Raw genomic sequence first — 57,671 nt, 5'->3', positions numbered from 1 at the left:
ATAACCAAGATGGGAATGCTAACCATAAGGGGAATTTTAATGGGTTTTCCAGTTTCCTAATGGTATATTATGGTAATTCCGAAACTCATTTCGCAAGTAAAGTTAGAGATTTCGCAAGTAATCTAATCTCCCGCGCAAGTAAAAGAGAGTAAATCGCAACTATATGAATAATTTACCAATAAACTCCTCTTGCATACCCCGCCGAGAGGAGTGGCATAGGCAATGGGCCACTTTTTGCTCGCAAAAAGTGGAGATTCTCATGTCCTCCTTCGTAGGAAGTGGTCGCTCGGGAGGAATAGTCGCACTCACATCCAGTTTAGTCGCGTTCAACCGATAGTTAGTCGCTCTCCTCTTCCATTTAGTCGCTTTCGAAGGTGATTTAGTCACGTTCGCCACTCGTTTAGTCACTTATCGGAAATTTACTGGGAATTATTAAGGGTTGGATAACCCTATAAATATAGAAAATTCCTTTTTCCTACCTAGAGTGACCTTGCTACTTCTCCAGCATCCCTGCCGAGAGGAGTGATATAGGCAATGGGCCACTTTTTGCCTGCAAAAAGTGTAGATACTATAAACCCGCTATTCACTTCCTCTTTTCACGAGGATCTCTCCAATTTAGACAAGCCTTCGCTTCCTACAAATAAGTCTCAAACTAATTTTATTTCCCATTACCTAATAGTTTCTTAATGAAAGAGGCTACACTTCCTCGTTACGTCTTTAATCCCCACTACCATTCAACTAAATAAAATACTATTCAAAATAAAATAATGATATCTGACCTAATACCAACCACACTAATATAACTAATTTTCTAAAAACTTAGAATATATACTACCATACAAGTATACTAATATGTTAATATGGCAGTAGCTAAAGGAGTGATAGTTTTGGTTACTGATAATTTGAATAAGCGTAGAAATTTTTCTGCTAGAGATCATGTGTATGAGACTTTAAAGGAGAGCATTATTAAGCTGGAGCTTAAGCCCGGCCAGAGTGTCTCAGAAAAGGAAATCTCTGAATTACTGAACGTCAGTAGGACCCCCGTTCGAGAGGCTTTTGTTCGATTGGCACAGGAAGAGTTACTCGAGGTATATCCTCAGCGCGGGACGTTTATTTCATTGATTGACTTGGATCATGTGGAGGAGGTTCGTTTCATACGAGAGCTGCTGGAAAGGGCATCGGCGAAGCTAGCTGCTGAAAATCCCGAAAAGGTAGATTTCGTAACCTTGAAAGAGAATTTACAACGACAGCGTTTTTGTATTGATGAAAAGAATTATATGAAGTTATTCGAGCTGGATGAGGAGTTTCATTATATTATCTCAATTGGTGCGGAGAAGCCGAGGATTTGGTCCGTGTTGCAAAATTTTAATGCACATTTGAATAGAATTCGAATGCTGAGTTTAGCTGCAAACTATAATTGGGAGCAAATCATGTCACAGCATCTTGTAATAGCCGATGCGATAGAAAAAGGAAATCCTCAACTAGCAGATGAGGCGATGGGGGAACATTTACGGAAGCTACGCTTTGAATTAGATTCATTGAAAGAAGAATATCCAACTTATTTTAAGTAATTTTTTTTCATTAAAAATGTAAGCGCTTTAATTCACAAATCAAACAAGGGGGCTTTTCAATGAAAGGGAAAAAGGGGTTCTTATTAAGCTTAGTTTTTATCGTATGTACACTTTTAGCTGCGTGCTCAGATGACAGCAAAATGGAAGCAAGCTCGGATAAGGTTTATACATTGAAAATCAACACCGCATTAGCTGCAACGGATCCGATTTACCAAGGGCTTGAAACCTTCAAGGAACGAGTTGCAGAAAAAACGGATGACAAGGTAGTAATAGAGATTTACGGAAATGGGGCACTGGGGGATGACAGTGACGTACTTGAACAGGCAAAGGTAGGGGCAAATGTTGCTGTACTAGTGGATGCAGGTCGTCTTGCTGAAATGGTGCCAGACATCGGTATTCTCTCCGCTCCGTATATCGTGGAAAACTATGATGAAGCAAACAAGGTAGCACAGTCTGATTTATTCAAGGAATGGTCAGATAAGCTGGCAACAGAGCATAACCTACAAATTCTCTCTTTTAACTGGTATCAAGGGGACCGTCATTTCCTTACCAATAAAAAGATTGAAAAACCAGAGGACTTGAAGGGACTAAAAATTAGAACACCTGGAGCTGCTGTTTGGACAGAAACGATTTCTGCCATGGGAGCAAGTCCAGCTGGAATGGCATTCTCAGAGGTATATCCTGGTATCCAGCAAGGGGTAATTGATGGGGCAGAAGCACAGCATCCTGCGTCTTTCGGAGCAAACCTGCATGAGGTAGTGAAATATATTTCGAAAACTGGTCATTTCCAACTGATTACAGGAGTTGTTGCAGGGGCAGATTGGATGGCAGATCTACCAGAGGAATATCAAGCAATTGTGTATGAAGAAGCACAGATGGCTGGAGAAGAGGCGTCTCAAAATACGATTGAGCTGCTAGCGGACTTCGAATCAAAAATGGAAGCTGCTGGTGTAGAAATTGTGGAGGTTGATACCGAGCCATTTAAGCAAGTAACAGAAGTAGTCTATGAGAAAATGGATGGCTATGCAGAGTTAAGAAACGAAGTAAACAAAATTCTAGGGAAGTAGTGAGTACAATGGTGAAAAAGGTTGCAGATATTTATATCCGAATTGAAAACTTTCTCACAAACTTTTTACTGGTTGGAATCGTGTTCTTTGTTTTCTTGGCAGCGATCATGAGATGGGCAGGTATGCCCCTCTCATGGTCAGTTGAGTTTGCTCAGCTCCTATTTGTCTGGGCTATTTTTTTAGGCGCCAATAGAACCTTGAGAGAACGTAAGCATATAACGGTAGATGTATTTGTGAAAGTTTTGCCGCAAGGTGTACGCAATATTATCGAAATCATCACAAAGGTCCTTGTGCTAGGCTTCTTAATCTTTTTAACAGTATATGGCTTTCAGCTGAGTATAGAAAATTCAGTGAGACAAATTAATAATTTGCCACTTAGCTATTCTTTTATCACATCAGCGGTACCAGTGGGAAGTGTGTTAATGATATTTACTATTTTGTCGCAACTAAAAGAAGAATTTGGGAGATTAAAGTCACCCAATGAACTGGAATCGTAGGGAGGGATTAGCTTGTTAATAGTCGCTATTATATTTTTAATCTTACTGTTTCTCAATATGCCGGTTGCCTTTGCGATTGGGATAGGAAGTCTTATGTATTTTCTAGTAGGGTCAGATTTGCCGATTGAGCTTACGACTCAGCGCATGGTAGCTGGTACGCAATCCTTTCCTCTTCTAGCGGTTCCTTTCTTTATTCTCGCTGGAAACCTAATGAATGCTTCAGGAATCACGGATAGACTAATTCGATTTTCAAATGCACTGACTGGTCACTTAAAGGGAAGTCTAGCCCACGTATCTATTGTCCTTAGTACGATTATGGGAGGCGTATCAGGTTCAGCGAATGCAGATGCTGCCATGCAAAGTCGTATTTTAGGTCAAAAAATGATCGACCGTGGCTATTCTGGAGGCTACTCTGCTTCGGTAATCGCAATTAGCTCCTTAATCACCGCAACAATCCCACCTAGTATTGGGCTTATCTTATACGGCTACGTGGGTCAGGTGTCGATTGGAAAGCTATTCTTAGCAGGAATCATCCCAGGACTTCTTATGATGGTATTTTTGATGGTCATCTCTTACGTGATTGCTAGAAAAAGAGGTTATGACAGTAATATCGTGCAAAAGCGAGCATCCTTCTCTGAAGTGATGAGAACCTTTCTAGAAAGTATTTGGGCTTTGATGTTCCCAGTGATTCTAGTAGTGGGGATTCGTTTTGGAATCTTTACTGCTTCGGAAGCGGGAGCCTTTGCCGTTGTTTATGCAATAATCATCGGCTTCTTCGTGTATAAAGAATTGAACTGGAAGAACTTTAAGGAGGCGCTTTCTCAGTCTGTTACAGACAATGCATCTATCCTACTAATTATTTCTGTTTCTTCTATTCTAGGATTCTTAATTACATATGACAGATTGCCGCAAAACGCAGCTGATTTTCTAATTGGAATTACGACAAATGGAAGTCTCATGGTTATTTTAATTCTCATTTTCTTAGTTATTGCTGGTATGTTTATCGAATCGACGGTGCTTGTTTTATTGCTAACGCCAATATTCTTGCCAATAGTTGTGCAGGTAGGAATTGACCCGGTACATTTCGGAATTCTGATGATGACCATCGTAACCTTTGGAGGAATGACTCCACCAGTAGGAGTAACCATGTATACGACCACCTCTATTATGAAGGTTCCATTAGAGGACTATGTAAAAGAATCGATTCCATTTATCCTAGGAATCTTTGCGCTCGTTCTTCTCTTAACTTTTGTGCCTTCCATTGTAATGTTCTTGCCAAATCTATTTATGTAAGTGGGGGAAGAGTAAATGAAGCCCTTTATGGATGAACAGTTTTTATTGAAAACAGCAACTGCACAAAGGCTCTACCAGGAATATGCGAAAGAAATGCCGATTATCGATTATCACTGCCATCTTTCTGCAAAGGAGATTGCGGAGAATAAAACCTTTGAAAATCTCACAGAAATATGGCTTGCTGGTGATCATTACAAATGGAGAGCGTTACGAGCAAATGGAGTGGATGAACACTATATAACGGGAAGTGCCAGTGACAAGGAAAAGTTTGAGAAGTGGGCTGCTACAGTCCCTTACACGCTTGGCAATCCTTTATTCCATTGGACTGCGCTTGAATTAAAAAGGTATTTCGGGATAGAAAAAATACTAAGTGCCGCTACTGCTGAGGAAATATGGGAGCAGGGCAATGAATTACTGAAGACAAAGGATTATACTGCTAGAGCATTGATTGAAAGATCCCATGTACATGTAATTTGTACAACGGACGATCCGGTGGATGACCTTCGTTATCATCAAGTTTTGAAGGAGGAGGGGTACCGAGTGAAGGTGCTTCCTACCTTCCGACCGGACGGGGCCTTGGGGATTGAGCTAGATAGCTTTTCGGAGTGGACAGATGAGCTAGCTATAGTATCTGGTATAAGCATTGAATCCTATGAGGATTTTCTGAAAGGGCTTCGTCAGCGGGTAGATTATTTTAATCAGGTTGGCTGCCGTCTTTCCGATCATGGTTTGGATTCCTCTTTTTATCAAGCTTTCACTCTAGAGGAAGTAGAAGCTATTTTCCAAAAGGGACGCACTAACGCAAGGATTTCCGAGCGAGAGATTGTTCAATTTAAAACATCTACACTCATTGAGCTCGGAAAAATGTATGCCGCTAAAGGCTGGGCAATGCAGCTTCATATTGGGGCTATTCGTAACAATAACAAACGGATGCTTGCACAGGCAGGACCAAATACAGGCTATGACTCGATTCATGATTTTACTTATGCTGCTGATTTATCCAATCTGTTAAATGTGTTGGAATACACGAATGAGTTACCAAAAACTATTATCTATAATTTGAATCCAAGAGATAATTATATGATTGCCTCGATGGTTGGGAATTTCCAAGGAAATATTCCAGGGAAGCTTCAGTTCGGGACTGCTTGGTGGTTCAATGATCAACGGGATGGAATGGTGGATCACATAAAGGCGCTTGCGAACACTGGGCTTCTAGCTCGATTTGTCGGTATGCTGACGGATTCAAGAAGCTTTCTATCCTATACTCGCCATGAGTATTTTAGAAGAATTCTTTGTGATGTGATAGGGGATTGGGTAGAAAATGGGGAGTTCCCACAGGACTTTGATTTATTGGGAGAAATCGTACAAGATATTTGCTATTTCAATAGTAAGCGGTACTTATCGTTAGAAATATAAGGATTGTTAGGTGATAGAGATGGAGATGGTATTTAGGTGGTTTGGAGAAGGTAATGATCATGTACGTTTAGAGCAAATAAAACAGATCCCCGACGTAAAGGGAGTGGTCTGGTCACTTCATCATCTCGCAGCTGGAGAGAAGTGGCCAATAGGTGAAATTCAGAATGTGCAGAAGCTAGTAGAAGCACATGGGCTGCATATTGAAGTAGTGGAAAGTGTTAATATCCATGAGGATATCAAGCTAGGATACCCAACACGTGAGCAATATATCGAAAACTATAAAGAAACAATCAGAGAACTAGCGAAGGTCGGCACAAAGGTAATTTGCTACAATTTTATGCCAGTTTTTGATTGGATACGAACAGATTTGCAAAAGGAACTGGAGGACGGCTCGTTTGCACTGTTCTATGAAAAGAGCATGATGGAGGGGGCGGAGCCGGCTGAACTGGTGGCGACAGTCCTTCAGAATAAAAGCTTCACCCTTCCAGGCTGGGAACCCGATCGACTAGAGCAGCTGCAGGAGGTTTTAGCTGCCTATCAATCAGTGGATGAGGAAAAGCTTTGGGATAATTTACAGTACTTCTTACAAGAGGTGGTACCAGTGGCAGAGGAGCACGGCATCAAGCTAGCCATACATCCAGATGATCCACCTTGGTCTGTCTTTGGATTGCCGAGAATTGTGACGAACGAAGAGAATCTCGGAAGGATACTAAGCTTGGTGGATAGCCCCTCAAACGGGCTGACATTTTGCAGCGGGTCATTGGGAGCTAATCCAGTAAATGATTTACCAGGTATCATTCGCAAATACCGAGATCGTATTTACTTTGCGCATGTTCGAAACCTGAAAAGATACGATAACGGAGACTTTATTGAAACTGCCCATAAGATGTCTGCGGGTTCTATTGATATGGTTGGTGTGATGGAGGCCTTTTACGATATTGGCTACACCGGCTATATGCGACCTGATCATGGGAGAGATATTTGGGGAGAGGTTGGAAGACCAGGGTACGGGCTCTATGACCGGGCTTTAGGTGCTATGTATTTGTTTGGGTTATGGGACGCTTTCAATAAAAGAGGTGAGAATAATGAATCATAATCATTTAGCAGGAAAGGTAGCAGTGGTTACTGGAGGTAGCGGCATACTTTGTGGAGCTATGGCCAAGGAGCTAGGTCACCTTGGTGTGAAGGTTGCGATTTTAAATCGCACAAAGGAAAAAGGAGAGACGGTTGCAAAGGAAATTCAAGAAGCAGGAGGGCAAGCGATTGCTATTTCCTGTGATGTCTTAGATAAGGAATCTATTATTCAGGCAAGAGAACAGGTACGTGCCGAGCTTGGAGCCTGCGATATTTTAATTAATGGAGCAGGTGGAAACCATCCGATGGGAATCACCTCTCATGAGCTGTTTCAAGAGAAGGATTGGAAGGACTCGGAGGTACAGACGTTCTTTGATCTGACGAAGGAAGGCTTTGGCTTTGTTTTTGACTTAAACATATTGGGAACCTTGCTTCCGACCCAGGTGTTTGCAGAGGATATGATTAGCAAAGGACATGCAACTATTCTAAATATGTCCTCCATGAGCGCACCTTCACCAATGACAAAGGTTCCAGCCTATAGTGCTGCAAAGGCTGGAATTGAGAATCTAACGAAGTGGCTGGCTGTTCATTTTGCGGATGCTGGAATTCGAGTAAATGCGATTGCGCCAGGTTTTTTCCTAACCGATCAAAACCGAAATCTGCTCACCAATGAAGACGGCTCTTACACGGATCGAGCACATAAAATCATTACTCACACACCAATGCGACGCTTTGGTAAACCGGAGGATCTGCTCGGAACGATGCTTTGGCTGGTAAATGAAGAGATGTCTGGCTTTGTAACAGGAATCACCGTGCCAGTGGATGGCGGATTCATGGCTTATTCAGGAGTATAAGGAGGTGCCACAATGGATGTCGTAACAATAGGAGAGTCAATGGTTTTATTTACACCAGAGTCGGTTGGATCCATGACCTATGCATCTAAATTTGTTAAATCGATTGGAGGTGCTGAAACAAATGTTGTAATCGCGCTTGCACGTCTGGGGCATGAGGTAGGGTGGATTTCCTTATTGGGGCAGGATGATTTCGGTATGTATCTTCGCAACACTGTCCGCGGAGAAGGAGTTGACACCTCTCAGGTGAAATTTCTTCCGAACCATCCGACTGCTGTATTCTTTAAGGAACGAAAAGCAGCTGGAGAGCCAAGTGTATTTTATTATCGAAGAAATTCTGCTGCCTCTCAGCTATCACCTGCAGATATCAATGAAGCATATGTAGCGGCTGCAAAGTATCTTCATTTGACTGGTATCATGCCGGCATTAAGTGACACTTGCATGGAGACTGTATATCATAGTATCGACCTTGCGAAAAAGCATGGAGTTAAAGTAGTATTTGATCCAAATATTCGGTTAAAGCTCTGGTCAAAGGAAGAGGCAATTCCAGTTTTAAGGGATATCGCTAGGAAAAGTGACATTGTCTTGCCGGGAATAGAGGAAGGGATGATGCTCACGGGAGAAAAGGAGCCAGAAAGAATTGCTGCACAGCTATTAACAGGGGCGACTTCCATCGTAGTCATTAAGCTAGGAAAAGCAGGCGCGTACTATGCGACAGCTACCGAGTCCGGTTATGTGTCAGGTGTGCAGCTTGAAAACATAGTCGACCCAATTGGTGCAGGAGATGGCTTCGCTGCAGGATTTCTGTCTGGACTTCTACAAGGGATGCCCCTAGAGGAAGTGGTCAGCTTGGCCAATCGTGTTGCAGCTTTTGCCTTGACTGTCCCTGGCGATGCAGAGGGTTATCCATATGCCCACCAAATAAAAACTGGCTATGACCAGATTCAAAGGTAGGTAAGTTAATGCTCGAAATAAAAAGTTGTAAGATTATCCCTGTGCTTCGAAAAATTCCTTATTCAAAGAGTGCTTCTATTATAGACGCTCTTTACAAAGGGGGCATTAGGGCAGTTGAAATCACAATGGACACGGAGCAAGCTGAGCTGATGATTCAAGAAACGGTAGAACGATATGCTGACAAGCTGCTTGTCGGAGCAGGAACAGTTTTAAATATTGAAGAGGGCAAGCGTGCAATCGAAGCAGGTGCTCGGTTCCTCGTGTCGCCCGCTCTCGATATGGAAGTCTTAACGTTTGCTATCAGTCAGCAGATTGAATTTATACCAGGTGTGTTCACTCCTTCCGAAATGCTACACGCCCGTAAAGCCGGTGCTAGCATGGTAAAGCTCTTCCCGGCATCTAGCCTGGGACCAGGTTTCATCAAGGATGTCAGAGGCCCTCTAGGTTACATCGACATCATGACTACAGGGGGCATCACCAAGGAAACCGCTCACTCCTATATATCGGCAGGAGCAGCCGTCATTGGAGCAGGCAGTGCATTGGTTAAAAAAGAGTTTATCAATCAACAGGACTGGAACGGTTTAACCAAGGAAGCGGCAAGCTGGCTCGAAATAGTGAGTGGTGGAAAGCTATAGACAATTTGGTCTATGGCTTTTTTATTTTGATAAAGAAATTACAAGTAAGTAGAGCAGGATTTCCTACAAAAAGTGGAGATTCTAGAGCTCCTGAATGATTAGTCGGTGGCTATTTACGAACAGTCGCTCTCGGAGTCCGTTTAGTCGCTTTCAGTTCGACATTAGTCACTTTCACGACTAGTTTAGTCACTTATCGGAAATTTGCTGGAAATTAGGTTGAGATAGTCCCAGTTTTAAATTGGAATGGGCATTGCTACTCCTCTAGCATCCCTGCCGAAAGAAGTGACATAGGCAATGGTCCACTTTTTGCATGTATAAAGTGGAGATTCTAGAGCTCCCGAACAATTAGTCGGTGGCTATTTACGAATAGTCGCTCTCGGAGGTGGTTTAGTCGTTTTCAGTTAGGAGTTAGTTACTTTAATGACTAGTTTAGTCGCTTTCATCTTAGAATTAGTCACTTTCGTAACTAGTTTAGTCACTTATCGGAAATTAACTGGGAAAAGTTAGCTCAATTCAGTCAGTCGCTCTAGTATCCATATTAGTAGCCTTTATTGAAGGCTGGATTTTTATTTTCTGTAAAAGTTCACCGAATTCTTTTCCCTCTAGGTGTTTTCTTTGGTTTCAACTTACGCTCGTTAGCACTTGCCCTACGCTCAGACCAGGCTTCTATCATTCCAAACAGAATATCTATTATCCACATTCTACCTCCTCCTTTAGCATACATACGAATCTAAGAGTAGAAGGATTCACTAATTGAATAGTTTCATTTTCGAAAGGGTAGCCTTTGAGAAGAGATAGAGGAGGTGGACGCATGTTTGAAAAGAAACTGGCATTGCACGAAATGATGGAATTCCATGAGGTCATCAATTTTATGACGTTAAGTTTATTAAAATCCAAGCTCTCCCAAGGGGTTGTATTTGATCAAGATCTTAGGGAATTGCTTGATAAGAATGTGAAACTGACTACCCCTGCTTTAGAAGCGATGCTTAAATTATACCGGAAAACGGAGCTTGAATATTAGGAGGAGTAAGTATGAGCACCATGGATTATTTAGATCCAATGAATTCTGTTGGCATGCCAGAATTGACCGATGCGGGGGTTGCGATGGAGTTTTTAATTACCACGAAAACAGGAATTCGTAACCTTTCCATAGCGTTAACCGAGACAGCTTCACCTGTTATGCGAAAGCTGATTCAAACTCAGTTAAACGTCATGATTGAGTTGTATTCGGATATTGCCGATTTGATGGTAAAAAAAGAATGGTTAAAGCCGTACGATTTAGAAGGTCAAAAGGTTTTGGACCTTCGTTCAGCGGAAAATGCCATTTTCATCGCCAAGCTAGACCTGTTTCCTGAAAACATGAATCGAAAAGGTTTATTCCCAAGCCCACCAAAATAAGAAAAGGAGGTGACAGTCATGAAGGCAGTCACATATCAAGGAATGAAAAACGTGGAAGTGAAAAAGGTAGACGACCCGAAAATAAAGAAAGCCGATGATATCGTTATACGTGTTACATCTACTGCAATATGTGGATCAGATTTGCATCTGCTCCACGGGATGATTCCTAACTTAGAAAAAGGCTATGTTATCGGGCATGAGCCGATGGGAGTTGTTGAGGAAGTTGGAAAGGGTGTCACGAAGGTCAAAGCTGGAGACCGCGTCATCATTCCGTTTAATATTGCTTGCGGTACTTGTTGGTATTGTACGCATGAGTTAGAGAGTCAATGCGATCATTCTAATAAAAACGGAGAGATGGGAGCCTATTTCGGATATTCCGATACAGCCGGTGGATTCCCTGGAGGACAAGCCGAATATCTGCGTGTCCCGTACGCCAACTTTACTCCATTTATTATTCCGAAAGAATCTGAAGTACCCGATGAAAAACTCACCTTGTTAGCGGATGTCATGCCAACTGCTTACTGGAGTGTGGACAATGCAGGAGTGAAAAGCGGGGATACGGTGGTTGTCATTGGGTGTGGTCCTGTTGGTTTAATGGCCCAAAAGTTTGCTTGGCTAAAAGGGGCCAAGCGAGTGATTGCTGTTGACTACATTTCATATCGTCTCCAGCATGCCAAGAAGCATAACAAAGTGGAAATCGTGAACTTTGAATCGCACGACAACTGCGGAGAATATTTAAAGGAGATGACAAAAGGTGGGGCAGACGTTGTCATTGACTGTGTAGGTATGAGTGGGAAAATGACACCGATGGAATTTTTAGCTTCTGGATTGAAACTGCAGGGAGGGGCAATGGGTGGACTTGTCCTAGCTACACAGGCTGTCCGAAAAGGCGGTACCATCCAAGTTACCGGAGTCTATTCATCCAGATACAATGCATTCCCACTGGGAGATATCTTTCAGCGAAATGTTACCCTGAAAACAGGACAAGCTCCTGCAATCCACTACATGCCTTTCCTTTACAGCTTAATCGAACAAGGTAAAGTGGATCCAGGTGACATTGTGACGCATGTCCTCCCTCTAGAAGAAGCAAAACGAGGGTATGAAATTTTTGATACGAAGCAGGATGGCTGCATCAAAGTAATATTAAAACCATGAGGAAGGAAGCTGGGGCACCACACCTAGCTTCTTTTTTTGTTGAGATTAAACTAGCATCCCCGCCGATAGAAGTGATATTGGCAATGGGGCCACTTTTTGCTTGCAAAAAGTGGAGACTCTCGAGCTTCTGACCAATGAGTAGATGGCTTTTTATGAATAGTCGCTTTCGGAGGTAGTTTAGTCGCTCTCAGAGATGCATTAGTCGCTTTCACGCCTAGTTTAGTCGCTTTTATCTCACCATTAGTCGCCCTCGCAGCTAGTTTAGTCACTTATCGGAAATTTACTGGAAATTATATGATGAGAAAGCAAACACTACTGCTATAGTAGATCACTATTTTAATTTGAAATGGGCATTGCTACTCCTCTAGCATCTCCCGCCGATAGAAGTGACATAGGCAATGGGCCACTTTTTGCTTGCAAAAAGTGGAGATTCTCGAGCTCCTGGACGATGAGTAGATGGCTTTTTAAGAATAGTCGCTTTCGGAGATGATTTAGTCGCTCTCAGAGATCCATTAGTCACTTTCACAGCTAATTTAGTCACTTATCGGAAATTTACTGGAAATAGTAGAGCGCAAAATATCCCCAATGGAAGTGCCTTTGATAAAGTACCTACATACCCCTAAAAATAGCCTTCTCGCCACTACTAATCTTCTCCTACTAGCTTATGAAGAACTGGTATAATAATGAAAAAAAGAACGTGGGTGAGCAAACATGGATTTAAACAAGCTACAAGAGAGCATCGATCCGAAGATTTGGAAGCGGGGCTATGATTACTACTTGGAGGAAAATGTAAGGGAGTGCTTCAAAGAGGATAATGAGACTTATCATTTCATCGTGGAGGGGACGGATGATTATGAAGTGACCGTTACGTTAGATGATGATGGGGAAGTTATTGATTCTACTTGTGATTGCCCTTATGAGATGGGACCGGTTTGCAAGCATGAGGTGGCAGCCTATTTTTAGCTTCAAGAAATGGAGCCACAGGAGAAAGCGAAAATGCCCCCTTTAAAAGATTTATTGAACCAATTAACAAAAGAAGAACTAGTAGAGCTTATTTATAAGCAGGCAATGAAAGATAAAACCTTTGCTGCACAATTAACGAAACCGAAGGCTACGAAGAATGAATTAAAGAAGCAAATTATTGCTGTCGTGAAAAACTATAATAGAAGGAACCGCTTTTTAAGCTACCGAGAAGTAAATGATTTTGTAACCGATATGATGGAGGTTCTAGATCAAATTAGGGAAGTGAAGAACGTCTTAGAGGGACTAGACTTAGAGTTGTATGCCCTCCAGAAGGGAGTGGAAGCCTTTCAGTATGCAGATGACTCCGGGGGAGATGTTGGTTATTTAGTTAAATCGATACTTTCTCAAATAAAAGGCAGAGTCGTGGAAAGTCTAGATTTAGCGTTAAAAGATAAGACAACAATTTTGAATAAGCTGATGAAATTTAGTGAGCATGCTTGTTTCGACGGTTGGGAGAATTTTCAGCTAGATCTCTTAGAAATTTGCTTGGTTTATGTAGATGATCAAACCCTTGCGAACCAATTTAGAGAGAAGCTAGAGGCACTATTAGACAATAAAGACGTGGATCGCTATTATCATGGGCAGATACTGGAACTGTTGTGGAGGATAAAAGTGATTCATGGAGCGGAGCAGGAAAAAGAAGTCTTTATTCAGCAGCATATACATCTCACCTTCTTCCGTCAGCTTTTAATTGACCAGAACCTAGAAAAGAAGAACTACGAAAAGGTTCTCGAATTAGCCTTGGAAGGGGAAAAGCAAGATCAGCAATTGGGAGGCTTAGTAGACCAGTGGAAAAAGAACAGATATCTTGCTTATAAAGGGCTAGCACAAAAAGAGCAGCAGGTACAGCTTGCAAGGGAGCTGCTGATTTCAGGAGATTATCAATATTATCAGGAGCTGAAAGAATTAGTGCAAGATTGGCAGTCATTTTATCGAGGATTAATGGAGGAGATGCGAGGAGGAAGAGGAATATATGCAGATACTGTATACGAAAAAATAATAGAAGAGGAAAATGACGTAAACGAGCTTTTATATTACGTAAAGAAAAACCCACTCATTGTAGAGAGATATGGGGAGAAACTGATAGACAGCTTTCCGGATGAAGTGATTTCGATCTATGAAACACATATTCAACGGGCTGCAGAATCTTCTAATAATAGAAAACAGTACAAGGTCGTATGCAAGATTTTAAAAAAATATAAACAAGTTGCAGGAGTCGAGAAACAGCAGGAGCTAATAAAAGATTTAAGTGTCCGCTATGCGAAGCGACCAGCTTTTCTAGAGGAAGTGAGAAAACTATAGATTTAGGATTTATTGGCTATATAAAGCTATTCTAAAAGTAATGTTTTGGAAATCTTTCTTTATTATAATAGAATCATTTTCTAATTATTCCCTTATCCGCACTTTACCTTTACAACCAAAAATGGAATATTATAACTAATATTGTGTTGGTTGGGAGGATGTTTATGTTTTTTTATTATCAGCAATTGCGTAAGAAAAGAAGCTATTTATGGATGAGGGTTCGACTCCGATGAGGGTGCTGGATGTTGATTTGTTGCAACAGGGGATACGGAGAAATATCGAGTGGATGGACAGGCTCGGTAAACAGGCGCTTGATATCCAGTGGAGTGTCGAGGGTTTGGTAGAAATGGATTCATCTTTCACGGGTGAAGGGGGAACTGCTATCAGGGAATACTATGCAGAATGCCACCTTCCATTCCTGCAGTTCTTTCAAGTTTTCACCGGTAGCTTCCAACAGATTCTTCGTCAAATGGATGATGCGCTGCATTCGCTAGAACCAGCCGTAAGTGGTCATATCCTAGAGGAGTTTTTAGCTGGTGAGCTGGAGCAGGGACTCACTCTTATTGGCAAACTAACAGAGGTCTTAACCGACGAGGCAAATCAAATCATGGACATGGTCAGTGATATTGTTGCCTTGCCTCATCTCGATGATGGTGCTGTTCAGGAGGGGATCCTGCAGTCCAAAAGAAAAAGGGATGATACAGTCGACCAACTCCAAGCATTTGATACAACGCAGACAGCTTCACTGCAAGTAGTGGAAAAGGATCTCCAGACCATGAAGGATTGGCTCGCAGGAATGGAGGGACTGTTCCAAAACGGACTGAATGGGATATCCTTTCAGGCAGGACATTGGAGGGGCAATCCCTCAAGAAATCAGCTGGTGTTGAACCTAGCCACGCGGGAATCGTCATTCCAGTCGACCACCTTGACCAAGGAGCTCTCGAACATGCTCACGATCTTCCTAAGCGGCATCTCTCCAATCCCCTTTGGACTTGGAGGGTTGATTCTTCCTGTCAAGGGATTTATGGGGCCGGGAATATTAGCTGCGGCGAATCAAAAGCTTGAGACTGGAACATCCAAAGAAGAGCTGGATGAGATCTATGCTGCACTGAAAGAGAAATATCCAGATCTGGCAGTTAATCACTCAGACGTGGAAAGGACTTATTCAACCGATGAAAGTATCACCTATGCCGGAAAGCGAAAGGTGCTGGGAGGCAATGGATCAGGAACGCCAGATGGTCTCGCATGGGTGACAATCGGTACCGTGAACTATTTCACAGAGGATATCGCTACCATCGTGAGTCCCGACGCGCGCTTGGATGAACGGCTCTTGGCAGCCGCCTTCACTTTCGTGAAACCACTCAAATATGTTGATGATGGAATAGAGATAGGGGAAACAGCGGTAAAGAGCTTGAAAGCGAAGGGAGTCGGGAAGGCAGAGTCTGGTGGTAGAGTAGAGTCTAAGGGTGCGAATGAAGTGATCATGACAAATAGTCGTCCTGATTTTGTTGGTAAATTAAAAGGTGAGGACGTAACCCTTCCTAATGTTAAAACAGAAAAGGTTACGTTTAATAAAAGAAATCCTGTTGACACAGCTCAATTGCGTAAGGATTTTAATATGGTCAGGAAAAATTTAATGAAGTCCATGGTTAATAATGCTGAGAAGATAAAAGAATTAAAAAAAGCCGGAATTTCGGATAATGATATTGAAGATATGAGGGAATATGGAATAGTTCCAGACGGTTGGCAAGTCCATCATAGAATCCCATTGGACCAAGGTGGCACTAATGATGTGGAAAACTTAATTCTGATAAAAAACCATCCCTATCACAAGGTTATTACAAATGAGCAAAATTCATTAACAAAAGGTATGAAACCTGGAGACAGTAAGAAAGTGGATTTTCCTATTCCAGAAGGAGACATTTACCCTCCTAATAAGGAATAAATAATATTAAGAAGGTGATTTTTATATGTGGAGAGAGCAAATAAATGAGATTGCCAAAATAAGAGAGAAACGAAATAGAAAACTCAATTTACCTGCCAAAGAAAACGAGTTATCAGGATTTCATAAATCTATAGTGGAAAAATTCGGTGAAGATATATTGCCACAGCAATACTATGAATTTTTAAAAACAGTTAATGGGATTGAATTTAATGGACTTAAAATTTATGGGATTGACCAAAAATTTTTGGTTTCTAAGCCAATAAATCATGTCGATAGTTTTTATGATGCCAATGAAACATGGGACTCAATTAAAGACGAAGATGAGCTAATTTTTTTTGGTGATTCAGATATAGCTTGGTATTGTTATAATGTTTCTAAAAAAATTTTTGTAGAACTAGATAAGCCTTCAGGTGAGTATATGGAAACTTTTGGCGATTTTGATAATATGCTTGAATCCGCTTTATATGCAGCACTTAGTTAAATATACAATCAGACGACAACTTTTTGTGGAGGATGAAGAGAGTAGTGTAGTATACAGAACCTGACCAATGCTAACTGTTTAATGGTAGGAGATAATAACAAATGAATCTGGATAGTTATGATTAGAATTGGTAAAGAAATTGAAGATTATAAATGATTATTTCGGACCTTGATTGGCTGTAAACTGTCTTTCAAGGTTTTTTGATGAGTAAGTTAGTAGAGCAAAATCTCCAGACCATAGGATTTGCTCGTAGGTATGGAGGGGAAATCCCTCAAGAAGTCGGTTAGTGTTGAACCTAGCCACGCGGGAATCCTCATTCCAATCGACCACCTTGGCCAAAGAACTCTCGAACATGCTCACGATCTTCCTAAGCGGCATCTCTCCATTTCCCTTTGCGGCGAATCAAAAGCTGGACACCGGGACATCCAAAGAAGAGCTGGATGAGATCTATGCTGCACTTAAAGAGAACTATCCAGACCTAGCAGTTAATCACTCAGCTGTGGAAAGCACCTATTCAACCGATGAAAGTATCTCTTATGCCGGGAAACGAAAGGTGCTGGGAGGCAACGGATCGGGAACGCCAGACGGTCTCGCATGGGTAACAATCAGTACGGTGAACTATTTCACAGAGGATATCGCTACCATCGTGAGTCCCGACGCGAGCTTGGATGAACGGCTCTTGGCAGCCGCCTTCACTTTCGTAAAGCCACTCAAATCTGTTGATGATGGAATAGAGATAGGGGAAACAGCGGTAAAGGGCTTAAAAGCGAAGGGAGTCGGGAAGGTAGAGTCTAAGGGTGATACAGGTAAAAAGAATTTAGAAATCCAATTTACAAAAGAACAACTTGCCACTAAACCATCATATTCTCCTGCACCGGATAAATGGACAAAGAAAGGTGGTAAAGTGAAAATAGATGAAGACGGGACTTGGATATATACAAATAAGAAGGGACAGACAGTGAGGTATCCAGATGGTTATCCAGACTTCACAGAATACTCACATCCTACTGTTAAGCCAGTAGAAATTGAAATAGCAAGCCCGACGAATCGTCCGTTAGATTATAAAAATGCAAATATTAAGGCGAGATTAAATAAAGATTCTGATCCACCAGTACAAGTAATGAATAAACCTCCAACAGGATATATATGGCACCACCATCAAGATGGAAAAACAATGATTCTAGTTCAAGATAAAATTCATGCTGAGTTTACTCATGCGGGAGGAATATCGAATGTGAATAAAAAATAGATAAGTAGAGGAGTATTAACATGGCCAAAATTATAAATTCACATAAAAAGCTTACTATAGAAGAAATTAAGGAATTTGAAACAGAAAATCAAGTTAGCTTTACTAAAAAGTATAAGGAATTTTTAATTCAATGGAATGGTGGATATCCTGAGCCTAATTTGTTTAGGGTTTCTGATGAACAGGGCGTAAGTGTGTTAAATGAGTTTTATGGGATTGGCGACATGTATAGTAATTTAGCAGATTATATTGATATATACGAATATAGACTGCCTGATGGATTTTTACCGATAGCAAATGATCCAGGAGGAAACATAATATGTTTAGGTACCCAGGAGCCGTATTATGAAAAAATTTATTTTTGGGATCATGAGCAAGAACCAGAAGATGCTGAAGATATGAGTAATATGTATTTTCTTGCAGATAATATTGATGATTTCTTGGATAATTTATATGAAGATACTGATGAAAAAAAAGGTCATTAATTATAAAGAACACAATACAGATAGTTATAAAGATTTGATTGTTTAATAGACAAAAGGCTATCGTATATTTTACATGCCGAATTTTAAGTAATGATGAAATACAAAACAGGTTATGAATCTGAATCTTTAGAGGATTTTTTTTGGGAAATTTCTAAGAAATAATGACTATTATCTAGATTTAATTGAGGATTAGTTTAATTGGTAGAAGAAAAAATCTTGATTGGCAATAAACTGCCTTTCAGGATTTTTTTAGCTGAATAAAGTAGTAGAGTAAGATTTCCAGCCAATGAAGGATTGGCTCGCAGGTATGGAGGGACTCTTCCAAAACGGACTGAAGGAAATATCCTTTCAGGCAGGACATTGGAGGGGCAATCCCTCAAGAAGTCGGCTGGTGTTGAACCTAGCCACGCGGGAATCCTCGTTCCAATCGACCACCTTGGCTAAGGAGCTCTCGAACATGCTCACGATCTTCCTAAGCTGCATCTCTCCAATCCCCTTTGGACTTGGCAGGTTGATTCTTCCTGCCAATGGATTTATGGGGTCAGAAATATTAGCTGCTGCGAATCAAAAGCTGGAGACTGGAACATCCAAAGAAGAGCTGGATGAGATCTATGCTGCAAAGAGAACTATCCAGACCTGGCAGTTAATCACTCAGACGTGGAAAGCACCTATTCAATCGATGAAAGCATCACCTATGCTGGGAAGCGAAAGGTACTGGGAGGCAACGGATAATATTAAGAAGGTGATTTTTATATGTGGAGAGAGCAAATAAGTGAGATTGCCAAAATAAGAGAGAAACGAAATAGAAAACTCAATTTACCTGCCATAGAAGTAATGAAAGAATTTGAGGAGAAGTAAACAATAAAGTACTTCCTCCTATTCTTGATGAAGCTACCTAAAAACCAAATAGAGAAGTTGAAGGAAGGTAATTAAGAAACAAGGAGATAAGTACGATGCTCATCATATAATTGAAGATACCTTTGATGAAGAACACGAATGGTGGAATATGCATCCTGCAAAATTCCCCGATGAGAATCAAGCTGGTATTCATGGAGCAGGTTCACCAGCAAATACACTATTTAAAGGAGGTAAAAAATAATGAGCTATGTATTTATTAAGGCAAACCAAGAAAATAGTTTTTATCCGGTGACTGAAAACGAAATAAAAGAGGTCGAGAAGGAACTTAATTTAACATTTCCTAAGGAGTTAGTTAATTTTTATATAGAGGTTGGCTACGGATTTATTAAAAGTTCAGAGTTTAATATTAATCGTATTATGGGTCCATATTCAGTAAGGGATTTTCGATTAAGAGTTAATGATTTTGAGTTTTATCCCGACATAGAAATCTATGATGAATTTGAGAATAACAAACTAATATTTTTTGAAGGCAGTGAATCAGCTTTAATGTCAATAGAATTGAATGAAAAGAATAGAAGTGCAGTTTACTATTATGATATTCAAATTGCGACTTCTCTTGAAGAATTTTTAAGAAAGATAGAAGAAAATGATAAATATTACTTGGAGTCACTAGCTGATTAAAGAACAATAATAAAACATACCTTGAATAGTTTTACGCTTTGCACTGACCTAAAAATATGAGATAAATAAGAAAACAGGGGGATACCATAATGGAAAAACAAGGATCGGTTTCAATTTGGTTAGGGAATATTAACGATGTGGAGTCAATAGGAGAGTATGTTGATTTAATGTATGATGAGGATGGCGAGTCTGTCCCTTCCCAATTCTTTATCGATTTTAATATTGATATGGATGAAACAGATGAGGATACTATAGAAAAAGCGGTCTATAAGGATAGTAGTAGTGATATTTCAGTATTATTAGATGGCTGTTCGTATGAAGAAATTGTCATCCCAAAATCCAGAAAAGTATAACCCTAAAGAAATCATATAATGCAGTAATTTTAATATATAATTTTGAATATAAAAATGAAAATAGTTCAACTGGTGGTTTTGATTTTATTGCTACTACAAATTATGAATGAATAAGATAACTATTAAAGGTTCTAATTAGTAAGCCTTCAGATAAAGAGATTGATATACCTGAGATATAATGTAATTTAAGTGAAACCTTGATTCGTAAGTACCTTTGGGAATATTTGGATAAAGCAATCCGTGAGAATTGGTGGTCGTAATATAAAAGGTAAGTAGAGAGGGGAGTAGGATGATGAAGGGTGAATGGATACCTGTAAAAGAAATTCCAGATAATACTCCAATTTGGAGCGGATCAATAGTTAGGGTTTATGGAACTAACAATTGAAAAGAAGACTATTATGATTACATAGTTTCTTTTATATATGATAATAATGACTTCTTACAATTAACTTGTCTTGCACAAGGAGAAGGGGGAAATATCATATGTGTATTGCAAAGAGAACCAAATACTAATTATTCATTAGGGATAGAATTAAAAAGGATGATGGATGATGGTACAAACTTAGTGTTTGTTAATTTTTCTCCTAATTGTATTGTAAATTAATAACCTTTGAGTTGAATAGAGAGCTCCATATGAAACCCTGATTTGAATACAATTCTCCTGGACAAGCGGATGCTATCCAATTAACAATATTAGCTCTATATCAGATTACTCCCCCCACTACAGCAGGTCTTTTTCACCCCTTGCACGAATATATGTAGATAAATCTAGTTGTAGGGGGTATGATGATGTCCTTTGTCGAGGGGAAATATGTGGAGGTGGATTCAGGGGTCGAGCTGTTTGTACAAGATGTTGGAGAAGGGGAGCCAATTGTGTTTATTCCAGGCTTCACGTTTACCACTGAGGTATTTTTGAATCAGGTTGAATTTTTTTCTAAAACAAACAGAGTAATTGTTTTCGATCCGAGAAGTCATGGGCGATCTACCAAGGCACTTCATGGGAATGACTATGTGACCCATGGTGCAGATTTAGCTGCTGTTTTACAAGCATTGGATGTAAAGAATCCTACACTTGTAGGATGGTCCTTTGGCTGTTTAACTGTTTGGGAGTATTTGAAGGAGCATGGGCTTGAACAGGTCAAATCTATTGTCCTTGTGGATATGCCACCCAAATCATTATCGGTACACGAGGGTGATTGGGTAGAGGGGGCTCTGGATGACATAGCGGGTATCTATAATAGCTATCTACGAAATTCGAGTGGTCAACGAGAGTTCATCACCAATTATATTACCAACGTTATGGTACAGAGAGAGCTTGAAAACGAGGAACTGGCATTGCTTGTGGAGCAGTCCTTAAAAACACCTTATTATATTGCGACCAACCTGTTTGCATCAGGAATGTTCTCGGATTATCGAGAAACAGCAAAGAAGGCGAGTCAGATTATCCCTTCCTTAACAGTTGTGGCTGAACATTGGGCAGAGACTGCCAGCAGCTATCTTCAGCAAGTAACCCCTGAATCGAGAATTGAGATTCTAGGTGGGCATATGATGTTTTGGGAGTATAGTGAAAAATTTAATGAGATTGTTTCGAGTTTCTTGAATGAGTTGGAATAGCGAAACGTTTAATTGGGTTCAGTATAGCGCTGAACTCTTTTTTATTGCTTGTTTTACATGGTATTAATTTCCTTCACAAACATTTAACTAGGTAAGTCTATTTTATTTATCTGAAATATGATATTATTCTATTAATTTAAAAATTGCTTAGGGGGAAATAAAAATGACAGTAGAGACAGAGAAAGTGCATTATTTTCCGGAGGATGTTGTGCATTATGCTTGGGAGAAGAATGCGAAGCCGGTTTTAACCATAGAGAGTGGGGACACGGTAGTTTTTAAGACAAGAGAGGTTACGGACAATCAGTTTTCTATAGAGTCTACTACTGAGTCCATTGCCAATTTGAACTGGGACAAGGTATATCCGCTTGCTGGGCCTGTGGCAATTGAAGGCGCAGAGCCAGGGGATACATTGGAAGTGGAGATTGTGAATTTAGAGACTGGTAGCTGGGGCTGGACGGCGATTTTGCCTGGGCTTGGATTGTTGCCGGAGGAGTTTCCAGATGCATACTTAAGAACCTTTGATTTGTCGGATGGTGAGTACATTCATTTACGTGAGGATATCAAGGTTCCAATCGAGCCGTTTTTGGGGACGATGGGGGTTAGCCCGAAGAATGCAGATGGTCAGCCAATCATGCCACCAGGAGCCTTTGGTGGAAATATGGATATCCGTCAGCTGACAATCGGTACAAAGCTATATCTTCCTGTTCAGGTAGCTGGTGCTTTATTTAGCTGCGGTGACGCGCATGCAGCACAGGGGGATGGAGAGGTATGTGTATCTGCATTAGAATGCCCGATGACTGCAACGTTAAAGTTTCGTTTAATTAAAGGAAAAGAGATTCCGACTCCACAGTTTCAGACGAAGGGAGCATTGACTCCGAAGGTCGATCACAAGGGCTTCTATGGTACAACTGGCGTGGGACCTGATTTAATGAAGGCAGCTCAGGATGCACTTCGCTCCATGGTTCAGCATATCTCCGAAACATATGAGATGGAGCCAAAGGACGCATATTTACTTGCTAGTCTATGTGTAGACTTAAAGATTTCCGAAATTGTAGATGCTGGACAATATATTGTGAGTGCGGTATTACCACTAGCTGTTTTTGATGAAAAATAAGTTGGAAGGACGGCTGCTGTGTAAAATGAAAGATAATGTATGTTTTTATTAGTAGAAATGAACTTTATCTTTCCTGTCAACCATTAGTGCATCGCTAAAATTCAGTGGTGTACTTTTTTGTTTTTGGTAACAGGGGGGAAATAGTAGGAGGCTGCTAATCATGAATACTAACATTTATATGGTAAGACACGCAAAGTCACCATTTATACTTGGTCAAGAGCTTTCGAGAAACCTATCTCAACAGGGTATGATAGATGCAAAAAAAGTGACGGACATCATGAATAATAAGAAAATCGATGTAATTGTTTCAAGCCCGTATAAGAGAGCAATTCAAACTATTAAAGGGATTGCGAATGCGAATGATATGGAAATAAAGGTGTATGAAGAGTTAAGGGAAAGGCATTTAGGCGATGATGAAATGACAGAAGAAGAGATTCAGCAGGCAATAAAGGCTTCCTATGAGGATATCGATTTTTCCTTCACTGGTGGAGAGTCAATTAGAGATGTACAAAATAGAGCCATTCCTGTAATCAAACATCTTCTAAATGAGTATCAGGCGAAGACGATCGTCATAGGAACTCACGGGAATGTGATGACCATTATAATGAATTATTTCAATCAAGAGTATGGATATGAGTTTTGGAAAAACACTTCGAAACCAGACATTTATAAATTGGATTTTGCAGGGGAAACTCTGCTATCGGTCCAAAGATTATGGGAATAATCTCTTATGATAACTAGGTTTTGGATTAATAAACTTATGGTGCCGTCTTTGTGGGTGATGAATATGTTATTATTTGGATAATAAAGAGAGGGGAGAATAGGGGATGGGTGTGATTCATGAGTTATCAAAGGAGCAGGTGCATTTTAGGTGGGATAAGGATTTAAGCCCAGTCTTGACTATCGACAGTGGCGACACAGTTGTTTTTGAGACGAGAGATGTGGTGGACGATCAGTTTCAAATTCATTCACAGACAGAGGAAATTGATTTAATTGATGGAAAGCGGGTTTATCCGTTAGCTGGGCCAGTAGCGGTAAACGGTGCGGAGTCGGGTGATACGTTAGAGATAGAGATCGTGGAGCTGAAGACAGGAAGCTGGGGCTGGATGTATATTCTCCCAGAGCATGGCTTACTAGAAGAAGATTTTCCAGATGCCTATTTGAGAACGTTCGACTTGTCGGATGGCGAGTACATACATTTCCGTGAGGATATCCGAGTGCCGATTCAGCCATTCTTAGGAACGATGGGCGTTTGTCCGAAGGGGGCGAAGGATGCTCGTATTATGCCGCCTGGCAGTTTCGGAGGCAATATGGATATTCGACAGCTCACAGTTGGCACGAAATTATATCTTCCTGTCCAGGAAGCAGGGGCATTGTTCAGCTGCGGAGATGGGCATGCAGCACAAGGGGACGGAGAGGTATGTGTAACTGCACTTGAATGTCCGATGACTGCCACGCTGAAGTTTCGATTAATAAAAGGGAAAGAAATCCCGTCTCCCCAGTTTTTGACGAAGGGAGCACTTACTCCAAAGGTAGATCATAAAGGCTTTTATGGGACTACAGGGGTAGGATCGGATCTGTTGAATGCTGCAAAGGATGCAGTTCGTGCGATGGTCTCTCATATTGCAGAAACATATAAGATGGATCCGAAGGACGCTTATCTGTTAGCGAGTTTATGTGTAGACTTGAAAATCTCGGAGATTGTAGACGATGGCCAATATATTGTGAGTGCGTTGCTACCGCTCGCAGTGTTTAGTGTATAATGTTTGGATGATGGAAAGCCCGGCTTTTATGCTGGGCTTTTTTGTTGTGTCTGTCCCTGTGTGAGGCGCAATTCTGATGACTTTTTGGGTGAGGAGCTCGGCGGCTCGGTAGCTCAGAATTACAACATTATGCTTCATTTCTACAACATAGCAGGTGATTTTTACAACATTACTTCATGTTTTTACAACATTCTCTGGAGTTCGGTGCTCGTTAGTTCAGAATTACAACATTATGCTTCGTTTTTACAACATAGCGGGTGATTTTTACAACATTATGTCTTACTTTTACAACATTTTCATGGCGGAATTTTAGAATTACAATATTATGCCTAATTTTTACAACATTAATGATGATTTTTACAACATTATGCTTCATTTTTACAACATTCACCGGAGCTCGGTGCACGGCAGTCCGGAGTCCCTGTGTGAGGCACAGTTCGGTGGAGAATTGTGTCTGTCCCTGTGTGAGACACAATTCATTAAAAAGTTTACAAAAGCTTTACATTGGATTAATAGTAGGTTAACTATTGGACTTTATGATAGAGATATATGAATGGAAAACTTATTTTGGGAGGTTCTCATGTTTTTAAAGAGATTTGGTCTGGGACTGACGTTTACGGTAGCACTTATGTTAGCAGGGTGTGGGGCAAACGCAAGTGATACAACAGCTAGTGGTAGTAGCAACACAATCTCCATTTCTGGGTCTACATCCGTGGGTCCGCTTGCGGAAAAGCTAGCGATGAAATATGAAGGAACAAATTCAGTGAATATAGAGGTAAACCAAATTGGTTCATCTGCAGGAATCGCCAATGCCACAAATGGGGTATCGGAGATCGGGATGAGCTCCCGTGATTTAAAGGAAGAGGAAGCAGCACAGCTCGAGGAAGTCATTATTGCGTATGACGGAATTGTAGTTGTGACACATCCATCGAATCCAGTGAATGATCTTACATTGGAACAGGTGAAGCAAATCTTTACCGGTGAAGTGACGAACTGGAAAGAGCTAGGTGGAGAGGACTTAGAAATAGTCGTTGTCTCTCGTGAGGATGGCTCCGGGTCTCGAGATGCCTTTCAGGAAATCGTAGGGTATTCCTCTGGTGAGCTCATTCAAAATGCAATTGTAGCGAGTGGAAACGGTAATATTAAAACAACAGTTGCGATGAATAAGCATGCTGTTGGATTTATTTCCTTTGAGTATATAGATGAATCTATCCAACCATTGAAGATTAATGGGGTGGAGCCGACAGCTAAAAATGTTCTCGATCAACAGTATAGCCTTTCTCGTCCCTTCTTGTTTGTCTATAAGGATGGACAGCTATCTGAAAACGGTCAAGAATTTATTGACTATATCTTAAGCGAGGATGGACAAGTAGTTGTTTCAGAAGCCGGTGCCATCCCAGTGCTTGAATAGGAGGACATGTCATGACGACTATTCCAGAATTGGAACAACAAAAGGTGGAAATGAAGAAGGCGAATAAACGCAAGTACTTTCTAGAAGGCTTGTCTGCAAAGGTTTTTCTAGGATGTGCGCTCCTATCTGTTGTGAGCTTGGCTTTGATTATCGCCTTCGTTTTTTATAAGGGGTCTTACCCATTTGTCGCTGAGGGCTATAGCTTTATGGATTTCCTTTTTGGGACAGAGTGGGTGCCTAGTGAGAATAAATTCGGCATACTGCCAATGATCGTGGCTTCCCTACTTGCAACATTAGGGGCATTAATCATAGGTGTGCCGGTTGGATTATTTACAGCAATCTTCTTAGCAGAAATTGCACCTAAAAGGATGGCAAAGATTGTTTCTCCAGCAATTCAGCTTTTAGCAGGAATTCCATCCGTGTTATACGGGGTATTTGGATTAGCGATTATTGTACCTTTTCTACAAAATAATTTAGGGCTGGCAAGAGGACAGAGTCTACTAGCAGTTATTCTCGTGCTAGCAATCATGATGTTACCGACAATTGTAACAGTCGCAGAAACAGCGATTCGTGCAGTGCCGAAGACGTATCGCGAGGGCTCTCTAGCACTTGGTGCCTCTCAAATAGAAACGATATTCAAGGTGGTTGTTCCAGCTGCTAAGTCTGGAATTATGGCTGCAATTGTTCTAGGTCTAGGTCGAGCAATTGGTGAGACAATGGCAGTTATTCTGGTTGCAGGTAATAGCTTGATTATCCCAACTAGCCTGACGGATAGTGTTCGTCCATTAACTACGAACATTGCGTTAGAGATGGGATATGCATCAGGTACGCATCAGGGAATGCTGTTTGCGACAGGTATCGTGTTATTCTCCTTTATTCTAATATTAAACTTTGTTTTAGCGAAAATTTCTTCTAGAGGTGCCAACTAATGAGAAAAACAAAAGACAATATATTTCGTGGGCTGCTCTGGGGCGCTGCTTTCTTGTCTGTAGCAGTGCTAGTCGTGATCGTTGGCTTTATCTTTTATAAAGGCTTCCGACTAATCAATTTTGAGTTCATCTTTGGTGACTATTCCCCATCTGGTGGCGGAGGAATTTGGCCGATGATCGTTACAACGATTTATTCGATTCTTATTTCATTAGCCATTGCAACTCCAATTGGTATTTTGGCGGCTGTATATTTACAGGAATATGCGAAGCAGGGACGTCTAGTTAAGATGATTCGCTTTGCGACGGAAAGTTTAACAGGGATTCCTTCTATTATATATGGACTATTTGGAGCAGTATTCTTTGTAGCGACCTTGAAGCTAGGAATGTCCATCATTGCTGCATCCCTTACGTTAACAATTATCGTTCTTCCGGTAATTATCCGTACAACGGAAGAGGCGCTTAAGACTGTGCCTAATGCCTACCGAGAGGGCTCATTGGCTCTTGGGACTACAAAGCTGCAAACATTGTTCAAGGTTATCCTGCCAAGTGCAATGCCAGGTATTCTATCAGGAATTATTCTTTCGATGGGACGTATTGTCGGAGAATCTGCAGCAATTTTCTTAACTGCAGGGACGGTTGCAGCGATGCCAGAAAGCATATTCTCTTCAGCTAGAACGTTAACCGTTCATTCTTACCTAGTCACACAGGAAACTGGTGATATTGAGCTTGCTGCGGCAATCGGTATTGTGTTGATTGTTATTATCCTATTACTAAATGTAACTGCTACTTTCATTTCCAAGAAATTTAACAAGGCTGACTATTAATTGGAGGGAACTCATATGATAACCATGATGGAAAGAACGGAAGAGACAATGACTACTGCCAAGGTTGAAGGGAAGATTCAGGTATCCAATCTAAATCTGTTCTACGGAGAAAAGCAAGCGTTGTTTGATGTTTCTCTAGATATACAAGAGAGAGAAGTAACAGCATTAATAGGGCCTTCTGGATGTGGGAAATCAACCTTCTTGCGTACACTGAATAGAATGAATGATTTGATAGATGGTGTGAAGATTAACGGGAAAATTGTCATTGATCATGAAGATATTTATGAGAGCCAGGATGTGATTAAGCTTCGCACTAAGGTAGGGATGGTATTCCAAAAGCCAAACCTGTTTCCAATGAGTATTTACGATAATGTTGCCTATGGACCTCGTATGCAAGGAATTAAAAATAAAAAAATGCTGGACGAGATTGTAGAGGAAAGTCTGAGAGGAGCGGCAATCTGGGATGAAGTGAAGGATCGCTTGAAGACTTCTGCATTAGGACTTTCTGGTGGGCAGCAACAACGTGTTTGTATTGCTCGTGCCATTGCAATGAAACCTGAGATTATCTTAATGGATGAGCCTACCTCTGCACTAGATCCAATTTCTACACTTAAAGTGGAGGAGCTAATTGCTCAGATGAAGAAGGATTATACGATTGTAATCGTAACGCATAATATGCAGCAGGCAGCTAGAATTTCTGATAAAACTGCCTTCTTCTTAAATGGTGAAGTGATTGAGTATGACCAAACAAATATAATTTTTTCTACACCACGTGATTCTCGTACGGAAGATTATGTGACAGGCAGATTTGGATGATAGGGGGCACGGATAATGATTCGCGAGAGCTTTGAAAAAAATATGCAGGATTTAGAAGATAAGTTAGCGGAAATGGTTCGTCTGACAGACGAGGTAATTGTGCAGGCTTACGATGCACTTAAAAAGCAAGACTTGGATGGGGCAATCAATGTTATCGAAAAGGATAACGAGATTGATGAGCTAGAAAAAGAAATTAATCAGATGGCTATTTGGTTAATGGCAAAGGAACAGCCGGTTGCAAGAGATTTACGAAGAATAATAGGGATTGTCAAAATCTCTAGCGACATCGAACGAATTGCAGATTATGCGATTAATATGGCGAAATCTACTATTGTCATTGGAGAAAGAGAAAGCTTATTATATCTTACAGAGCTAGAGCCAATGAAGGATGTCTCTCTAGAAATGCTGCATAAGTCAATAGAGGCATTTGTAAAGGAAGACATTGCGCTAGCTAAAGAGGTTGGAGAACTGGATGACCAGGTGGATAAGCATAGAAAAGAAAACTATGAGAGGCTTACTTCCTATTTAAGTGAGCACCCAGAGGAAACAAATCAGCTTGTTCAGCTTTTATTCATTAATCGTTTTCTTGAACGTCAGGCTGACCATATTACGAATGTTGCTGAAAGTGCTGCATATCTTATTAAAGGGAAAATGTATGATTTAAATATCTAATAAAAGATAGGCAGAAATGTTGGATATCCAGCATTTCTGCTTTTTTTAATTCTTTAGACTGATTCAGTGTATTGTTTATTATTGTCAAGGCAAAGCAAGGAGCTTATACATGGCGTGATTTTCCTATCCTATTTCCTGTTTTCAAGTTGCTCGTATCGTATTTTTTACATAAGAAAAAAAGGAAAGGTTTAGTAGTATAGTGATATTTTTCATTTTCTAAAAGGGTTTACGCTCTTCTTGTCGAAACTTGGATAGTGACATGAGGGGAGGAGAATAAATGATTGAGCTCCGAGATGTGAGAAAATATTATCGATCTGGAAGCAGCAAAAGTGAAATTCTTCGAGGAATCAACTTGCGAGTGGAGCAAGGAGAGTATGTAGCCATCATGGGGAAGTCTGGCTCTGGGAAGAGCACGATGTTAAATCTACTCGGAACATTGGATCAAGTTGATAAAGGAAGCTATGAGTTGTCTGGAAAGCCGATACATAAGATGAGCAAGTACCGACGAACAAGGTTAAGAAATGAAGAGATTGGTTTTGTCTTTCAGCATTTTCAACTGATTCCTAATTTGACGGTGTATCAAAATGTCTTGCTTCCCTTGACGTATGGCAGGAAGCGTTTAAAGAGGAAAAAGGCAAGAGTATATGCCCTTCTAGAGGAAATGGGTTTATTGGATAAGCGAAAGCAAAAACCTGAACAGCTTTCTGGTGGAGAAAAGCAACGAGTAGCAATTGCGAGGGCATTAGTGAATGAACCTAGTCTAATATTGGCAGATGAGCCTACTGGCAGCTTGGACGAAGAAACTACGGCATCTATCTTACAGCTCTTCGATCGTGTGCACCAGCAGGGTACGACAATCATCTTAATTACTCATGATTTAGAGGTAGCAGAGCGGGCTGATCGAATCCTCTATTTAAAGAACGGGGTGATTCAATGAAGATACTAACCGCCTTAAAGCTTGCTATTCTTGGATTATGGTCGAATCGATTTCGTGTACTGTCTGCCATGCTGGGAATTGTCATAGGAATGTTCGCAGTCATTGTTTTGACTGCTATTGCCATTGGCGTAAAGGACACACTCATGAAACAGATGGGGAGCCTGGGTGCGGAGCAGATTCTTGTGATACCAGGAAGGTTACTAGATACTGCGAATGGGCAAAAGGATCTCTTAAGTGGATTAACGAGTGTACCAAGCACTCTCACCTATGAGGATGCAGAGGCAGTAGAAGCCGTGCCCCATGTGAAGTCTGTCACACCTCAGCTGGAGACAATAAACTGGGTAGAGTACGAGGAGAAGAGGGTGCAATCTTCTTTAGTGGGAACGACCAACCTCTATGCGCAAATTCAGCATGCTGAGTTAGCAGAGGGACGCTTCTTTTCGGAGGAGGAGCAGGACGCTAATGCTAGAGTGGTAGTTCTAGGGAATAATATTCAACAGACTTTACTTGGCATAACGGATGTGCCTTCTGAGGATATGGAAGGAAGCGGTGGAGAAACAAAGCCAGTACCATTTTGGGAGCGATTATTGCAGAGGCTACTAGGAGAGAATGCTTCTGCTGCCAACAGTATAGTTGGACAAAAGGTGCTGATTAATGAGGAAGAGTATGAAGTGATTGGTGTACTAGCACCGAATGCGGCACTTGGCTCCAGCACCGACAATAATATCATTATACCGATAGGAACAGCACTTGAAGTGACCGATATGAAGAACCTCACGAAAATAGTGGTAGAGGCAGATAGTGTAGAAACAATAGATGAAGTCGATGCGGCGGTTTTTAGTGCAATAAAAGAAAATCACTCCGAAATAGATTTTAGTGTGATTAAGCAGGAGCAAATGCTCGGTGCCCTTAGCAAGGTAACATCTATTCTACAGGTGATGCTTTTAGGAATAACTGCTACTGCTTTATTTATTAGTGGAACCGGCATTATGAATGTCATGGTGATGTCTGTTCGAGAAAGAACGAGGGAAATAGGGATTCGTAAGGCTTTAGGAGCTACTACCTTTGAAATCATGCTGCAGTTTTTCTTTGAAACCTTCCTCCTTTGTATCGTTGGGGGAGTTATAGGGATTGGATTAGGATATGGCTTTATTGAATTATGGAACAATCAAATAGATTTGTTTTCGCTAGTGTTACCGCTTTGGGCAATTAAGCTCACTCTATACACTTCTATAGGGATTGGCGCACTATTTGGTATTTATCCAGCACTCAAGGCAGCGAGAATGAATCCAAGCAAGGCTTTGCGCTTTGAATAAAAGTGGGCACTCGAGTTTATTCAGCTCGGGTGCTTTTCTGTGCAGTAATATAGCGAATCCTATCATATTATTTCCGAGGAAATAATGGAAGAAAGCTGGGAGATTGGATTATAGATGAGCCTTCGGAGAATTGCTTGTTGTAAAAATAGAAGAGTGAAGCCTCCGAAAATTTGATTGTAGCAAAAATCGCAGTCATTGCAGCAAAAACAGGAAAGTGAAGCCTCCGAAAATATTGTAGCAAAAATGAAGCTCATTGTAGCAAAAAGCCTGTTGATTGTAGCAAAAACCGCAGTCATTGTAGCAAAACCAGAAAAGCCAAGCCTACTGGAAATAAAGTTCCTCTAAAGAACTCCATATTTCCCATCCGCCTGAACCAATATTCTACAAATTCCCTATTTTATATGGTAGAGTGATAGATAAGGAGGGGGAAATTGATGAAGAAAATTTCTTTTGTGTTAGGGCTTTCTCTTTTATTAGGAAGCTTTAATATTTCGCCGGCTCAGGCAGAGACACAGGTTTTCAAGGATGTTCCTAAGAGCAATCAGTTCTATGAGCATGTTAACTATCTTTATGACAATAAAATTATGAGTGGAATGGGAGACGGCACGTACGGGTCTGAGAAGTATATCACTCGCAAACAAGCAGCTCAAATGATTGCTAAAGCGCTTAAACTAGATACGACGCCTCGAGATACATCGTTCAAGGATGTAAAAAAATCAACTGATGGATCTGGTGCCATTCAATCTGCTGTAGAGGCAGGGATCATAAAAGGCTATCCAGAGGACAATACGTTCCGCCCTGGTGACAATATTACAAGAGCGCAAATGGCAAGCTTTTTAGCTAGAGCATTTAAACTTCAAGAGGAAGCTCAACCGTTCCAGGATGTGAAGGTTGGCTCGTCTGCTTATACGGATATTCGAAAAGTAACTGCCGCGGGTATAGCGAAGGGTTATACAGAAAAAGAATTCGGTCCTCAAAACTATGTAACTCGTATTCACTTTGCTGGTTTCTTAGCGAGAGCGCTAAATGATGACTTAAAAGTGGAAGCACATGCTTGTGGCTATGATAATAGCTCTAAAACAAATCCTACAAGCCAAGCGGTTAATTGCCTCCTTACTACGGAAGCGTTAAAGGCTGGTGTCCCACCGGAAATCGTTAAAGGTGTGGCAGCTGTAGAGAATGGGTGGACGCATTTCCAACCAAATGGCGAACCAATTATCAGCAGTGATGGTGGAATTGGTATTATGCAAATCACGAATACAGAGGGCTATGACGTAGAGAAACTGAAATATGACGTCGTTTACAATATACAAACTGGTATTGACATGCTTGCGAAAAACTTTAAGCGAAGCGATTTACCGAAGGTAGGAGCTCATGATGCTACGCAACTGGAAAGCTGGTACTTTGCTGTTATGGCCTACAATGGGACAAAGGCTGTAAATAGTCCGGTTTTTCAAGCGACAGGATTAAGAAACCCAACTGCTTACCAAGAAAAGGTATACCAAAAGATAGTGGAGAATGGCTTGCGTTCAACCAATATTGATAAAATCGTGATGACGAAGGAAGACTTTACATACGGGGAGGAGACCAATTATTCAATCCTCTTTAATAAAAAAAGCTTTGCTTTGTCTACCACGACACCTTCTGCTGAGGTGCTAAAAACTGGTGCCGTGATTTCTCATAAAGGAAAAGGGCTTCGTGAGCAGCCAACCACGTTATCCAAGCTTACTGCAACTCCTGCTGGAATCAAAATGACAATCTTAGGTTCTCCTGTTTATACACTAGAGAGCTCATCCGATAACCATTTTGTTTGGTATCCAGTGGAAACGATTGTAAATGGCAAAAAGCGTGTTGGCTATATTGCATCATCAAATATTAATTAGCAATAAGAAAGCAGAGACGTTGAATATACAATGTCTCTGCTTTTTCCTATACTATTCCATTATAGGTCGGTCCGTAAGAAATAAAGGTAAATCTAGTTGCTCCGAAAGTGTATTTTCTCTTGGCGTGTATACCTTTTCCAAATCACGTTGTGTTCCAGTCGGTAAACCTCTGTCTTCCAGAAGTGCTTGAAATGCATAAACTAATTCTTGTCTCTCAAAAACCATTAAGTTATAGGGCATGATGATTTGTCGATTAATATATTGGAGAAGCCAGGCTTTCATCATCAATTTACTCAAATAAAACATAATGAGGGTGTAAAGTAAAAAGCTACCTATTAAAAGGGCAGGAGATAGCTTTGTGATTGAGTACATATAAATTGCACTGGAGATATATAGACAGCTGGAACTGGCAGTGATAAGGATAGTATAGGTATTCATTAGTTTTTCTTTTGCAGATAAATCATATCTGTGAACAGTTCTTCCTAGTAGCTCGTCCACTGGATTTTCCTTTTTTACTTCTTTAAGTTGATTCCATACTTGAAGGAGCTCTTCGTTTTGACATTGTTTTTCGTTCGCAATGTTCCAATTCAAGCGTTGTATGTCCTGCTTGATTCCAGCAAGTTCTTGTTGAAAGCGTTGGTAGCCAAACTTAAAGGACGTTATATTTCTTGCATTGAAGGAAAAAGATATACATAAGATAGACGCAAAACTAAGGGATAGTACAGCGAAGGTAGCTTCTCCTCCTATAAAGTACGTATATCCGTAGTATAGGGTAAGACCTATGATGGTATTGGAAATTAAAATAGATAACCCATAGCTAAATCTCCCACTCCAAACTATATAGAAGATTGAGCAAGCAACTGGTACTAGTAGCTCTGCAAGAAGTAAATCATCTGTTCCCTTCGTTAGTACGAGTATAGTAGAACTTATAGTGAATGCTGTGTAACTATTTAAAAGAGAAGCACCCAACGCATACCTTTGAAGCTTTAATAAAAGCATATTCATAAAAAATAATACGATAAAGTAAGTGATTCCAGCTACAGTGGAAAGTTTTTCGAAATAGATATGCAGCAGAATAACAATTTCAGCAGCGACCGCAAAGCTCCAACCAGTATTTAGTAGCCTTTTATTTCCAATAAAGAAAACGACGCCGATCACGAAAGAAAGACTTAAAAAAATAGGGAGGAAAGATAAATCTGCTACAAATCGAATTAGGTTGGTGGCTGCAAAAGCTGAAAAGAAAACAAGGCTTATTACTTTGGCTATTTGACGTGCATCTTTCAATGATAAGATCCTCCTAAGTTTATTCCTGTTAATAGATGCTTTCATTTTAAAATAAAGGTAGGAGTTTAGATACAAAAATCGTTCAACAAGTTTCGCATGGTTGTAAGGAAAATAGGTAATTTGAAAGAAAATTAGTGAATCAAATATACTTATAGTGCATATTTCAATACTTGACTTAAAATGACAAATTTCACTAAATAGTTTATGTATAATGTTTTTATATGAATAGAAAGTAGGCAAGTACATGGGCAAAAAACATTTAAATCTTATTCCTTTTTTCGAGGGGTATGTAAGAAACTATCGACGCTTTAATCTTTCTTCCGATTTTTCTTTGATAATCGCAGGATAGATAAGCGTAATCGCAAGATCGGCCAGAACGCCAGAACCACAAGATGGATAAGCTTAATTACGACTTTGGCCTGCTTTTTTACGACTTTCGCTTCAGTTTTTACGAAGTTCATGCTCGTTTTTACGACTTTCCATTTCCGCGTCCGCTCCTGATTCTATTTTTACGACTTTGGCCTGCTTTTTTACGACTTCCCCCCAAGTTTTTACGACTTTCCATTTCCACGTCCGCTCCTGCGTAATCACAAGATCCCCAGGGTTAACTGCAAAATAAGTAACTAAAATCGCAAGATCTGATATAATTTCAACCCTCCTTTCATTCAGGACTTGTAAATTATTTCTTTTCTGCGATGATTGTTTTAAATAGATGGGGGTGGGAAACATAAAGATTAGCTAGTAAAGGAGGTTTTCCATTGAAGATTCGAATGGAATGGCATTATAAGACGCCCAAGGGAGCAGAGGTGTTTTTTCGCTCGGAGGAAATGCCTGCAGCTCAAGCATTGCTGATAGCAGAGGATATTGAAAAGACTGGGAGAGTCAAGCGCTTAGAGTTAATCGATAAGCATGATAGTTCTTGGACAATGAAAGAGCTAAAGGGCTATGTGAAGGGAATAGAAACAGAGCCGCATAATATAACGGTGTTTTTTGATGGTGGCTTTGATATTCAAAGTAAATCTGCTGGTCTTGGCTGTGCTATTTATTATGAGCAGAGCGGGAAGTCTTATCGATTGCGTAAGAATGCACCTTCCTCTGATTTAGTTTCCAATAATGAAGCGGAATATGCTGCGCTCTATATGGCAATTGTCGAGTTGCAGCTTTTGAACGTACATCACATCCCGGTTCGGTTTATAGGGGATTCACAGGTGGTCATCAATCATATGACAGAGGAATGGCCAGTTGTCGAAAATACACTTGCTCGTTGGGCGGATCGGATAGATAGAAAGCTGGAGGAACTTGGGATAGAAGCAGAATATGAGCTTGTTTCTAGGAAAAAAAATATGGAGGCAGATCGTCTCGCTGGTCAAGCTCTCAATGGGATTGATATTTTTGGCGTGATTGAGCTATAAAATGAAGCGAATGTTGGGGTTCTGAGTAGATCATCAAACGAGCAATGCTACACAGTAGATCATTGTCAAAAAAAAGGGCGCCCCATAAGTTTACTACTTACGGGTCACCCTTTAATCTAATTACTCACCTGGATTCATTCGTTTGGTGTTTTCCTGTTTTGCTGGTGAGTCATTATTATCTTCTTCTAAGGATTCTTCTGTTATAGGCGCCTTGGTTTTCTTCTGTGATTTTGGAAAATCTGTTTTGTTGTTATTATCCTGTACGCGTTCGTTGTAATACATCACACTAGTCATGGCACCCTCTTCGACCATTCGGTTATCATCTGGGTCACCAGGATCCGAGTACCCTGCTTTTGTCATTTGAGTTGGTGGATTTTTTTTAGTTTCTAATAAAGAAGATAACTTTGTCTTCGTATTTTTTAATGTTACTTTTGCTGTCTCTCTGTTTTCCTGCTTATATAAGTACATAAAGGCGGCGGTGGCGATTCCACCTAAAACCATTGCTCGTTTTTTTAGCATCATTAGTCACTCCCTCTTCTTTTTTATTATAATACCCACCAAAAATCTTCATGAAACATCATCAGAATTTATACTATCTTGTTCTAATCTTTCCCTTAACTTACGAAGTATTCGTTCTCGTCGCTTTTTTGCACCTGAAATGGTTATATTCAGCTGCTTGGATACCTCTTCAAATGAGTATCTCTCTTTGTATAACAAGGATATTAACAATTGTTCATGGGGTTTGAGCTGCTCAATGGCGGTACATAGTTCTTCATTGTAATAGGTTAACTGTTGATTACTATCAATAAGGCTTGTAAGTGTATGTGTTTCCCAGAGACTCTCTTTTGACGTTTCCTTCTTGAGCTCATCTAACATGGCCCCATAAATAAGCCTGTAAGCATAGGAGTGAAGCTCGCCTTTACTGTCGTCATACTTTTCTAATGCCATCCATAAACCAATCAGCCCTGCTTGTCGAAAGCTTGCATGATTTTTATAGATACGAAGTTTTCTCATGCAGAGGGAGATCATGGGGTCGAACTGTACGATTGCTTCCTCTAATTTCATTTTGCTCTTCCTGACAAAGTATGCATACTCTCTGTATTCCTAGGTATTAATAGGATAGTAGATAGACTAAAGGAAAGCGACTGAGCCAATTTCTATAATTATCGAGCAAAAAAGAGATTTGCTTTAAGTGATTTTAAAGAATTCTCTATAAAAAATGAAAAAAGCCACTATTTATTTTTATTGTCCACTAGAGGAAAGAGTTTATACCAGTACAGCGCCTCTCTGGAGACAATTACATTTACGAAGGAGGAAATCCGTCCGATAAAAACATAGGAAATAAAAACTAAAAATTTTGTATATTCAGTAAAACAGTACTAGTAAGTATCTGGTAAAATAGGTATAATTTAAATAGAAAACAGAGGGGGAGGATTGTAATTTGATATCTTGTGAATCATTTTTATTAAATAAGCAAGCTTTAATGGTAGAAGCTGTTTTTACAAATGGGTATAGGTCTAAAATTATTACTACCCATGGTGAATATTTTTCTACGAAGACAGTTAGAGAGTTATTGGAGTTAGCTTGTATCCGTTATGCATCTACACTAGAAGGAAGGATTCAAGCGACAAAGAAAAGGCTAGGTTTTTCTAATAAGTCACCTATCGTTATAGCTCCTGGACAACTCGGTGCTTTTCCTACTAAATCCTACAAGCATTTAGAGTGTGTGTGGATATTTGGGCACTTGTTTCATGTAGAAGAGGTTAACCGGGAAACGTGTAGAATTACATTCTCCAATGGCATGTCCTATCAAGTTTCCTCAACTAAGCATATTTTAATAAATCAGCAGCAAAGACTTCATACGTTATTAAATGTCTCTCATCCTATGCATTTTGATAGAGAAAGTAATGGTATATAATTTCTTGAATATTTAAAGCTAACTACATTTTTGATGTGTAGTAGGCTTTTTTTAATTCTATATGTATAAAGTTGTCAAATAAATATTTAAATTTTAACTTTTTATCGTACAATTTATCTAATATAATAGATAAAAGGTGATATTTAAGAATGAATTTTATACAAATTTGCTTATGCGAGGGATAAATGATGAAAGATTGGAATATCTATGTAGATTTTCATATCACGATGGAGGAAGGAACCTCCCTATTTAAATCTCACACTACATGCTCTATTTATGTTCCTGATTTGGACGATGCGTTAGTTATTGGAGAAGCTGACATATATCTGATCAATCTGAAGAAGAGCTCTTACGAAGATATATGTGGAGAGGCAGCAATATTATCCTGCCATTTATCTCAAGCAGTGAATCAACTGGAACGGTTCTGTGAGATAGAGGAGATAAATGGATTTATTGCTATGATACAATCCCTCCATATTCAGGAAGAATGGCGTTTAAAAGGGCTGGAAGAAGCTTTTATTTCAAAGCTATTAGCACAATTCTCCTATTTTAATGTAGAACTAGTTACTTATATTCCGATGGAAAAACATGATGGCTTAACAAGTGACCATTTTAGTAATTGGGAAATGACTTACATAGACAATGGGAATGACAATCCATTGTGGTATACCTATTTATCTCGCTCAAAAGTTCCGTCTGAATAAAACAGACGGAACTTCTCCGGAGACATAAGGAGGATACTCTTTAGAACTCTTCGAATGAGATCTCATACACTTTTTTCGGTCTTCCCCTAAGCTTCTTTTGCTGCTGGAAAGAGACCTTCGCAGCATGATGCTCCTCTAATTTTTTTAAGATTCTCGTTGCTGCCCTCTCTGTAATTCCTAAATGGGTACTTAGGTCCTCTGAGGATAGGAGATTTGTCTGAAGTTTGCTCATAACGGCCATTATCTTCCTTATCTGAAGTGGAGAGGTATGCAGTTTCTCACTTAATTGCTCAATTGTATTGTCAAATGCTGTGCTAATCTGGATAGCATGCTCATCCCCGAGCGGACCTATCATCTCCCCGTCATCTAACACATAGGCTTGAGATTCAGAGGTTGTACCCATAGAAGCAGCTTTCTCCGCATTTAATTGGGCTCCTTGGATCGTATGCCCGACTCCCCAGCCAATCCGTACAGAAAAAGGAAGCTCCTTTGATAGGAAAGAAACAAGGGAGCAGCTAGAAGCGTTATTTGTGATGGTAATAAAATCCGCATAGCTTGTTATAAGTTCGAAATATAAGGAGCTTTGGTGGATAATAAAATTCATCTTATTTCTTTTTCCAAAATCCATAATTGCCTTATGTAAGGACATCTTTCGATAGTCTAGTTCCCTCAAGCTGTCACGTGTAAGAGATAATTCTAAATGGGCGATTACTACTTGGTTTTGTGTTAAACGTGCCAACCGTATTTCTTTTAGAAGCTCTTCCACTTTCTCGAGCATACTTCTTCTAGAGGGAACAACCAAAATGACGTTTACCCCAAAAGGCTCTAATAGCTCAGGTAAATTACTTAGCCGTGTCATCGTTATGTCTACTTTTTTTTTCTTCCAAAGCTCCTGATGAAGTTCTTTCATTTTGTCGTATATATCTAAATCAGCATAGGCTTCCATACCAGAGCTATAGATATAGGGGAAGTCTTCTGGCTTGGTCCAGTCCTTAATTTCTAAGTAATTGTTTTCCTCATAAAGAAAATCAATGAGACAACGACTCATTTGAAAGCCAGGATGCTTATACATATATTCGGAGAGCACTCTATAGAAGTCCGTGTTTGTTACATCAAAATGGAACATTGGTAAGTCGACCTGTGGAAACGTTTTTTTAACAAAAAAATGAGGAATCTGCCCACTGAATAAAATCCCATCAACCTGCTTAATTTTATCCAAAAATATTTCCTGAAGATGCATTAGAGAATCATAGACAGTAAAGATAAATTCACATGGTTCTATTGGTAGAGAATCAACCTCCTTCGCCCATTTCAGGGAATTTTTTGTCGTAAAAACGATAACTCTTGTCATTTTTTTATTTTTCTCCTTTTTCAAATAATTATTGATATCTGTTATTTAATAGTTTAACCTTTGTTTAAAGACATGTAAAAAAGGAGTCTTTAAATAATTGAGGGAGGGATTTTTATTAGCCAGTCAAACAATACGGAAGCTGTAAAGCTTGGAAAGATGGATCGATTCCTAGCTTTTGTTGAAAGAGTAGGTAACAAGCTACCTCATCCTTTCATTCTATTTTTCTACTTAACGATTGCGTTAGTGCTAGTTTCGTGGATTTTAAGCTTGTTTAATGCGAAGGTAGTTCATCCAAATACCCAAGAAACGGTAGCTGTAAAAAGCATCATATCCGGTGAAGGGATTCAATACATACTAGCCAATACACTTACAAACTTTACTAGCTTTGCGCCCCTTGGTTTAGTGCTTACTATCATGTTAGGGATTGGATTAGCTGAAAAAGTCGGACTATTGGAAATGCTCATGAAACGGGCGATTATTAATACACCAAAGAAAATAATTACGTTTACTGTATTCTTTATTGGTATTTTAGGAAATATCGCATCGGATGCAGCCTTTGTTGTTATCCCGCCATTAGCAGCGCTTGTGTTTCTGTCTGTTGGGCGCCATCCATTAGCGGGACTTGCTGTCGGACTAGCGAGTACGGGAATTGGTTTTTCTGCGAATATAATGATTGCGGGGACAGATGCTCTTCTTTCTGGAATATCTACGGAGGTAGCAAAGGGGTTTAGTGCAGATGCGCTGGTCACACCATTAGATAACTGGTATTTCATGAGTGTATCTACCTTCATATTGGCTTTTGTCGGAACCATTCTAACAGAAAAATATGTGGAACCACGTCTTGGAAAATATACTGGAGAAATGCCCGAATTCAATAGTGGTATTACACCTTTAGAGAAAAAAGGTTTACGAAATACGTTAATTGCAGCGCTTGTTTTTATTGCAATCGTTGTAACTGGATTACTTATTCCTAATTCGCCATTATTAAATGAAGATGGTACTATCCTACGTTCCCCATTCCTTTCAGGGATTGTACCTATTATTTTCTTATTCTTCTTAACGCTAGGAATTGTTTATGGGGTTAGTGTGAAAAAGATCAAAACTTCCGCTGATGTACCAAAAATTATGACCGAGGCGATTGGAAGCTTTTCTGGATATATCGTTCTCATATTCATGATCGCCCAGTTTGTTGCTTTCTTTAACTGGTCCAACATCGCTATTTGGTTGGCTGTACATGCTGCAGATTTATTAAGAGATATAGGTTTGACGAATATTTTTGTTATTGTTTTATTTGTTTTATTAACTGCCTTCTTAAGTCTCTTTATCATCAGTGGGTCTGCTCTTTGGTCGTTGGTTGCACCAGTATTTATCCCTATATTCATGGCTCTAGGGTATCATCCAGCATTTATCCAGATGGCTTATCGAATCGGAGAATCCTCGACGAATATGGTGACGCCGTTAAATCCGTATTTTGCGATTATTTTAGCGTTCATGCAGGTTTACGATAAAAAAGCAGGAATTGGAACACTTATGTCCCTTATGATTCCGTACACAATTGTTATGTTGGTCGTATGGACACTATTAATGCTTGTATTCGCGTTTTTCGGAATCCCGATTGGACCTGGAGTTGGACTATACTGGAAGTAAGAGGTGAGAACTTTGACTATGTTTACGATGCCAGTCGAGTTGAATCAACAATTGATTAAATGGAGAAGAGATCTACATCAACACCCAGAGGTTGGCTGGACTGAATTCCGTACAGCCTCTCTCCTTGCCGGGGAGCTTAGTGAGCTAGGCTTTTCAGTGAAATTAGGGAAGGAAGTATTGTCCGAAAATAGAATGGGTGTCCCAAGTGAGGAACGCTTGGAGAAGGCGTATTATCGAGCAAAGGAACATGGCGGAGTAATAGAATTTATGGAGCGGATGATTGGTGGATATACAGGTGTTGTTGGGACGATTGTAGGCGAACAGCCTGGTCCAACCATTGCGTTTCGCTTTGATATGGATGCATTGGATATTTTAGAGACGGATATTAATTCGCACGTTCCAGTCGTAGAAGGCTTTCGCTCCTTGCATGAAGGAGAAATGCATGCTTGCGGACATGACGCTCATTGTTCAATAGGTCTTGGACTTGCAACGGTGCTTTCGACTAATAAAGACAGGCTAAAAGGAACCATCAAAATCATCTTTCAACCAGCCGAGGAAGGTGTTCGAGGTGCCAAATCCATGGTGGAAGCAGGAGTAGTAGATGATGTCGATTACTTTTTTGGCTGTCATGTCGGGACAGGTGTTCCACTCGGTACAGTGATTGCTGGTACTGATGGTTTCCTTGCCACCTCTAAAATTAATGCGAGATTTAAAGGGAAAGCGGCCCATGCAGGTGCAGAGCCGGAGCAAGGGAATAACGCTCTATTAGCAGCAGCATCTGCTATTTTAGGTCTGCATTCCATCCCTCGTCATAGTGGGGGAGCATCCAGAGTAAATGTAGGTACCTGTGTTGCGGGTGATGGGAGAAATATTATCCCGGCACATGCATCACTTCAACTAGAAACTCGTGGAGAGACGGCAGATGTACATGCATATATGCATCAGCAGGCAATCCAGATTTTAGAGGGTGCTGCTTCTATGCATGGTATTTCATTAGAGTACGAGGTTGTTGGAGAAGCAAGAACCTGCTCTTCTTCTGCTGAATTAAAAAGAATCGTATACGAAGCAGGGAAAAAAGTGTCAATTGTGAAAGAAATGCAGCTCGAAGCGAAATTCGCTGCCGGTTCAGAGGATGCCACTTTTATGATGGAGCAGGTGCAAAGGCAAGGCGGACTAGCCACTTATTCGGTATTTGGCACCACCCTTGCTGCAGGACACCATCATGAGGAATTCGATATTGATGAAGACGTTTTATCTATCACTCTACATACATGGCTTGCAACATTAGAAGAAATTTGGAGGGATGAGCAAAATGGACCTAATCGACAGTTATCTAGAGAAGTATGAACCAGAAGTAATCGCTTTAAGCGACCGAATCTGGGAGATTCCAGAAACACGCTTTCAAGAATATGAATCTGCGAAGTTATTAGGTGATTTCCTGAAGGAAAAAGGATTTACAGTTGAAACAGGAGTTGGCAATATCGAAACAGCCTTTACTGCTACCTTTGGAAGTGGGAAGCCTGTTATAGGAATACTAGGTGAATTTGATGCGCTTTCCGGTTTAAGCCAGCGTGCCGCTAGTGATGTACGCGAACCACTCGTAGAGAATGGTAACGGCCATGGCTGCGGACATAATTTACTTGGAACAGCTGGTATTGCTGCGATACTGGCAATAAAAGACTTAATGGAGCAAGGAAAAGTGAAGGGTACCATCAAGTATTTCGGTTGTCCAGGGGAAGAAGGGGGCTCCGGAAAAACATATATGGTCCGTGATGGCGTATTTGAAGGAGTAGACGTAGCACTCACTTGGCATCCAAATTCTTATACCGGTATCTTTTCTTTCTCTTCGCTTGCCAACTATCAAGTATATTTCTCCTTCGAGGGGAAGGCGGCTCATGCAGCAAACTCTCCGCACCTTGGACGAAGTGCACTAGATGCTGTGGAATTAATGAACGTAGGGGTAAATTACCTGCGTGAGCATATTATCTCGGAAGCAAAGGTGCACTATGCGATTACGAATACAGGAGGAGCTTCTCCAAACGTCGTACAGTCTGATGCGGAGGTCCTTTATTTAATTCGTGCCCCTCAGCTAGCTGATGTTGAGTCTATCTATCAACGTGTGATTGATATAGCAAAGGGTGCCGCTCTGATGACCGGAACAAAGATGTCCATCCGTTTTGACAAAGCATGCTCTAACTATATTCCCAACCATACATTGAATGAGATAGTGGATGCGAAGCTTCATCAGTATGGCTTGCCAACCTACACAGAAGAAGAAAAGGCATATGCTACTAGGATGGCTAAAACGATTACACCAGAAGAGGTAGAGGCAGCTGTAATCGATGCTGAAAAGCTCTCCGCCTATACTGTTTCGGAGAATTTTCATGTAGAAGGAGAGCCTTTCTTCCGGGAAATTATTCCATACGTGAAAAACAGAGAAGTGATGCAAGGATCGACCGATGTAGGGGACGTGAGCTGGATTATTCCAACGGCACAATTCTTTACCACCTGCTTTGTAGCAGGAACCCCACTTCACACATGGCAGCTTGTCTCACAAGGTAAAACTTCCCTTGCGCATAAAGGGATGCTGTACGCAGGTAAAGTAATCGCAGCATCTGCGGTAGAATTATTTGAGCAACCATCATTAATTGAGCAAGCAAAAGAGGAATTAAAGAAGCAAGTAGGAGATACCTATCGAAATCCCCTACCGAAAGACTTAAGACCAAGCGCATTATAAATAGAGGCCACCCCTTGCAGGTAGCTACCATCCAATTGATAGTAAATTGGGATTGTAGCTGAGTGAGGGGTGGTTTTTGGTTGTGAAAAAGTGGTAAATGCGAAACTTTACCGCAAGTAAATGAGTCGAAATCGCAAGTATTCTAGGTCACTTCGCAAGTAGCACTCTACCTACAGCAAGTATTCTTTCTCCCAGCGCAAGTATACAGAAGCTTACCGCATGTATTTCCTTTTTATATCCAAATAAAAGCGCCGTGAATAGACAAGCTAGGGCTAGAATGCTGTACAATTTCTAAATCATTTATTGTGTTGCACCCCTATCTAAATTTCTCTTCCACATTATAGAAGTTTATGATAACTAAAAGTCTATTCTAGAAACATGTATAATAACCTATTCATTCCAGACCGTTGATAGTGTAAAGTTTCGTAGTGGAAAGAGGAGATAGAAATGACTGGAAATACGCATGTTATTGGTGGGCTAGTAGCTGGGCTTGCGACTGCGCAGTTCACGAGTTTGGAGCCGGTTTTGTTGATGGGTGCGGGAGTGTTAGGTGCATTGATACCAGATATATGTCATGGGGGAAGCTGGATTGGTAAAAGATTACCCATTTTGTCTAAAATAGTTCAAGTGATCTTTGGGCATCGTTCTTTTACACATAGTCTGTTGTTTCTACTGATTATAGGGGCATTGCTGCAAGCATTTGTTTCACATGAGGCGATTATCTACGGTTTGATAGCTGGCATGGGAAGCCACTTGCTTTTGGATATGGGTACGAAGAATGGAATTAAGTTGTTTTTTCCAATCAGTATCAGAGTTAGATTACCGTTGACAATTAGGACAGGGAGTAAGGGAGAGGATATTGTATTTGCAGCTCTTTCTTTACTGACAGTCTATTTCGGATATGAAGTATTCATCATATAAAAGAGAGGAGGAGGGCATGTGCCCTTCTCCTCTTATATATTATCTAGCCAGGTCAAATGTAGCCCGACTGCGGTGGCCGAGTGCCTCCTCGCCGTCCTCCATTTGCTTGTCGGGGCAGTACAGGCGCTTACGCTTTTCTTGGGTGTCCAGCTTCAGCGCCTTGCCCCTCGAGGTCAAATGTAGCCCAACTGCGGTGGCCGAGTGACTCCTCGTCGTCCTCCATTTGCTTGTCGGGACAGGATAGGCGCTTACGCTTTTCTTATGGTGTGAATGAATATTTTGCGAAGCTGTTTTCTGTTGGTGCTAGATATTTAATGCCGCTGCCTGTACCGACAAAGTCTTTTGCTTTTGCAGATGTTTCAAAAATTAGGTTGGCATCTGTTTTTGTGAACTTCCAGTTACCATCAGCAGACGGATCAATTTTTCCAACCTCGATCATGTAGTCGATGATTGCTTGACGGTTTTCGTAAGCGTAATCAATTGCTTCTGAAGCATTACGTACCCCAGGGAAGCTTCCGCTTGCACGGTAGTTGTTAGTTGCTACAAGGAATTTTTGTTGCGGGTCGATTGGCTTGCCGTTATATTGTAGGTTTACTACACGGCTTGCTTTTTCATTAATCGTCTTACCAGAGTAGTCATATTTAGCTGGTTGTGTAAGATTGTATTCATATGTGACCCCGTCAATTACATCAAAATTGTACGTACGGAATTCACTGTTGATAATATTTTGTTCTCCGGTTTTAGAAGGATCTACTTGGTTGAACTGTCCAGCAGACATTTCTAACCATTCTTTAATATCAGCACCTGTCATAACTAGTGCAAAAACAGTATTATCGTATACATACAAATCTGCTACGTTTTTAATTGCAATCTCCCCAGCTGGGATTTCGGTGTAGTAATCTGCACCATTACGTCCGCCAGCCTTAAATGGAGCGCCTGCAGAAAGTACAGGTAGGTCGGCAAATTCTGTACCCTTAACCTTGTTTTCTACATACCATTTTTGAGCATTTGTTACGATTTGAATAGAAGGGTCATCTTGTACTAATGCAAAGTAGCTATTAATAGGAGCAGTTGTTTCTCCAACAGCCTCTCGTACATACTTAATTGTGCCTTCGTGTGCTTCTTTTACTGCATCTACGACTTTTTGATTTACTACATCCGTTGTAGAATCAATTTCACGAACAGCTCCAGTACCTTTTGTTACCTTCCAAGATTGTCCTGCTTTTACTAACGTTAAGTCGATAACGCCTAAGTGGCTGCCGAATTTCCCTGGCATCACAATTGGAGTTCCGTTAATTGTACCTTGTTCTTGATTAACATGCTGTAACTCTCCGTATTCACCTGGGAATACACCATGGTTATGTCCAGTAATTACAGCGTCTACGTTTTTAAGCTTGGTAATCTGGTAAGCTACATCATCCTCTAGTTTGGTATGCTCTTCGTCACCCATACCAGAGTGAGCAAGCACAACGATTACATCTGCACCCTTTGCTTTTACTTCTGGTACAAATTTTTCAACAGTATCCGCAGCATCCTCAACATTCACTTTACCATCAAGATGTGCTTTGTCCCAACGAACGATTCCAGGGGCAACTACACCGATTAATCCTACTTTGATTGTTTGCTTTTTACCTTTATTGTCTACGACTTCTTTGTTCAAAATAGTGTATGGAGTATAACGGTTTTCTTTTGTTTTTGCATCATAGACATTAGCATTTAGCATAGGAATTGGAGAAGAGTCGATTACTTTGTCTAGGTAATCTAAGCCATAGTTGAACTCGTGGTTACCTAATGTAGTAGCGTCAAAGTTTACAGCAGCCAACGCAGCAAGTGCGGGGTGAACTTCTCCCTCTTTTATAGGTTCAACGTTTGCTTTATATCCACCAAGTGGCGTTCCTTGAATTAAATCTCCATTATCTACAAGGATTGTATTTGGGTTTTCTTTTCTTGCTTGCTCAATTAAAACTGCCGTTTTGGCAAGTCCTACAGAATTCGAAACCTTGTCTTGATAATAATCATAGTTTACAAAGTTTGTATGTAAATCAGAGGTTCCTAGAATTCTTAGGCTTACAGAGTTGTTTCCTTTTCCGATAGCATCTTTTAAGCGATCAAGTATTTTTTGTGCTTGCTTCTTAGTAACGATGCTTTGAGGTTTAGCCGTGCCATCCTCGTAGCCTAGTAGTAATCCAAGACCAACAGCCTTTGCGATTTCTGGAAGCTCACCAGCTTTAAATTTCTTTTTATCTTTAAAGCGATTTAGTAAGTCTGTAGAGAACGTATCTCCCGTTTTTGCTGCACGGGATGCGAAAATGAATGCGTGTTCACGTGTTAACGCTTTGTTTGGACTAAACGTTGTAGGAGTCGTCCCTTTTGTCAGGCCGTTATTTAGTGCAGCCTCTACATAAGGCGCTAGCTCTTTATTAACATCTTTAAATTTGATAGATTTCCCATCACCTAATTCTAAGTCAAGTGCTACTACAAGAGCGGTAATATATTCACCACGTGTCGTTTGATCAGCTTTTGCTTCTGTTTGTAAAGCGAAAGAAAAGCTACTAAATAATAGGGCGAAAATAATAATCCAAGCTCCAAACTTTTTCCAAATGGACATCTACGTTTCATCTCCTTTTATCGTATGGTCGCTTAAAGCGTCCACTTAGAAGCATATCATGAGTATCACACATTTTGGATATTAGAATCATACTTTTTAGATAATTAAGAAAATAATACTAACTTTTATTAGGTAAATAAGACCGTATGAGATGATTATAGAAGAATTAAATTATTTTAGTATAACTTAATAGGTCTTAATTATTATGTAAAGATAGTTTAATAGAGGTTTTATAATAAAAAGAAAAGAGGCTGCCAGCTTAGCTGGTAACCTCTTTATCATAAAAGACTTGAATGACTGCCTTTATTTGCTTTTTGGGGAAACATGATCGTTTGCGTATTATTCGGTTTTATTGAACGCGTGCAAAGCCAAAGCCTGATGCATAGTCGTCGCCAGTTGCAGCGCCGTATCCACCTTTGATGTCTACTGCTTTCGCTCTATTTTGTAAGTTTGTGCGTAGTTGAGTGTGAGACCAAGATGGATTTTGAGCCCAAACTTTTGCTGCTAATCCAGCAACATGAGGAGTAGCCATGGAAGTTCCGCTGATTGTGTTATATCCTCCGTTGTACCAAGTGGAGTAAACAGATGAACCTGGAGAGGAGATTTCAATATCTCCTTGTTGAATCGAGTAGTCTCCATCTGTAGAAGCATATCCACGAGAAGAATAGTCAGCTACACGGTAAGTACCGTTTTGTTGAACGTTTTCTAATGCTGCCACGGCAATCGCATTCACTAGTGCACCAGGGTAACCAATTGTCCCTTGAGAGTAGCCAGAGTTACCAGCTGCAGCAACCACTAGCACACCTTTGTTATATGCATAGTTTACTGCGTTAGAGATTAAGCTGTTATTCGCAGAAGATCCAAGGGACATGTTAATAACTGTTTTTGTGCCTGTAGAGGATGCTTGGTCTGCTGCGTGTCTAATTGCAGCTGCGATGTCATCTGAATAACCAGAACCGCTATCTGTTAATACTTTATAAGCCCAAAGGTCAGCGCTTGGTGCAACCCCATAAACTCCACCTTTGTCACTACCACCGTCAGCAAGTGCTGTACCCGCAACGTGAGTCCCATGTCCATTGCGATCTGTACAGCTGTTGTTGATAACTGTTGAAGAACCAGTGAAGTCTTTACATTGTTCTACACGATTTACTAAATCAGGATGAGAGGTGTTTACTCCTGTATCCAAGACTGCGATGTTAATACCGCTTCCTCCAGATGTAGAGGTTAAATTATTGTTATTATAGATAGCTTTAATACCCCAAGGCACCTGCTGAGAAGCTCTTGCTGCAACTTGGTTGTCTGGAGCGCTTTGTTCAACTGTTTCCTTATTATCAAGTCCAATTGCGTCTACAGTCACCACTGGAACCTTTGTAACAGTTATGTTTTTGTTTTTTTGTAATGCCTCGAATTGCTTTTCATTCATATCGGTTGAAAAACCATTTTCTGATAGCTCCCAGCGCACACTATATTGATTTGTTAATGAGGCCTTTGCTGCTTTGTTATTCGCTTCTACATAGACACGAAACTTTTCACTAGAGTTTCTGTCTGCGGAGTTGCTTTCACTAGCAAGTGAACCTGCTTGTACTGGTGCTGCCATAGATCCTGCGATTAATAAACTGAGTACTGCCATTTTTACTTTTTTCATTCATCCTAACTCCTTTTCGATTTGAATTTGTAGTACACTTTAAAACTATCACACTACTATATTTTTGTTTATTGGGAAAATTTCGATTACTATATATATCAATATAGTTATTAATGTAGGAGGAAGAAGCAATGAAAATAGGCTCGTTGATCAAGTATCACCGCACAAAACAAGGTATGACACAAAATACCTTGGCAATGGGAATATGTTCGATTCCTCATTTGAGTAAGATAGAAAACAATAGTAAAGAAGCAAATACTGAGACTATACGCTTGTTACTTGAGCGTTTGAAGATTAATCTACAAGACGTTAAAAAGAGTGAGCAAAACATCCAGTACTTATTAAACCGACTACTAGAGCATATGAATTTCCAAGAGGAGGTGAAAGCGAAGGAGGCATTAGAGGAGTTAAAGGACTTCGAAGAGATGATTGTCTTCACGGAATATATTTATCTATACGAGCTTTATAGACTACGTTTCTATGTTTTTACTAAGGAAAAGGGCTTAGCTGAAAATCAATATAGATGGCTGAACGCCCATAAGCAGAATTTTTCCCAACATGAGAATTTCATGTTTTTCTATTTCGGTGCTTTAGTTTTACTTCTAAGGGGTAAATACGAGGAGGCTGATAGAGAGCTCTCCAAAATACTCCTAGAAAATAAAGAGTTAGGAATGTTTGAAGGGGAAATTTATTATCACATTGCTGTAGTAAAGGGGAGATTGGAAGAATCGAGTCAAGCAATTATCTATGGAAGGAAGGCCCTGCAATTTTATAAGGATCAGTTTAATTTTAAGCGTATTCTTCATACGCTAATGTCTTTAGCCCTCAATTACTCTCGCGGTAAGGTTTATCATGAAGCCATAGAAACCTATGAGCATTTACTACGAAATGTGGAGCTACTCCAACAGCATCATCTGTTGCCTCATATCTATCATAACATCGGAGATCTCTATCAAAATAAGGGAGACTATGAAATAGCTTTGCATTACTTTGAGAAGAGTACTGCTCTAATGCCAAAGGAGACAGAACATTATTTGCTTTGCTTATATAATCTAGCAATCACGCAGCTACGCTTGGAACAGAAGGAGGAAAGTAAGTTAACCTTTTTACAGCTAAAGTTGGAGGCTAAAGAGAAACAGAAGCTTCCATATCGTTTGTTTTCTATCTTTTACTTATATTTGCTAGAGGATGACAAACCTAAGGCTATGAAGTTTCTAGAAGGAAGACTACTTCCTTATACAGCAAGAAATGAGGAGTTAAAGGAAGTTCATCAGCAGTTCTCACAGCTGTTAGGAGAATATTATAGGCAAGAAGGCAAATTTGAAAAGGCAGTACAATTTATTTAATTTCAAAAGGAGTGTTAGAGATGAAAAAAAACAAAATGATTACAGGGATTATTACGGTTAGTGCAGTAGCGTTATTTGCATTTGGTACTGGGGTGAGTGTAGCTGACACCAAAGAGCAAATTCCAATCCATCCACCAGTGGGATTCGATGAACAGCAAATTCCGATTCATCCACCGATAGGGTTTAATGAACAACAGATTCCGATTCACCCACCAGTTGGATCTGAAACACAGCAAATTCCGATTCACCCACCAGTTGGATCTGAAACACAGCAAATTCCGATTCATCCACCAGTTGGGTGATGCTGATAGAAGTAGAAAGCTGTCCTAGCATTTAGAGGACAGTTTTTTTGTGCTTATGAGCCACGGTGATGAAATGGAATGCACTTTTTTACTTGATGTCTATATAATATAGGTTAGATATCAATAAAAAGGGGTCCAGCAAATATGTTATGGAAGATAAATAGACTTTTAGAAAAGATCGCCCCTTACTTGATTCCCGTAAGTGTTTTAATCGGTGTTCTTGTATCTGAGCATATTGTTGCATATGCTTGGCTGATTCCGTGGATTTTTGCTTTCATGACGTTTGCAGGAAGTCTAAATTCAAGCTTTGCTTCTTTTCGAGATGTAGTACTACATCCACTTCCCATATTTCTAGCCATGCTTGTACTGCATATTGTGATGCCGCTTTTTGCATTAGGGATGGGGCATATTTTTTATTCCGATGATACATATACCATCACAGGCTTAGTTCTAGCTATGGCTATTCCAACAGGTATTACAAGCTTTGTTTGGGTGGCGATGTGCAAAGGGAATAATGCGCTTGCGCTAACGGTCATTTTATTAGATTCTCTTTTATCTCCACTACTTGTCCCATTAACCTTGTCGATTTTGGTTGGCGGGAATGTTCAAATTGACTCTTCTAGTATGATGGTTGGGCTATTTTGGATGATTGTAGTTCCGTCTATAGCTGGAATGACATTGAACCAAGCGACGAAAGGGAAAGTGGTTGCGATTTTGAGCGCAAGGCTTGCTCCTATTTCGAAGGCAGGTCTTTCTTTAGTGGTAATGCTGAATGGGGCAGTGGTTGCTCCCTATCTAGTGGAGGCTAAGCTGAAGCTAGTCGGTCTTGGTTTGCTTGTTCTTTTTATTGCTGTGTGTGGTTATTTTGTTTCGTATTTAGTTGGAAGGCTGTTGAAGCAAAGTGATGAGAATATCACAACGCTTACTTTTTTAGGTGGAATGCGTAATATAAGTGCGGGAGTGGTGCTTGCCACCTCTTATTTCCCTCCGCTTGTTGCGTTACCTGTAGTGCTTGGTATGCTCTTTCAACAGGTGATCGCGTCCTTCTTTGGTCGGTTTTTTAACAAGAGAGGGAGAGTATGAGAAAACAGATGAGAACCCTTATGGTTTTATTCATAAGGGTTTTTTGATGTGACTAGGTTCTCCGCTGCGTCGGACGCTTTCCACAGGGGGAGCGGTGAGCCATAGCCGAACGCTTTCGCGTGCCGTTGCTATGTCTCACCTGTCTCCCTACCCCTGTAGGAGTCGCCGACGCTGCTCCGAACCATGAGTGTCTGCTGATAAGAAGAGATTTAATAAATAATAGATTTTGATTAATTAATACCAAAAAGGCTATAACTATTGAGTTGAGATACTATGTTCTCCGCTGTGTCAGATGCTTCGAGCGGAGGCCAACAGACATCAATGCTTGCGCTAGTGTTGTCGTACCTACCACGCTGCTCTTAATCCATTCTATGTTATCGAAGTAATTCTCAGGATAAAAATCCTCTCTTTCTATCGTAGCCCTTAATCATTTGGAATTTGCTCTGCAAGGGGCATTGATTTCTTTTTTTAATAGATTTCTGCGCAATAAATTTTTCTCCTCATATTCTTACTTTCTTCGGCGTAAAAATAGTAGAAAGTAACGATTTTCCTTTTTCACTAAGTTTTATATTATTTAATAAACCGAATATTTTTAAAATTTTATTATCTAGAGGGGTTATGCAATGGGATTACAGGAAGCTGTGGAAGCTTATGTAGAAGGAAAGAGTGCAACATTTGGCGTTTATATAAAGCACTTGGAGTCGGGTGAGGAGGTAGGTATCCATGCTGACCGCCTGTTTCAGATGGCAAGTGTATTTAAAATCCCTATACTAGCAGCTCTTTTTGAGAAGGTATATAAAGGGGAGATAGATTTATACGAAAGAGTCATCCTTGATCAGCAGGATTATGTGCCAGGTTCCGGTGTATTTCAAGAGTTTACCTATGGTGCTCAGCCCACTATCAAGGATTTAGCGACTCTGATGATTATTGTCAGTGATAATCTGGCCACGGATAAAATTTTGCAGATAGTTGGTGGATCGCAGTACGTAGAACAAAGGATGAAAGCACTTGGTTTTGAAGATATCCATCTAAGTCATACCTGTTGGGAGTTATTGAGCTTAAGTGCTGGGATAGAATCTTCAACCTATAGTGAGGAACTGTTTCACCGGATTATTACTCGTTTGATAGATGGGAAATATGATTTGGATAGCATTGTTTTTCAAGAAAGAAAGGATAGTAATACGAGTACTGCTAGAGGGATGACGAAGCTTTTGGAAGCTATTGCAAAAGGTGAGTTTGTGTCTCAAGAATGCTCACAGGACATGCTAGAAATTTTATTCAAACAGCATTACCAGCAACGAATTCCAGGAAAGCTGCCACGGGATAGAAAGGTAGCGAATAAGACTGGCAGCTTAGGCACGGTGTTTAATGATGCGGGTATCGTATATTTGCCGAATGGGACAAAATATGTGATTACTGTTTATTCCATCGGGGACAATTTAGACTACCAAGGGGACGAGCCTATTGCTGCTATCTCTTTACTAGCCTATCAACATTTTGAGAAAAAATAGAATTTTCAATCAGATGATACTATAATGAGGATAGCTAGTGTTACGAAAAGAGGGAGATTGGAATGTATATCATTGATACGCATTGTGATGCTTTACTAAAGCTTCAAATGGCGAAAAACGGTAGGAAATATGGAAGAGAACTACTTAATTTTGCTACCTCGGATGAGTTAGAAACAAATCTACACAGGCTACAAGCAGGAGAAGTGAAGGCACAGTTTTTTGCGATTTTTATTTATCCCAACATACCGGTGGAGCAGAAGTGGGCTGCTGCACTGGAACAGATTGATCTATTTTACACAGAAATTTTGGGTAAAAATCCACAAATGAAGCATATAAAGAAATGGGAGGACCTGACGAAACTAAGAGCAGATGAAATAGGGGCTGTTCTTACTTTAGAAGGGGCCGATGCTTTTGGTAATGACCTTTCTAAGCTTCGCCATTTATATCGGTTAGGTGTTCTATCCATTGGGTTAACATGGAATAACGCTAATCTTTGTGCGGATGGAGCAGAAGAAAGTAGAGGGGCAGGCTTGACGGACCTTGGGAAAGAAGTCGTGAAGTTTAATAACGAGCACCGAGTGTTGACAGATGTATCCCACCTTTCTGAGAAGGGCTTTTGGGGCGTCATGGAACTAGCAGATTATCCATTTGCTTCTCATTCGAATAGCTATACTCTCTGTCCACATCCACGAAATTTGAAGGATGAGCAAATCAAAAGCTTGATAGAAAAAGAGGGACATATTCATGTAGTGTTTTATCCGCCTTTTATTACGGGCAATCAAACAAGTGACATGTTAGATCTAATTAAGCACATTGATCATATTTGTTCACTAGGAGGATTACGACATATTGGTCTAGGCTCTGATTTTGATGGAATAGACGTCTATACCAAGGGCTTGGAGCATGCCGGGGTATACCAGAATCTCATAAACGAGCTACTGAAATATTACTCAGAGGATGCAGTTAGAGGATTTGCATATCGTAATTTTATAGAATCAAAAATCATGAAAGTGGAAGTGTACACTTCTTAAATGTCGAGGTCTACTATCAACCATAAGGGAAACAATTAAGTGGAAACGGATCCTTTATAAAATGAAAAGGAGTTTTTAGATGAAGCCTATCATTGGTGTTTCTTCAAATTTAAAGGAGCAAATTCTGTCTGTTTCTACCGATAATATAGAGGCTATTACAAGGTTTGGAGGGATTCCAATTGTCCTTCCGAATATGGATAGAGGGCTAACAGATTCCATTGCCAATCTAATTGACGGGTTACTTTTAACGGGTGGTGGCGATATAGATCCAACATTGTTTGGGGAAGAGCCGCATCAAGCATTAGGAAGTATAGTCCCTGAAAGAGATGAGTTCGAGATTGATCTTATTAAGAAAATGCTGGCTCAAAACAAGCCTATTTTAGGAATTTGTCGTGGGGCTCAAATACTCAGTATCGCTCTAGGTGGGGATATGTATCAGGATATTTATACACAATCGGAAGCAAGGATAATACAGCATGATCAAAAGGCTCCACGTACACATGCCTCTCATTTTGTACAGGTAAATAAGGACTCTGTGCTAAGAAACGTAGTAGGTGAGGAACGTTTCAAGGTAAATAGCTTCCACCATCAAGCTGTACGTAATATTCCAGACGGTTTTCGTGTGAGTGGCATGGCGAGCGATGGCATTATTGAGGCTTTTGAAAGTGAGTTCCATCCATTTGTCATGGGAATACAGTGGCATCCTGAATCATTACTTTTAAAGGATGACAGTCCTTCTATCTCTATTTTTAAAGGTTTTATCGCTGCATGTAAGGAAAAAATTTCGATGCAGATTCGGAAAGAAACAACGGTGTAAGCCATTTGAAAAAGGAACGACAAAAAAGCATTTGCGAGATTAGGATTTTCGTAGATGCTTTCTTTTTTCATTGACTGGTGCTTTTGCGGTCATGAGTGAACCTTTTATGGATTTATATGCTAGAGAATCTGATTAAAATCGGATTCTTTTTTTGTTCACTTTTAGGTTGTACAAACTTCTTCTATTTATTAAATTTCTTTTTCCATTCATGAAAATGCGTGAATGGGCAAAAATAAAGAGAGATTTTTAAAGGGAGGTCAAAAGTTGAAAAGCCTACTATGGACATGCTTATTGGGATTCTTGCTTTTCTTTCCTTTTGCTTCCGTTGGCGTAGCAGCTGAGGGGCAATCCCGGGAAGAAATTCTAAACGCTCGTATGGATTACTATGTGAAATACTCGAGTGATACGCTGCCTTGGTATTATCTTGCGGCTATCGATCAATATGAACGAAATATTCAAGAGGTACGAAGTGATTTAACGAAAAGAGAAGGTGTACTAGCGATTCAGCTGACAGATGATTTTTGGGTTGGTCCTTTAAATCCTAGAGGGGACGATACAGACGTTCGGACTATTTCTTATTTTGAAGGGAATGGGATGGATGGAAATGGCGATGGTTTGGCGGATCGCTCCAGCGATGAGGATGTTTTATTCACCTTAACCCAATATCTAATCTTACGAGTGCATTCTGAAAAGGATTTTAAGAAAGCGTTAAAGGACTATTACCTTCAGGACGAAGCTGTGAAGCAAATTACTACAAATGCCAAGCTATATAAGCATTTTGAAACGCTGAATTTAGATAAGCGTGCTTTTCCTCTAGCGCTTCAATATAACTATAGCTATCGAAGTACTTGGGGAGATTCAAGGGGCTGGGGAGGCAGAAGAATCCATGAAGGAACGGACTTGTTTGCCTCGACGGGAGTACCAGTAAAATCTGCTACGTACGGAATAATTGAAACAATGGGCTGGAATGATTATGGTGGCTGGAGGATTGGCATTCGAGATGTAAATAATACGTATCATTATTATGCTCATCTATCCGGTTTCAAAAAAGGCTTAAAAGAAGGGGATATTCTAGAGCCGGGAGCGGTAATAGGCTATGTAGGGAGCTCCGGCTATGGGAAAAAGGGTACCTCAGGAAAGTTTGCTCCCCATCTTCATTACGGAATGTATAAGTTTAACGGACGGACAGAGTGGGCTTATGATCCTTTCCCTTCCTTAAAAAGGTGGGAAAGAGAAGATAAGACACGTCGTACGGTTGAGCCAAACCCGGCAACTCACTAGTTGCTGGGTATTTTAAATAAACAGGAGAGCAAACCAATAGATATGCATGAGAAGTACGAATACGTAAAGGAAAATGGTTCCGGCAATCATTAATTGAATGAATGGATTTGGTTCAAATCTCGATAACAATTTCATTAAAACGAGTGGCAATAACATCTTGATCACAAAAAAGAGTCCTACGTTGAAATCATATAAGAATCTCATTAGTGGGTTTGCCTCTGTTATATGCCCACCCTGTAGTCCGACATGAGTAAATACTGCATCTAGCATGGCTAACAATAATAGTATGGAGACGGCACTGTGGGACAGTTTCTTACTGTTTTCAGTGCTAGCTAAACTATTCAATCTAGTCCCTCCTTTTTTGCCTAGTATGGATAGTTCGCTTGTTTATTAATCTTTTTTATCCCGCATTAAGGGACAGTAAGACTCCCCCTTCAAGATGGCAAAAGAAATGAGACAGCTAAGTGGGAGATCAACTGTCCCTAAAAGCCCGATTGGTTCAACTAATG

General features: G+C 40.3%; 54 protein-coding genes and 1 pseudogene. 48 read left to right on the top strand and 7 right to left on the bottom strand.

Translation table 11 applies throughout. From position 1 onward, the window contains the following. Positions 1-887: 887 nt before the first annotated feature. The 34 genes and pseudogenes from AC1VU3_RS13730 to AC1VU3_RS13565 all read left to right on the top strand — a co-directional run bounded on the left by AC1VU3_RS13730 (position 888) and on the right by AC1VU3_RS13565 (position 33,564). The gene (locus AC1VU3_RS13730; RefSeq protein ID WP_480390229.1) at positions 888-1,571 is read left to right on the top strand and encodes a GntR family transcriptional regulator; all 684 of its coding nucleotides are present in this window, start codon (positions 888-890) and stop codon (positions 1,569-1,571) included. A 59-nt stretch (positions 1,572-1,630) separates the two neighbouring features. Beyond that, positions 1,631-2,638 carry a C4-dicarboxylate TRAP transporter substrate-binding protein gene (locus tag AC1VU3_RS13725; RefSeq protein WP_480390230.1) on the top strand — a complete coding sequence of 336 codons (1,008 nt, stop codon included), beginning with the start codon at positions 1,631-1,633 and terminating at the stop codon, positions 2,636-2,638. A gap of 8 nt (positions 2,639-2,646) precedes the next feature. Then, positions 2,647-3,135, top strand: a complete 489-nt coding sequence (locus tag AC1VU3_RS13720; RefSeq protein ID WP_480390231.1) for a TRAP transporter small permease — start codon at positions 2,647-2,649, stop codon at positions 3,133-3,135. 12 nt (positions 3,136-3,147) lie between these two features. Then, on the top strand, positions 3,148-4,428 hold the full coding sequence (locus tag AC1VU3_RS13715) for a TRAP transporter large permease (RefSeq protein ID WP_480390232.1): 1,281 nt from the start codon (positions 3,148-3,150) through the stop codon (positions 4,426-4,428). A 15-nt stretch (positions 4,429-4,443) separates the two neighbouring features. Then, on the top strand, positions 4,444-5,844 hold the full coding sequence (uxaC, locus tag AC1VU3_RS13710; RefSeq protein WP_480390233.1) for a glucuronate isomerase: 1,401 nt from the start codon (positions 4,444-4,446) through the stop codon (positions 5,842-5,844). 19 nt (positions 5,845-5,863) lie between these two features. Beyond that, positions 5,864-6,940 carry a mannonate dehydratase gene (gene uxuA, locus AC1VU3_RS13705; protein ID WP_482983778.1) on the top strand — a complete coding sequence of 359 codons (1,077 nt, stop codon included), beginning with the start codon at positions 5,864-5,866 and terminating at the stop codon, positions 6,938-6,940. Next, on the top strand, positions 6,930-7,772 hold the full coding sequence (locus tag AC1VU3_RS13700) for an SDR family oxidoreductase (RefSeq protein WP_482983777.1): 843 nt from the start codon (positions 6,930-6,932) through the stop codon (positions 7,770-7,772). Before uxuA ends, AC1VU3_RS13700 begins: the two co-directional genes overlap by 11 nt. A gap of 12 nt (positions 7,773-7,784) precedes the next feature. Next, entirely contained in the window at positions 7,785-8,723 is a 939-nt protein-coding gene (locus AC1VU3_RS13695; RefSeq protein WP_482983776.1) for a sugar kinase, read from the top strand. An 8-nt stretch (positions 8,724-8,731) separates the two neighbouring features. Then, on the top strand, positions 8,732-9,358 hold the full coding sequence (locus AC1VU3_RS13690) for a bifunctional 4-hydroxy-2-oxoglutarate aldolase/2-dehydro-3-deoxy-phosphogluconate aldolase (RefSeq protein ID WP_482983775.1): 627 nt from the start codon (positions 8,732-8,734) through the stop codon (positions 9,356-9,358). 811 nt (positions 9,359-10,169) lie between these two features. Then, on the top strand, positions 10,170-10,379 hold the full coding sequence (locus AC1VU3_RS13685; RefSeq protein ID WP_480390238.1) for a spore coat protein: 210 nt from the start codon (positions 10,170-10,172) through the stop codon (positions 10,377-10,379). 11 nt (positions 10,380-10,390) lie between these two features. Beyond that, positions 10,391-10,756, top strand: coding sequence for a spore coat protein (locus AC1VU3_RS13680; protein WP_482983774.1), 366 nt, complete (start codon positions 10,391-10,393; stop codon positions 10,754-10,756). Positions 10,757-10,774: 18 nt separating this feature from the next. After that, positions 10,775-11,911 carry a zinc-dependent alcohol dehydrogenase gene (locus tag AC1VU3_RS13675; RefSeq protein WP_480390240.1) on the top strand — a complete coding sequence of 379 codons (1,137 nt, stop codon included), beginning with the start codon at positions 10,775-10,777 and terminating at the stop codon, positions 11,909-11,911. Between the two features lie 711 nt (positions 11,912-12,622). Further along, the gene (locus AC1VU3_RS13670) at positions 12,623-12,874 is read left to right on the top strand and encodes an SWIM zinc finger family protein (RefSeq protein WP_482983773.1); all 252 of its coding nucleotides are present in this window, start codon (positions 12,623-12,625) and stop codon (positions 12,872-12,874) included. Positions 12,875-12,907: 33 nt separating this feature from the next. Next, positions 12,908-14,236, top strand: a complete 1,329-nt coding sequence (locus AC1VU3_RS13665; protein ID WP_482983772.1) for a hypothetical protein — start codon at positions 12,908-12,910, stop codon at positions 14,234-14,236. 208 nt (positions 14,237-14,444) lie between these two features. Continuing rightward, positions 14,445-16,181, top strand: a complete 1,737-nt coding sequence (locus AC1VU3_RS13660; protein WP_482983771.1) for a T7SS effector LXG polymorphic toxin — start codon at positions 14,445-14,447, stop codon at positions 16,179-16,181. A gap of 25 nt (positions 16,182-16,206) precedes the next feature. Then, positions 16,207-16,662: a YrhA family protein gene (locus tag AC1VU3_RS13655; protein WP_482983770.1), complete on the top strand. Its 456-nt coding sequence runs from the start codon at positions 16,207-16,209 to the stop codon at positions 16,660-16,662. Between the two features lie 352 nt (positions 16,663-17,014). Next, positions 17,015-17,911 carry an HNH endonuclease gene (locus AC1VU3_RS13650; RefSeq protein ID WP_482983769.1) on the top strand — a complete coding sequence of 299 codons (897 nt, stop codon included), beginning with the start codon at positions 17,015-17,017 and terminating at the stop codon, positions 17,909-17,911. A 20-nt stretch (positions 17,912-17,931) separates the two neighbouring features. After that, positions 17,932-18,393: an SMI1/KNR4 family protein gene (locus AC1VU3_RS13645; RefSeq protein WP_482983768.1), complete on the top strand. Its 462-nt coding sequence runs from the start codon at positions 17,932-17,934 to the stop codon at positions 18,391-18,393. A 457-nt stretch (positions 18,394-18,850) separates the two neighbouring features. Beyond that, positions 18,851-19,165, top strand: coding sequence for a hypothetical protein (locus tag AC1VU3_RS13640; RefSeq protein WP_482983767.1), 315 nt, complete (start codon positions 18,851-18,853; stop codon positions 19,163-19,165). A gap of 150 nt (positions 19,166-19,315) precedes the next feature. After that, positions 19,316-19,492, top strand: a pseudogene (locus AC1VU3_RS13635) (LXG family T7SS effector ribonuclease toxin YxiD); the annotation flags it as partial. Beyond that, positions 19,492-19,932, top strand: coding sequence for an SMI1/KNR4 family protein (locus AC1VU3_RS13630; RefSeq protein WP_482983766.1), 441 nt, complete (start codon positions 19,492-19,494; stop codon positions 19,930-19,932). The pseudogene AC1VU3_RS13635 and the gene AC1VU3_RS13630, both read left to right, overlap by 1 nt. An 89-nt stretch (positions 19,933-20,021) precedes the next feature. Then, a complete protein-coding gene (locus tag AC1VU3_RS13625; protein WP_482983765.1) occupies positions 20,022-20,285 on the top strand; it encodes an immunity 22 family protein in 264 nt (87 codons plus the stop codon). 789 nt (positions 20,286-21,074) lie between these two features. Continuing rightward, positions 21,075-21,899, top strand: a complete 825-nt coding sequence (locus AC1VU3_RS13620) for an alpha/beta fold hydrolase (RefSeq protein ID WP_482983764.1) — start codon at positions 21,075-21,077, stop codon at positions 21,897-21,899. 163 nt (positions 21,900-22,062) lie between these two features. Beyond that, entirely contained in the window at positions 22,063-23,013 is a 951-nt protein-coding gene (locus AC1VU3_RS13615) for an acetamidase/formamidase family protein (protein ID WP_482983763.1), read from the top strand. 160 nt (positions 23,014-23,173) lie between these two features. Beyond that, positions 23,174-23,737, top strand: coding sequence for a histidine phosphatase family protein (locus AC1VU3_RS13610; RefSeq protein WP_482983762.1), 564 nt, complete (start codon positions 23,174-23,176; stop codon positions 23,735-23,737). Between the two features lie 103 nt (positions 23,738-23,840). Next, complete coding sequence (locus tag AC1VU3_RS13605) at positions 23,841-24,776, top strand: acetamidase/formamidase family protein (protein ID WP_482983761.1); 936 nt, start codon at positions 23,841-23,843, stop codon at positions 24,774-24,776. Between the two features lie 580 nt (positions 24,777-25,356). Next, positions 25,357-26,187 (top strand): phosphate ABC transporter substrate-binding protein, encoded by an 831-nt coding sequence (locus AC1VU3_RS13600; protein ID WP_480390250.1) that lies wholly within the window; start codon positions 25,357-25,359, stop codon positions 26,185-26,187. An 11-nt stretch (positions 26,188-26,198) separates the two neighbouring features. Next, positions 26,199-27,116 (top strand): phosphate ABC transporter permease subunit PstC, encoded by a 918-nt coding sequence (gene pstC, locus AC1VU3_RS13595; RefSeq protein WP_480390251.1) that lies wholly within the window; start codon positions 26,199-26,201, stop codon positions 27,114-27,116. Then, complete coding sequence (gene pstA / locus AC1VU3_RS13590) at positions 27,116-27,940, top strand: phosphate ABC transporter permease PstA (RefSeq protein WP_480390252.1); 825 nt, start codon at positions 27,116-27,118, stop codon at positions 27,938-27,940. The genes pstC and pstA overlap by 1 nt, the downstream gene beginning before the upstream one ends. A gap of 27 nt (positions 27,941-27,967) precedes the next feature. Beyond that, complete coding sequence (gene pstB, locus AC1VU3_RS13585) at positions 27,968-28,756, top strand: phosphate ABC transporter ATP-binding protein PstB (RefSeq protein ID WP_482983790.1); 789 nt, start codon at positions 27,968-27,970, stop codon at positions 28,754-28,756. Positions 28,757-28,771: 15 nt separating this feature from the next. Continuing rightward, complete coding sequence (gene phoU, locus AC1VU3_RS13580) at positions 28,772-29,428, top strand: phosphate signaling complex protein PhoU (protein ID WP_482983760.1); 657 nt, start codon at positions 28,772-28,774, stop codon at positions 29,426-29,428. A gap of 277 nt (positions 29,429-29,705) precedes the next feature. Beyond that, complete coding sequence (locus AC1VU3_RS13575) at positions 29,706-30,365, top strand: ABC transporter ATP-binding protein (protein WP_482983759.1); 660 nt, start codon at positions 29,706-29,708, stop codon at positions 30,363-30,365. Then, positions 30,362-31,681: an ABC transporter permease gene (locus tag AC1VU3_RS13570; protein WP_482983758.1), complete on the top strand. Its 1,320-nt coding sequence runs from the start codon at positions 30,362-30,364 to the stop codon at positions 31,679-31,681. Before AC1VU3_RS13575 ends, AC1VU3_RS13570 begins: the two co-directional genes overlap by 4 nt. 434 nt (positions 31,682-32,115) lie before the next feature. Next, complete coding sequence (locus AC1VU3_RS13565) at positions 32,116-33,564, top strand: S-layer homology domain-containing protein (protein WP_482983757.1); 1,449 nt, start codon at positions 32,116-32,118, stop codon at positions 33,562-33,564. A gap of 51 nt (positions 33,565-33,615) precedes the next feature. Here AC1VU3_RS13565 and AC1VU3_RS13560 read toward each other — a convergent pair whose 3' ends face one another. Continuing rightward, complete coding sequence (locus AC1VU3_RS13560; protein WP_482983756.1) at positions 33,616-34,848, bottom strand: hypothetical protein; 1,233 nt, start codon at positions 34,846-34,848, stop codon at positions 33,616-33,618. Between the two features lie 758 nt (positions 34,849-35,606). Between AC1VU3_RS13560 and AC1VU3_RS13555 the strand changes: the two genes are divergently transcribed. Continuing rightward, the gene (locus AC1VU3_RS13555) at positions 35,607-36,260 is read left to right on the top strand and encodes a reverse transcriptase-like protein (protein WP_482983755.1); all 654 of its coding nucleotides are present in this window, start codon (positions 35,607-35,609) and stop codon (positions 36,258-36,260) included. Between the two features lie 120 nt (positions 36,261-36,380). On the opposite strand, the gene AC1VU3_RS13550 is transcribed toward AC1VU3_RS13555, so the two are convergent. Both AC1VU3_RS13550 and AC1VU3_RS13545 read right to left on the bottom strand, forming a co-directional pair. After that, entirely contained in the window at positions 36,381-36,779 is a 399-nt protein-coding gene (locus AC1VU3_RS13550) for a hypothetical protein (protein WP_480390260.1), read from the bottom strand. Positions 36,780-36,827: 48 nt separating this feature from the next. Next, positions 36,828-37,325 (bottom strand): sigma-70 family RNA polymerase sigma factor, encoded by a 498-nt coding sequence (locus tag AC1VU3_RS13545; protein WP_482983754.1) that lies wholly within the window; start codon positions 37,323-37,325, stop codon positions 36,828-36,830. A 376-nt stretch (positions 37,326-37,701) separates the two neighbouring features. Here AC1VU3_RS13545 and AC1VU3_RS13540 point away from each other — a divergent pair, with 376 nt between their 5' ends. Together AC1VU3_RS13540 and AC1VU3_RS13535 are read left to right on the top strand one after the other, a co-directional pair. After that, positions 37,702-38,178, top strand: coding sequence for a competence protein ComK (locus AC1VU3_RS13540; RefSeq protein WP_480390262.1), 477 nt, complete (start codon positions 37,702-37,704; stop codon positions 38,176-38,178). Positions 38,179-38,366: 188 nt separating this feature from the next. Then, positions 38,367-38,882: a hypothetical protein gene (locus tag AC1VU3_RS13535; RefSeq protein WP_482983753.1), complete on the top strand. Its 516-nt coding sequence runs from the start codon at positions 38,367-38,369 to the stop codon at positions 38,880-38,882. Positions 38,883-38,922: 40 nt separating this feature from the next. Here the strand turns inward: AC1VU3_RS13535 and AC1VU3_RS13530 are convergent, their stop codons facing one another. Then, the gene (locus AC1VU3_RS13530) at positions 38,923-40,233 is read right to left on the bottom strand and encodes a hypothetical protein (RefSeq protein WP_482983752.1); all 1,311 of its coding nucleotides are present in this window, start codon (positions 40,231-40,233) and stop codon (positions 38,923-38,925) included. A 156-nt stretch (positions 40,234-40,389) separates the two neighbouring features. On the opposite strand from AC1VU3_RS13530, the gene AC1VU3_RS13525 reads away from it, so the two are divergent. The 4 genes from AC1VU3_RS13525 (at position 40,390) to AC1VU3_RS13510 (ending at position 45,538) form a co-directional block, all read left to right on the top strand. Then, positions 40,390-41,880 (top strand): AbgT family transporter, encoded by a 1,491-nt coding sequence (locus AC1VU3_RS13525; protein WP_482983751.1) that lies wholly within the window; start codon positions 40,390-40,392, stop codon positions 41,878-41,880. Between the two features lie 18 nt (positions 41,881-41,898). Next, on the top strand, positions 41,899-43,227 hold the full coding sequence (locus AC1VU3_RS13520; protein WP_482983789.1) for an amidohydrolase: 1,329 nt from the start codon (positions 41,899-41,901) through the stop codon (positions 43,225-43,227). Then, a complete protein-coding gene (locus AC1VU3_RS13515) occupies positions 43,184-44,617 on the top strand; it encodes a M20 family metallopeptidase (RefSeq protein WP_482983750.1) in 1,434 nt (477 codons plus the stop codon). Before AC1VU3_RS13520 ends, AC1VU3_RS13515 begins: the two co-directional genes overlap by 44 nt. Positions 44,618-45,064: 447 nt before the next feature. Next, positions 45,065-45,538, top strand: a complete 474-nt coding sequence (locus tag AC1VU3_RS13510) for a metal-dependent hydrolase (RefSeq protein ID WP_482983749.1) — start codon at positions 45,065-45,067, stop codon at positions 45,536-45,538. A gap of 259 nt (positions 45,539-45,797) precedes the next feature. On the opposite strand, the gene AC1VU3_RS13505 is transcribed toward AC1VU3_RS13510, so the two are convergent. Both AC1VU3_RS13505 and AC1VU3_RS13500 read right to left on the bottom strand, forming a co-directional pair. Next, positions 45,798-48,146 (bottom strand): bifunctional 2',3'-cyclic-nucleotide 2'-phosphodiesterase/3'-nucleotidase, encoded by a 2,349-nt coding sequence (locus tag AC1VU3_RS13505; protein ID WP_482983748.1) that lies wholly within the window; start codon positions 48,144-48,146, stop codon positions 45,798-45,800. A 349-nt stretch (positions 48,147-48,495) separates the two neighbouring features. Next, complete coding sequence (locus AC1VU3_RS13500) at positions 48,496-49,791, bottom strand: S8 family peptidase (RefSeq protein WP_482983747.1); 1,296 nt, start codon at positions 49,789-49,791, stop codon at positions 48,496-48,498. Positions 49,792-49,922: 131 nt separating this feature from the next. On the opposite strand from AC1VU3_RS13500, the gene AC1VU3_RS13495 reads away from it, so the two are divergent. The 7 genes from AC1VU3_RS13495 to AC1VU3_RS13465 all read left to right on the top strand — a co-directional run bounded on the left by AC1VU3_RS13495 (position 49,923) and on the right by AC1VU3_RS13465 (position 57,162). Then, positions 49,923-51,137, top strand: a complete 1,215-nt coding sequence (locus AC1VU3_RS13495) for a tetratricopeptide repeat protein (protein ID WP_482983746.1) — start codon at positions 49,923-49,925, stop codon at positions 51,135-51,137. Between the two features lie 20 nt (positions 51,138-51,157). Then, positions 51,158-51,439 (top strand): hypothetical protein, encoded by a 282-nt coding sequence (locus tag AC1VU3_RS13490; protein WP_482983745.1) that lies wholly within the window; start codon positions 51,158-51,160, stop codon positions 51,437-51,439. A 144-nt stretch (positions 51,440-51,583) separates the two neighbouring features. After that, positions 51,584-52,522: a bile acid:sodium symporter family protein gene (locus tag AC1VU3_RS13485; protein ID WP_482983744.1), complete on the top strand. Its 939-nt coding sequence runs from the start codon at positions 51,584-51,586 to the stop codon at positions 52,520-52,522. 623 nt (positions 52,523-53,145) lie between these two features. Further along, the gene (locus AC1VU3_RS13480) at positions 53,146-54,033 is read left to right on the top strand and encodes a serine hydrolase (RefSeq protein ID WP_482983743.1); all 888 of its coding nucleotides are present in this window, start codon (positions 53,146-53,148) and stop codon (positions 54,031-54,033) included. A gap of 62 nt (positions 54,034-54,095) precedes the next feature. Further along, positions 54,096-55,064 carry a dipeptidase gene (locus AC1VU3_RS13475; protein ID WP_482983742.1) on the top strand — a complete coding sequence of 323 codons (969 nt, stop codon included), beginning with the start codon at positions 54,096-54,098 and terminating at the stop codon, positions 55,062-55,064. 79 nt (positions 55,065-55,143) lie between these two features. After that, positions 55,144-55,881: a gamma-glutamyl-gamma-aminobutyrate hydrolase family protein gene (locus AC1VU3_RS13470; protein WP_482983741.1), complete on the top strand. Its 738-nt coding sequence runs from the start codon at positions 55,144-55,146 to the stop codon at positions 55,879-55,881. 264 nt (positions 55,882-56,145) lie between these two features. Next, positions 56,146-57,162, top strand: coding sequence for a M23 family metallopeptidase (locus AC1VU3_RS13465; protein WP_480390282.1), 1,017 nt, complete (start codon positions 56,146-56,148; stop codon positions 57,160-57,162). A gap of 12 nt (positions 57,163-57,174) precedes the next feature. Here the strand turns inward: AC1VU3_RS13465 and AC1VU3_RS13460 are convergent, their stop codons facing one another. Further along, positions 57,175-57,507: a DUF5658 family protein gene (locus tag AC1VU3_RS13460; protein WP_482983740.1), complete on the bottom strand. Its 333-nt coding sequence runs from the start codon at positions 57,505-57,507 to the stop codon at positions 57,175-57,177. Between the last annotated feature and the right edge of the window lie 164 nt (positions 57,508-57,671).

It is taken from the genome of Psychrobacillus sp. Z16_25 (assembly GCF_056856695.1).
This window is presented reverse-complemented; position numbering and strand designations above follow the sequence as displayed.

Excerpts from the sequence above, each read along its gene's own strand:
- AC1VU3_RS13610 (WP_482983762.1), top strand. The coding sequence starts at position 23,174 with ATGAATACTAACATTTATATGGTAAGACACGCAAAGTCACCATTTATA.
- AC1VU3_RS13525 (WP_482983751.1), top strand. The coding sequence starts at position 40,390 with ATGGATCGATTCCTAGCTTTTGTTGAAAGAGTAGGTAACAAGCTACCT.
- AC1VU3_RS13500 (WP_482983747.1), bottom strand. The coding sequence starts at position 49,791 with ATGAAAAAAGTAAAAATGGCAGTACTCAGTTTATTAATCGCAGGATCT.
- AC1VU3_RS13530 (WP_482983752.1), bottom strand. The coding sequence starts at position 40,233 with ATGACAAGAGTTATCGTTTTTACGACAAAAAATTCCCTGAAATGGGCG.
- AC1VU3_RS13550 (WP_480390260.1), bottom strand. The coding sequence starts at position 36,779 with ATGCTAAAAAAACGAGCAATGGTTTTAGGTGGAATCGCCACCGCCGCC.
- AC1VU3_RS13680 (WP_482983774.1), top strand. The coding sequence starts at position 10,391 with ATGAGCACCATGGATTATTTAGATCCAATGAATTCTGTTGGCATGCCA.
- AC1VU3_RS13475 (WP_482983742.1), top strand. The coding sequence starts at position 54,096 with ATGTATATCATTGATACGCATTGTGATGCTTTACTAAAGCTTCAAATG.
- AC1VU3_RS13720 (WP_480390231.1), top strand. The coding sequence starts at position 2,647 with ATGGTGAAAAAGGTTGCAGATATTTATATCCGAATTGAAAACTTTCTC.
- AC1VU3_RS13490 (WP_482983745.1), top strand. The coding sequence starts at position 51,158 with ATGAAAAAAAACAAAATGATTACAGGGATTATTACGGTTAGTGCAGTA.
- AC1VU3_RS13640 (WP_482983767.1), top strand. The coding sequence starts at position 18,851 with ATGCTCACGATCTTCCTAAGCTGCATCTCTCCAATCCCCTTTGGACTT.
- AC1VU3_RS13605 (WP_482983761.1), top strand. The coding sequence starts at position 23,841 with ATGGGTGTGATTCATGAGTTATCAAAGGAGCAGGTGCATTTTAGGTGG.
- AC1VU3_RS13545 (WP_482983754.1), bottom strand. The coding sequence starts at position 37,325 with ATGAAATTAGAGGAAGCAATCGTACAGTTCGACCCCATGATCTCCCTC.
- AC1VU3_RS13650 (WP_482983769.1), top strand. The coding sequence starts at position 17,015 with ATGCTCACGATCTTCCTAAGCGGCATCTCTCCATTTCCCTTTGCGGCG.
- AC1VU3_RS13615 (WP_482983763.1), top strand. The coding sequence starts at position 22,063 with ATGACAGTAGAGACAGAGAAAGTGCATTATTTTCCGGAGGATGTTGTG.
- AC1VU3_RS13690 (WP_482983775.1), top strand. The coding sequence starts at position 8,732 with ATGCTCGAAATAAAAAGTTGTAAGATTATCCCTGTGCTTCGAAAAATT.
- uxaC (WP_480390233.1), top strand. The coding sequence starts at position 4,444 with ATGAAGCCCTTTATGGATGAACAGTTTTTATTGAAAACAGCAACTGCA.
- pstA (WP_480390252.1), top strand. The coding sequence starts at position 27,116 with ATGAGAAAAACAAAAGACAATATATTTCGTGGGCTGCTCTGGGGCGCT.
- AC1VU3_RS13695 (WP_482983776.1), top strand. The coding sequence starts at position 7,785 with ATGGATGTCGTAACAATAGGAGAGTCAATGGTTTTATTTACACCAGAG.
- AC1VU3_RS13700 (WP_482983777.1), top strand. The coding sequence starts at position 6,930 with ATGAATCATAATCATTTAGCAGGAAAGGTAGCAGTGGTTACTGGAGGT.
- AC1VU3_RS13670 (WP_482983773.1), top strand. The coding sequence starts at position 12,623 with ATGGATTTAAACAAGCTACAAGAGAGCATCGATCCGAAGATTTGGAAG.
- AC1VU3_RS13645 (WP_482983768.1), top strand. The coding sequence starts at position 17,932 with ATGGCCAAAATTATAAATTCACATAAAAAGCTTACTATAGAAGAAATT.
- AC1VU3_RS13620 (WP_482983764.1), top strand. The coding sequence starts at position 21,075 with ATGTCCTTTGTCGAGGGGAAATATGTGGAGGTGGATTCAGGGGTCGAG.
- AC1VU3_RS13665 (WP_482983772.1), top strand. The coding sequence starts at position 12,908 with ATGCCCCCTTTAAAAGATTTATTGAACCAATTAACAAAAGAAGAACTA.
- AC1VU3_RS13625 (WP_482983765.1), top strand. The coding sequence starts at position 20,022 with ATGGAAAAACAAGGATCGGTTTCAATTTGGTTAGGGAATATTAACGAT.
- AC1VU3_RS13655 (WP_482983770.1), top strand. The coding sequence starts at position 16,207 with ATGTGGAGAGAGCAAATAAATGAGATTGCCAAAATAAGAGAGAAACGA.
- AC1VU3_RS13485 (WP_482983744.1), top strand. The coding sequence starts at position 51,584 with ATGTTATGGAAGATAAATAGACTTTTAGAAAAGATCGCCCCTTACTTG.
- phoU (WP_482983760.1), top strand. The coding sequence starts at position 28,772 with ATGATTCGCGAGAGCTTTGAAAAAAATATGCAGGATTTAGAAGATAAG.
- AC1VU3_RS13510 (WP_482983749.1), top strand. The coding sequence starts at position 45,065 with ATGACTGGAAATACGCATGTTATTGGTGGGCTAGTAGCTGGGCTTGCG.
- AC1VU3_RS13660 (WP_482983771.1), top strand. The coding sequence starts at position 14,445 with ATGGATGAGGGTTCGACTCCGATGAGGGTGCTGGATGTTGATTTGTTG.
- AC1VU3_RS13630 (WP_482983766.1), top strand. The coding sequence starts at position 19,492 with ATGAGCTATGTATTTATTAAGGCAAACCAAGAAAATAGTTTTTATCCG.
- AC1VU3_RS13570 (WP_482983758.1), top strand. The coding sequence starts at position 30,362 with ATGAAGATACTAACCGCCTTAAAGCTTGCTATTCTTGGATTATGGTCG.
- AC1VU3_RS13675 (WP_480390240.1), top strand. The coding sequence starts at position 10,775 with ATGAAGGCAGTCACATATCAAGGAATGAAAAACGTGGAAGTGAAAAAG.
- uxuA (WP_482983778.1), top strand. The coding sequence starts at position 5,864 with ATGGAGATGGTATTTAGGTGGTTTGGAGAAGGTAATGATCATGTACGT.
- AC1VU3_RS13515 (WP_482983750.1), top strand. The coding sequence starts at position 43,184 with ATGAGCAAAATGGACCTAATCGACAGTTATCTAGAGAAGTATGAACCA.
- AC1VU3_RS13725 (WP_480390230.1), top strand. The coding sequence starts at position 1,631 with ATGAAAGGGAAAAAGGGGTTCTTATTAAGCTTAGTTTTTATCGTATGT.
- pstB (WP_482983790.1), top strand. The coding sequence starts at position 27,968 with ATGGAAAGAACGGAAGAGACAATGACTACTGCCAAGGTTGAAGGGAAG.
- AC1VU3_RS13480 (WP_482983743.1), top strand. The coding sequence starts at position 53,146 with ATGGGATTACAGGAAGCTGTGGAAGCTTATGTAGAAGGAAAGAGTGCA.
- AC1VU3_RS13505 (WP_482983748.1), bottom strand. The coding sequence starts at position 48,146 with ATGTCCATTTGGAAAAAGTTTGGAGCTTGGATTATTATTTTCGCCCTA.
- AC1VU3_RS13575 (WP_482983759.1), top strand. The coding sequence starts at position 29,706 with ATGATTGAGCTCCGAGATGTGAGAAAATATTATCGATCTGGAAGCAGC.
- AC1VU3_RS13520 (WP_482983789.1), top strand. The coding sequence starts at position 41,899 with ATGTTTACGATGCCAGTCGAGTTGAATCAACAATTGATTAAATGGAGA.
- AC1VU3_RS13600 (WP_480390250.1), top strand. The coding sequence starts at position 25,357 with ATGTTTTTAAAGAGATTTGGTCTGGGACTGACGTTTACGGTAGCACTT.
- pstC (WP_480390251.1), top strand. The coding sequence starts at position 26,199 with ATGACGACTATTCCAGAATTGGAACAACAAAAGGTGGAAATGAAGAAG.
- AC1VU3_RS13495 (WP_482983746.1), top strand. The coding sequence starts at position 49,923 with ATGAAAATAGGCTCGTTGATCAAGTATCACCGCACAAAACAAGGTATG.
- AC1VU3_RS13535 (WP_482983753.1), top strand. The coding sequence starts at position 38,367 with ATGAAAGATTGGAATATCTATGTAGATTTTCATATCACGATGGAGGAA.
- AC1VU3_RS13470 (WP_482983741.1), top strand. The coding sequence starts at position 55,144 with ATGAAGCCTATCATTGGTGTTTCTTCAAATTTAAAGGAGCAAATTCTG.
- AC1VU3_RS13685 (WP_480390238.1), top strand. The coding sequence starts at position 10,170 with ATGTTTGAAAAGAAACTGGCATTGCACGAAATGATGGAATTCCATGAG.
- AC1VU3_RS13565 (WP_482983757.1), top strand. The coding sequence starts at position 32,116 with ATGAAGAAAATTTCTTTTGTGTTAGGGCTTTCTCTTTTATTAGGAAGC.